The 57,671-nt window shown below is 69.8% G+C and carries 48 protein-coding genes and 3 tRNA genes (1 of these 51 running past the window's edge); 22 read left to right on the top strand and 29 right to left on the bottom strand.

What is annotated here, in order from left to right:
- From DEI85_RS00255 to DEI85_RS00235, 5 genes are all read right to left on the bottom strand, one after another.
- A protein-coding gene (locus tag DEI85_RS00255; RefSeq protein WP_111123748.1) for a sugar phosphate isomerase/epimerase family protein crosses the window boundary here: on the bottom strand, window positions 1–913 show its 5' portion. The gene continues 98 nt to the left of window position 1, outside the view; only the first 913 of its 1,011 coding nucleotides appear in the window; its start codon is at window positions 911–913; its stop codon lies off the left edge, out of view.
- 92 nt (window positions 914–1,005) lie between these two features.
- The gene (locus DEI85_RS00250; RefSeq protein WP_111090800.1) at window positions 1,006–1,722 is read right to left on the bottom strand and encodes a GntR family transcriptional regulator; all 717 of its coding nucleotides are present in this window, start codon (window positions 1,720–1,722) and stop codon (window positions 1,006–1,008) included.
- Window positions 1,723–1,757: 35 nt separating this feature from the next.
- Window positions 1,758–2,750, bottom strand: a complete 993-nt coding sequence (locus tag DEI85_RS00245) for a matrixin family metalloprotease (protein WP_111123749.1) — start codon at window positions 2,748–2,750, stop codon at window positions 1,758–1,760.
- Window positions 2,751–2,826: 76 nt separating this feature from the next.
- Window positions 2,827–3,786, bottom strand: coding sequence for a GNAT family N-acetyltransferase (locus tag DEI85_RS00240; RefSeq protein WP_111090802.1), 960 nt, complete (start codon window positions 3,784–3,786; stop codon window positions 2,827–2,829).
- 309 nt (window positions 3,787–4,095) lie between these two features.
- A complete protein-coding gene (locus DEI85_RS00235; RefSeq protein ID WP_111123750.1) occupies window positions 4,096–6,702 on the bottom strand; it encodes a carboxylate--amine ligase/circularly permuted type 2 ATP-grasp protein in 2,607 nt (868 codons plus the stop codon).
- An 87-nt stretch (window positions 6,703–6,789) separates the two neighbouring features.
- On the opposite strand from DEI85_RS00235, the gene DEI85_RS00230 reads away from it, so the two are divergent.
- Both DEI85_RS00230 and DEI85_RS00225 read left to right on the top strand, forming a co-directional pair.
- Window positions 6,790–7,506, top strand: a complete 717-nt coding sequence (locus tag DEI85_RS00230) for an ABC transporter ATP-binding protein (RefSeq protein ID WP_111123751.1) — start codon at window positions 6,790–6,792, stop codon at window positions 7,504–7,506.
- Window positions 7,503–8,792, top strand: a complete 1,290-nt coding sequence (locus tag DEI85_RS00225) for an ABC transporter permease family protein (RefSeq protein WP_111123752.1) — start codon at window positions 7,503–7,505, stop codon at window positions 8,790–8,792. Before DEI85_RS00230 ends, DEI85_RS00225 begins: the two co-directional genes overlap by 4 nt.
- A gap of 77 nt (window positions 8,793–8,869) precedes the next feature.
- Here the strand turns inward: DEI85_RS00225 and DEI85_RS00220 are convergent, their stop codons facing one another.
- Genes DEI85_RS00220 through DEI85_RS00200 form a run of 5 tightly spaced genes read right to left on the bottom strand, consistent with a single transcriptional unit; the run spans window position 8,870 to window position 14,566 of the window.
- Window positions 8,870–9,748, bottom strand: coding sequence for an ABC transporter permease (locus tag DEI85_RS00220; protein WP_110861945.1), 879 nt, complete (start codon window positions 9,746–9,748; stop codon window positions 8,870–8,872).
- Window positions 9,745–10,686: an ABC transporter permease gene (locus DEI85_RS00215; RefSeq protein WP_111123753.1), complete on the bottom strand. Its 942-nt coding sequence runs from the start codon at window positions 10,684–10,686 to the stop codon at window positions 9,745–9,747. The genes DEI85_RS00220 and DEI85_RS00215 overlap by 4 nt, the downstream gene beginning before the upstream one ends.
- Window positions 10,683–11,903, bottom strand: coding sequence for an ABC transporter substrate-binding protein (locus tag DEI85_RS00210; RefSeq protein ID WP_220038939.1), 1,221 nt, complete (start codon window positions 11,901–11,903; stop codon window positions 10,683–10,685). The genes DEI85_RS00215 and DEI85_RS00210 overlap by 4 nt, the downstream gene beginning before the upstream one ends.
- A complete protein-coding gene (locus DEI85_RS00205) occupies window positions 11,900–13,081 on the bottom strand; it encodes an ABC transporter ATP-binding protein (protein ID WP_502868681.1) in 1,182 nt (393 codons plus the stop codon). Before DEI85_RS00205 ends, DEI85_RS00210 begins: the two co-directional genes overlap by 4 nt.
- 30 nt (window positions 13,082–13,111) lie before the next feature.
- Complete coding sequence (locus tag DEI85_RS00200) at window positions 13,112–14,566, bottom strand: aminobutyraldehyde dehydrogenase (RefSeq protein ID WP_111123755.1); 1,455 nt, start codon at window positions 14,564–14,566, stop codon at window positions 13,112–13,114.
- 133 nt (window positions 14,567–14,699) lie between these two features.
- On the opposite strand from DEI85_RS00200, the gene DEI85_RS00195 reads away from it, so the two are divergent.
- The 8 genes from DEI85_RS00195 (at window position 14,700) to DEI85_RS00160 (ending at window position 24,582) form a co-directional block, all read left to right on the top strand.
- Window positions 14,700–15,182 (top strand): Lrp/AsnC family transcriptional regulator, encoded by a 483-nt coding sequence (locus DEI85_RS00195; RefSeq protein ID WP_035809531.1) that lies wholly within the window; start codon window positions 14,700–14,702, stop codon window positions 15,180–15,182.
- Window positions 15,179–16,606 carry an aspartate aminotransferase family protein gene (locus DEI85_RS00190; RefSeq protein WP_111123756.1) on the top strand — a complete coding sequence of 476 codons (1,428 nt, stop codon included), beginning with the start codon at window positions 15,179–15,181 and terminating at the stop codon, window positions 16,604–16,606. The genes DEI85_RS00195 and DEI85_RS00190 overlap by 4 nt, the downstream gene beginning before the upstream one ends.
- A 2-nt stretch (window positions 16,607–16,608) precedes the next feature.
- A complete protein-coding gene (locus tag DEI85_RS00185; RefSeq protein ID WP_111123757.1) occupies window positions 16,609–17,973 on the top strand; it encodes an NAD(P)/FAD-dependent oxidoreductase in 1,365 nt (454 codons plus the stop codon).
- Entirely contained in the window at window positions 17,973–19,316 is a 1,344-nt protein-coding gene (locus tag DEI85_RS00180; RefSeq protein ID WP_111123758.1) for a flavin monoamine oxidase family protein, read from the top strand. Before DEI85_RS00185 ends, DEI85_RS00180 begins: the two co-directional genes overlap by 1 nt.
- Window positions 19,317–19,609: 293 nt before the next feature.
- Window positions 19,610–20,644 carry a nitrilase-related carbon-nitrogen hydrolase gene (locus DEI85_RS00175; RefSeq protein WP_111123759.1) on the top strand — a complete coding sequence of 345 codons (1,035 nt, stop codon included), beginning with the start codon at window positions 19,610–19,612 and terminating at the stop codon, window positions 20,642–20,644.
- Window positions 20,641–21,684, top strand: coding sequence for an agmatine deiminase family protein (locus tag DEI85_RS00170; protein ID WP_111123760.1), 1,044 nt, complete (start codon window positions 20,641–20,643; stop codon window positions 21,682–21,684). Before DEI85_RS00175 ends, DEI85_RS00170 begins: the two co-directional genes overlap by 4 nt.
- Window positions 21,685–21,783: 99 nt before the next feature.
- A complete protein-coding gene (locus tag DEI85_RS00165; RefSeq protein ID WP_111123761.1) occupies window positions 21,784–23,196 on the top strand; it encodes an APC family permease in 1,413 nt (470 codons plus the stop codon).
- A gap of 21 nt (window positions 23,197–23,217) precedes the next feature.
- Window positions 23,218–24,582: an NAD-dependent succinate-semialdehyde dehydrogenase gene (locus DEI85_RS00160; protein WP_111090808.1), complete on the top strand. Its 1,365-nt coding sequence runs from the start codon at window positions 23,218–23,220 to the stop codon at window positions 24,580–24,582.
- 328 nt (window positions 24,583–24,910) lie between these two features.
- Here DEI85_RS00160 and DEI85_RS00155 read toward each other — a convergent pair whose 3' ends face one another.
- The 4 genes from DEI85_RS00155 to gabT form a co-directional block, all read right to left on the bottom strand.
- Complete coding sequence (locus DEI85_RS00155; protein WP_181430130.1) at window positions 24,911–25,069, bottom strand: hypothetical protein; 159 nt, start codon at window positions 25,067–25,069, stop codon at window positions 24,911–24,913.
- 92 nt (window positions 25,070–25,161) lie between these two features.
- Entirely contained in the window at window positions 25,162–26,532 is a 1,371-nt protein-coding gene (locus tag DEI85_RS00150; RefSeq protein ID WP_111123762.1) for a flavin monoamine oxidase family protein, read from the bottom strand.
- Window positions 26,529–28,016: an NAD-dependent succinate-semialdehyde dehydrogenase gene (locus tag DEI85_RS00145; protein ID WP_111123771.1), complete on the bottom strand. Its 1,488-nt coding sequence runs from the start codon at window positions 28,014–28,016 to the stop codon at window positions 26,529–26,531. The genes DEI85_RS00150 and DEI85_RS00145 overlap by 4 nt, the downstream gene beginning before the upstream one ends.
- A 68-nt stretch (window positions 28,017–28,084) precedes the next feature.
- Window positions 28,085–29,446 (bottom strand): 4-aminobutyrate--2-oxoglutarate transaminase, encoded by a 1,362-nt coding sequence (gene gabT, locus DEI85_RS00140; RefSeq protein WP_111123763.1) that lies wholly within the window; start codon window positions 29,444–29,446, stop codon window positions 28,085–28,087.
- Window positions 29,447–29,538: 92 nt separating this feature from the next.
- Between gabT and DEI85_RS00135 the strand changes: the two genes are divergently transcribed.
- On the top strand, window positions 29,539–31,074 hold the full coding sequence (locus DEI85_RS00135) for a PucR family transcriptional regulator (protein WP_111123764.1): 1,536 nt from the start codon (window positions 29,539–29,541) through the stop codon (window positions 31,072–31,074).
- A gap of 20 nt (window positions 31,075–31,094) precedes the next feature.
- Window positions 31,095–31,712: a TetR/AcrR family transcriptional regulator gene (locus DEI85_RS00130; RefSeq protein WP_110861918.1), complete on the top strand. Its 618-nt coding sequence runs from the start codon at window positions 31,095–31,097 to the stop codon at window positions 31,710–31,712.
- Here the strand turns inward: DEI85_RS00130 and DEI85_RS00125 are convergent.
- Window positions 31,695–32,381, bottom strand: a complete 687-nt coding sequence (locus DEI85_RS00125) for an NUDIX domain-containing protein (protein ID WP_111123772.1) — start codon at window positions 32,379–32,381, stop codon at window positions 31,695–31,697. The two genes, DEI85_RS00130 and DEI85_RS00125, sit on opposite strands and share 18 nt — an antisense overlap.
- A 90-nt stretch (window positions 32,382–32,471) precedes the next feature.
- Between DEI85_RS00125 and DEI85_RS00120 the strand changes: the two genes are divergently transcribed.
- Window positions 32,472–32,951: a hypothetical protein gene (locus DEI85_RS00120; protein ID WP_111123765.1), complete on the top strand. Its 480-nt coding sequence runs from the start codon at window positions 32,472–32,474 to the stop codon at window positions 32,949–32,951.
- 75 nt (window positions 32,952–33,026) lie between these two features.
- On the opposite strand, the gene DEI85_RS00115 is transcribed toward DEI85_RS00120, so the two are convergent.
- Window positions 33,027–33,113 (bottom strand) — tRNA-Leu (locus tag DEI85_RS00115).
- Window positions 33,114–33,199: 86 nt separating this feature from the next.
- On the opposite strand from DEI85_RS00115, the gene DEI85_RS00110 reads away from it, so the two are divergent.
- The 7 genes from DEI85_RS00110 (at window position 33,200) to pknB (ending at window position 42,331) form a co-directional block, all read left to right on the top strand.
- Complete coding sequence (locus tag DEI85_RS00110; RefSeq protein ID WP_111123766.1) at window positions 33,200–33,880, top strand: FHA domain-containing protein; 681 nt, start codon at window positions 33,200–33,202, stop codon at window positions 33,878–33,880.
- Window positions 33,877–34,428 (top strand): FHA domain-containing protein FhaB/FipA, encoded by a 552-nt coding sequence (locus DEI85_RS00105; RefSeq protein ID WP_110861913.1) that lies wholly within the window; start codon window positions 33,877–33,879, stop codon window positions 34,426–34,428. Before DEI85_RS00110 ends, DEI85_RS00105 begins: the two co-directional genes overlap by 4 nt.
- A 6-nt stretch (window positions 34,429–34,434) precedes the next feature.
- On the top strand, window positions 34,435–35,787 hold the full coding sequence (locus DEI85_RS00100; protein ID WP_110861911.1) for a Stp1/IreP family PP2C-type Ser/Thr phosphatase: 1,353 nt from the start codon (window positions 34,435–34,437) through the stop codon (window positions 35,785–35,787).
- Window positions 35,784–37,217 carry an FtsW/RodA/SpoVE family cell cycle protein gene (locus DEI85_RS00095; RefSeq protein WP_110861909.1) on the top strand — a complete coding sequence of 478 codons (1,434 nt, stop codon included), beginning with the start codon at window positions 35,784–35,786 and terminating at the stop codon, window positions 37,215–37,217. The genes DEI85_RS00100 and DEI85_RS00095 overlap by 4 nt, the downstream gene beginning before the upstream one ends.
- A complete protein-coding gene (locus DEI85_RS00090; RefSeq protein ID WP_110861907.1) occupies window positions 37,214–38,668 on the top strand; it encodes a peptidoglycan D,D-transpeptidase FtsI family protein in 1,455 nt (484 codons plus the stop codon). Before DEI85_RS00095 ends, DEI85_RS00090 begins: the two co-directional genes overlap by 4 nt.
- Window positions 38,665–40,413: a serine/threonine-protein kinase gene (locus DEI85_RS00085; RefSeq protein WP_111123767.1), complete on the top strand. Its 1,749-nt coding sequence runs from the start codon at window positions 38,665–38,667 to the stop codon at window positions 40,411–40,413. The genes DEI85_RS00090 and DEI85_RS00085 overlap by 4 nt, the downstream gene beginning before the upstream one ends.
- Window positions 40,414–40,534: 121 nt before the next feature.
- Window positions 40,535–42,331, top strand: a complete 1,797-nt coding sequence (gene pknB, locus DEI85_RS00080; RefSeq protein WP_258369917.1) for a Stk1 family PASTA domain-containing Ser/Thr kinase — start codon at window positions 40,535–40,537, stop codon at window positions 42,329–42,331.
- A 99-nt stretch (window positions 42,332–42,430) separates the two neighbouring features.
- Here the strand turns inward: pknB and DEI85_RS00075 are convergent, their stop codons facing one another.
- A complete protein-coding gene (locus tag DEI85_RS00075; RefSeq protein WP_110861901.1) occupies window positions 42,431–43,075 on the bottom strand; it encodes an anthranilate synthase component II in 645 nt (214 codons plus the stop codon).
- Between the two features lie 81 nt (window positions 43,076–43,156).
- Between DEI85_RS00075 and DEI85_RS00070 the strand changes: the two genes are divergently transcribed.
- Entirely contained in the window at window positions 43,157–43,411 is a 255-nt protein-coding gene (locus DEI85_RS00070; protein ID WP_110861899.1) for a cell division protein CrgA, read from the top strand.
- Between the two features lie 349 nt (window positions 43,412–43,760).
- On the opposite strand, the gene DEI85_RS00065 is transcribed toward DEI85_RS00070, so the two are convergent.
- Window positions 43,761–44,615 (bottom strand): rhomboid family intramembrane serine protease, encoded by an 855-nt coding sequence (locus DEI85_RS00065; protein ID WP_111123768.1) that lies wholly within the window; start codon window positions 44,613–44,615, stop codon window positions 43,761–43,763.
- A gap of 7 nt (window positions 44,616–44,622) precedes the next feature.
- The gene (locus tag DEI85_RS00060) at window positions 44,623–45,162 is read right to left on the bottom strand and encodes a peptidylprolyl isomerase (protein ID WP_027466924.1); all 540 of its coding nucleotides are present in this window, start codon (window positions 45,160–45,162) and stop codon (window positions 44,623–44,625) included.
- A 115-nt stretch (window positions 45,163–45,277) separates the two neighbouring features.
- Here DEI85_RS00060 and DEI85_RS00055 point away from each other — a divergent pair, with 115 nt between their 5' ends.
- Window positions 45,278–45,853, top strand: coding sequence for a hypothetical protein (locus DEI85_RS00055; RefSeq protein WP_111090811.1), 576 nt, complete (start codon window positions 45,278–45,280; stop codon window positions 45,851–45,853).
- 380 nt (window positions 45,854–46,233) lie between these two features.
- Here the strand turns inward: DEI85_RS00055 and DEI85_RS00050 are convergent.
- From DEI85_RS00050 to dnaA, 10 genes are all read right to left on the bottom strand, one after another.
- Window positions 46,234–46,306, bottom strand: a tRNA-Ala gene (locus tag DEI85_RS00050).
- 56 nt (window positions 46,307–46,362) lie between these two features.
- Window positions 46,363–46,439 (bottom strand) — tRNA-Ile (locus tag DEI85_RS00045).
- 75 nt (window positions 46,440–46,514) lie between these two features.
- Window positions 46,515–46,922, bottom strand: coding sequence for a DUF3566 domain-containing protein (locus DEI85_RS00040; protein ID WP_027466922.1), 408 nt, complete (start codon window positions 46,920–46,922; stop codon window positions 46,515–46,517).
- Window positions 46,915–49,572: a DNA gyrase subunit A gene (gene gyrA, locus DEI85_RS00035; RefSeq protein WP_110861892.1), complete on the bottom strand. Its 2,658-nt coding sequence runs from the start codon at window positions 49,570–49,572 to the stop codon at window positions 46,915–46,917. Before gyrA ends, DEI85_RS00040 begins: the two co-directional genes overlap by 8 nt.
- A gap of 114 nt (window positions 49,573–49,686) precedes the next feature.
- Window positions 49,687–51,690 carry a DNA topoisomerase (ATP-hydrolyzing) subunit B gene (gyrB, locus tag DEI85_RS00030; protein ID WP_110861890.1) on the bottom strand — a complete coding sequence of 668 codons (2,004 nt, stop codon included), beginning with the start codon at window positions 51,688–51,690 and terminating at the stop codon, window positions 49,687–49,689.
- 133 nt (window positions 51,691–51,823) lie between these two features.
- Window positions 51,824–52,324 (bottom strand): DciA family protein, encoded by a 501-nt coding sequence (locus DEI85_RS00025; protein ID WP_027466919.1) that lies wholly within the window; start codon window positions 52,322–52,324, stop codon window positions 51,824–51,826.
- Window positions 52,324–53,673, bottom strand: a complete 1,350-nt coding sequence (gene recF, locus DEI85_RS00020; protein ID WP_284183442.1) for a DNA replication/repair protein RecF — start codon at window positions 53,671–53,673, stop codon at window positions 52,324–52,326. Before recF ends, DEI85_RS00025 begins: the two co-directional genes overlap by 1 nt.
- Window positions 53,674–53,704: 31 nt before the next feature.
- The gene (gnd, locus tag DEI85_RS00015; protein WP_071248639.1) at window positions 53,705–54,592 is read right to left on the bottom strand and encodes a phosphogluconate dehydrogenase (NAD(+)-dependent, decarboxylating); all 888 of its coding nucleotides are present in this window, start codon (window positions 54,590–54,592) and stop codon (window positions 53,705–53,707) included.
- Between the two features lie 71 nt (window positions 54,593–54,663).
- Window positions 54,664–55,809: a DNA polymerase III subunit beta gene (dnaN, locus tag DEI85_RS00010; protein WP_110862702.1), complete on the bottom strand. Its 1,146-nt coding sequence runs from the start codon at window positions 55,807–55,809 to the stop codon at window positions 54,664–54,666.
- Between the two features lie 407 nt (window positions 55,810–56,216).
- On the bottom strand, window positions 56,217–57,671 hold the full coding sequence (dnaA, locus tag DEI85_RS00005; RefSeq protein ID WP_110862706.1) for a chromosomal replication initiator protein DnaA: 1,455 nt from the start codon (window positions 57,669–57,671) through the stop codon (window positions 56,217–56,219).

The raw sequence follows: 57,671 nt of genomic DNA, 5'->3' as shown, positions 1-57,671 counted from the left end.
CGAGGCTGTCCCCGCCGTACTGCTCGGTCATGACGATCCCGCGGAACCCGTCGGCGACGGCGTCGCGCAGGACCTGGCGGTAGTTGATGAGGCCCGTCTCCATGGTGCTCGGCGCACTCGTCGCCCAGCTGCCGTCGCCGGCCTCGTCACGCGTGTAGTTCTTCACGTGCAGGTAGTTGGTGTGCGGCATCGTCTTCGCGAAGAGCTCCCGCCAGTCCTCGACGGGTCGGTGCAGACGGATGAGGTTCGCGACGTCCGCGTTCAGCCCGACGTTGTCGAGCCCGATCTCCTCGACCAGGCGGACCGCGCTGTCGGCGGTGCCGAGGTACGTGTCCTCGTACAGTTCGAGCGCCATCGGCAGCCCCACCGCGGCAGCGTGCTCGCCGAGCTCCCGCAGGCGCTTGACCGCCGCGGCCCACACCTCGGGGTCGTCCGGGTCCTTCGGTCCCGGCGCCGTCCAGAACCACAGCGCGCGCTTCTGGGCGTCGGTGAACGGCTGGTGCAGCCCCGTCGAGAAGACCTGCATGCCCCACTCGGCCGCCGCGTCGATGGTGCGGTGGGCGTAGGCCAGGTTCTCGTCCTCGTGCCCGGGCTGGATGACGCTCTTGCGCTGCAGGTGCACGGACGGGATCCCGATGCCGTGCGACTTCGCGACGGCGAACAGCTCGTCGCGGCGGGAGGCTTCGAGGTCTGCGGGCCGGATGTGGCTGTCGGCGAGTTCGGCGAGCGAGAAGCCGACGGCCTCGATCTGCGCGAACACCTCGTCCCACACCTCGGCGGGGGCATCGTGGAAGGCCGTCCCGTCGCGGGTGACCTGCGCGAACCCGTGCAGGCACGCGGCGATCGGCCAGGTCTTCGACGTCCAGGTGGTGGGGTCCCAATCCTGGTCGACCCAGTCCTGTGGAGTGGTCACGGAATGCTCCCTTGCATGTCGTGGTGGTTCAGCGACGAACCTCTTTCCTATAGGAAAGATACTCCCACGTCGCCGGAACGCAACCCCTCGCCTCAGCTCGTGTGCGAAGCGTCCGCGCGCGAACGCAACCGGACGGCGTCGATGTGGAGCCGCATCGCGGCGACGGCCGACGTCGGGTCCGCAGCCAGCGCCTCCAGGATGGCCCGGTGCTCCCGAACCGCACGATCCGTGTCGTCCCCGCCGCCCTCGACGATCTGCCGCATGCGGTGCACGCGCGTCGTGATGATCTCGGACATCTCCTCGAGGAACGGGTTCCGTGTCGCGTCGAAGATCAGCTGGTGGAACTGCCAGTCGCTCCGGAAGAAACGGGCCATCAGCGCTTCCGGGGCGTGCGCAGCACCGACGGACGCGACCTCGGCGGCCACCGCAGCCTGCTCGTCGAGCGCTGCCGCCAGTCGCTCGCGCAGGCCGTCGACGTCGCCGCGGGCCGCGAGCTCGACGGCGCCGCTCTCCACGATGAGCCGGGCGTCGAACAGGGCCTCGAGCTGGTCGCCGGCCAGGGGCGGGGAGACGCGGTAGCCCTTGTTCGCCTGTCGGGTGACGAGGCCGGTGCGTTCGAGTTGCACCAGGGCTTCGCGCACCGGGGTCGGCGAGACCCCGAGGGAGCGTGCCAGTCCGTCGATCGACAGTCGCATGCCCGGTTCGACGTCGTGGCCCATCAGGACCTCGAGCACCCGGTCGTAGACGCGGTCACGCAGACCGAGCTGCGTGATGCGCTCCGTCCCGAAGCCGGGCATGGTCGTGGACATGGATCGATCCTAGAGAATCCACGAACTCGCTCCGATCAGTAGATCGCGTCGATCCCCAGCAGGTCGCCGAGGCCGAGGCCGCGCTGACTCGTCTCGCACGTCGACACCGACGGCTTCATCACCAGGCCGCTGTTCGCGGCCGTGTGCCCGAGCCCGTAGGCGTGACCCCACTCGTGCGTGGCGACGCCTCGCAGGTCGAACCGTGCCCCGGAGCAGGTCGCGGCGGCGGACCAGTTGACCGACGTCGAGTACCGCTGGTCCGTCTCGACGGCCGTGCCGGAGCGCGACCACACGCAGGTCACGCCGAGGGTGCCCTTCGGCAGCGACCCCCACCCGACCACGCTCGACGCGTTCGCGGCTCCGCAGCCACCGGTCGCGGTGACGCCCATCGCCTGCTTGAGCACCCCGAGGTGCTTCTGGTCGGCGGTCGACGTGATCGTCCGTCCGCACGACGAGACCGGCCCGGTCCAGGCGTCGGCTCCGGCCCCGATCGCCGACGGACCGGTGACCTTCTGGTTGTTCGGGTTGTAGCTCCAGTTCACCGGGCCCGCCCAGCGGAACCCGAGCCGGGTGTACGAGGTGTCGGTGCAGCTCGTGGCCGCCTTCGTGGCCGACGTGGTGGCCGCTCCGCGCGACACGACAGCGGCGGCCACCCGGTCGCGCAGCGCCTGGCGTTCCTGCCGGACGGCGGCCGCCGACCCGGACCACGCGTCGTCGACGCGCACCGCGACACCCGCACGGCCGGTGTTCGTGATCGACACGTCCCCGCCGTCGTCCACACCCGACGCGGCCACCGGCAACGCGGTGACCGTCGTGCCCGGTTCCGGCACGACGAACTGCCGGCCGTCGGGCAGCACGATCGTCGGCGTGGCCACGGCGCACCCGCTCGCGAGCTGCTCGAGGGTGACACGGTCCCCCTGGCACTCCGGCGCTGCGACCGCCGGCGAACCCGGGCCGGTCGAGACGACGACCGCGGCCAGCGCGATACCGAGGGTGACCGCACCTGCGGTCCACGACGACGTCCTCACGATGATGGTTCTCCTGTCATGACGCGCCGAGGTCCCCCGGCGACCAGGACAGTGTGCGGAGCGCCACTCGGGGCAGTCAACCCCCCGAACTGCCACTCCCGGCCGGTCGATCGCTCCCGTCCGGCACCCGCACGAACCGCGGCGCCCCACGGTCCCGCAGTCGGAACCCCAGGTGCTGGTACAGCCCGATCGCCCCGGTGTTCCCGGCGGCCGCGTGCATCAGAGGAGTCTCGCCGCGCTCCCGGATCCCGTGCGCGACGGCGAGCACCAACCGACGCCCGAACCCCTGCCCCCGGTACGCCTCGTCCGTGCACACCGCGCTGATCTCGGTCCACCCCGGCGGGTGCAACCGCTCCCCCGCCATCGCGACGAGCCGACCGTCCCGCCGGATGCCCAGGTACGTGCCGAGCTCGATCGTGCGCGGCAGGAACGGCCCCGGCTTCGTCCGCTCCACCAGGGCGGTCATCTCCGGCACGTCGTCGGGCGTGAGCACGACGGCTTCGCGATCCGGCGCACCCTCGATCGCCTCACCGGTGAGCTGCACGCCGCCGGCGCCCTCGACGAGCTCCCACCCCTCGGGCAGGACGGCAGCCGCGCCCACGCCGAGCATCCCGCCCGACCCGAGCAGCGCCCGGACGTCCTCCCAGTCCTGCGCAGTAGGCTGCGCGGGGATCCCCGTCCACACCGACACGTCGGTCTGGTACCGGACGACGTCGCCGCGCCGCTCGGCGAACCGGGCGTGGTGGCTGTTCAGCGCGGCCATCGCGGGCGCGTCGAGCACCCGTGTCGGGGTGCCGTCGTCGGCGATCGTCAGGTCGAGGGTCCGGAGCGCCTCGCCGCGCGGGTCACCGCCACGGAACCCGAGGTCCTCGATCCGCCGACGATCGCCGTCCGCCCACCCGGCGGTGTCCGCGACGACACCGGAGGCGTAGTGGTTCGTGGCACGGTGGATGACCAGCTCGACGTCTGCTGCCGAGGTCACGAGGACCTCTCCGGGTCGGGTCAGCGCGGTCGAGGTCGGCGCAGTCGTCGTCATCCCACCATTCTCCGCCCGCGGCGAGCGCCGCCGGCGCATCGTTGCACCCGGTGACGGCGCACCGCGGCTCGCACGGTGCGAGGGGCCCACGGCCCGTGCGAGGTTCCGTACTCGGTGCGAGGGCACGTGCACCGCACGGAGTACGGAACCTCGCACCAGACCGAGCGTCAGCGCCCGCGCCAGCCTCTGGCCGTACTTCGTGGCGGCAGCGGCCGCGATCCACGGTTCGGTGTCCCGGTAGAAGGTCGCGAAGTCGCTCATCCCGCACACCGCGACCGTCGAACCGGATCTCGCCCGCGAGTCCACACATCAGCGCTCTCCCTCGGTGTCCGCCGGCGCGGGGTCGGTGTCCGCCGGCGCGGGTTCGGTGTCCGCCGGGGCGTTCCCCACGATCCACGTGTCCTTCACGCCACCGCCCTGCGACGAGTTGACGACCATGCTGCCCTCGGGCGCGACGCGCGTCAGGGCGACGTCGGCCAGGTGCACGTCGTCCGGTCCGGTCCCCGTCGCGTAGACGAAGGCCCGCAGATCCACGTGCCGCGGGTCGAGACCGGCGGGTCCGATCGTCGGGTGCGAGGACAGCTGCACCACCTCCTGCCCCACCCACGCGGCGGGGTCCGCGGCGATCTCGCGTCGTCGCTCGGCCACCTCGGGGGCGCTCGCGCTCGGTCCGATCAGGACCCCGCGCCCGCCCTCGCCGTCGACCGGCTTCGTGACGAGTTCCCCGACGCGGTCCAGGACCGACAGCCGTTCGACCTCGATGCTCGTGCGGTACGTCGGCACCGATGCCAGCAGGGGTTTCTCGTCCAGGTAGTACCAGATCAGGTCCGGCACGGTGACGTACATCGCCTTGTCGTCGACCAGCGCGTTGCCCGGTGCGTTCGCCAGGTAGACGCGTCCTGCCTCCGCCGCGTCGAGGATCCGGGCACCGAGGTCGGGAGCCTGCTCCGACGTCAGTGCGGTGACGTCGCGGTCGATCCGCAGGTACAGCCCGTCGAGCACGTCGCCCGTCGTCGCGTCGACCACGCGTCCGTCACGGACGTCCAGGTCGGATCCGGACAGGAGGCGCAACCCGGCCCCGCGGGCCAGGCTGCGGTGTTCGAACCACGCGCCGGCGGCGGGGCCGTCGCTGACGAGTGCGATCACCGGGTCGGTCGCGCCCGTCACCGCGGTGGTGTTCGCGCAGAGGGTCCGGCGGAGCCGGTCGGTCACGCCGTGCGGGTCGCGCAGGTGCACCGGCCGCGGGGCATCCGGCACGACGTCGTCCATCAGCTCGCGCAGGGCAATGCCGTACGCGACGCCCGAGGGCGAGCGGACGTTGTCCTCGAGCACCCGCCAGCCGCCGAACTCGTTGCGCACCAGGTCGAACCCGAGCACCGGCGCACGGACGGCGGTCGCCGGCAGCCGGGTGGCGTCCGGGTCCCAGCCCTTCGCACCGACGAAGTGGTCCGCGTCCAGCACGCCGTCGGCCACGATCCGCCGGTCGCCGTACGCGTCACGCAGGAACAGCTCGATCGCACGGGCCCGCTGCCCCAGGCCACGCTCGAGCTGCGACCACTCGTACGCGCTGATCGTCCGGGGAACCAGGTCGCAGCCGAACTCCTGCGCACCGCCGTCGACAACGAAGCCGACGTGGTGCTCGCGGGTCCAGACGTCGCGCGCCGTGCACCGCTCGATCGCGGTCTGGGCGTCCCAGCCGCTGAAGAAGGCCGCCAGGTCACGGAACGCCGGACGGGGGCGTGCCCCGGGGCCGACCGCCTCGTCGCCGGCGCGGACGCGGTACCCGGGGATCGGGACCACCGGGTCCTCCTCGCGTCCGGACGGGAGCCCAGCGGTGTCCTCCACCACCAGGGCGACGACGTCGTCCATCTCCCCCCGCTCGGCGTACGCGGTGCGCTGCCGGTCCGTGGAGTTGCCGCGGGCCAGGGTCGCCTCGAGCAGCTCCGTCACCGTCCCCCAGTCGCCGAGCTCCTCGAGCTCCGGCCGCAGGCGGGACACGAGCTGGCGCACCGCGACCTCGGCGGGCAGGCGTTCGGGGTGCTGTCCGAGGCCGACGAGTTCGCCGCTCAACCCGGAGCGGGCGGCCTGCCACATCGCCGCACGGTGCAGGGGCTCGCTGCGCGGGTGCCACTCGGCGCCGGACACGACCGACTTCTCGGCCTTGCGCACGGCGGCGCGGAAGAGTCCGGCGATGAGCACGGCGTCGTCCACCACCGGGGTCGCGTCGCAGACCCGCAGCTCGAGCGTCGGCGCGTGCGACGACGGCCGCACGTCGAAGTAGGCCATCTTCTTGTCGGCGATCACGCCCGAGGCGATCAGGTCGTCGAGCACCCGGTCGTACTCGGCGGCGTCCGCGACCGGTCCGAAGCTGCCGGCCGACGGCCACCGCTGCCAGATGATGCTCCGGAACGAGGCGTACCCGGTGTCCTGCCCGTTCCAGAACGGACTCGACGCACTCAGGGCCAGCAGCGCCGGGAGCACCGGCGCCACACGCTGGGCGATCAGCACCGCCAGGTCGCGGTCGCTCACCCCGACGTGCACCTGCAGCCCGCAGATGAGCTGTTCGTCGACGAGCATCCGGTACTGCTCCTGCATCCGGCCGTACCGACCGCCGGCGCTCAGCTCGAAGTCGGCGTACTCCGACCTCGGCGCGGTGCCGACGGCGGCGATGGTGACCCCGGCCGGGGCGATCGCGGCGCTGAGCTCAGTGCGCAGGTCGACGATCACCCGCCGCAGGTCGTCGAGGGTCCGCACCACCGGGGTGTTCGTCTCGATCGTCGTGCGCTGCAGTTCCGCGCCGAAGCGATCCGTGGGCAGTTTGGGCAGAAGGCGCGGGGCCTTCGCGGAAAGTCGGCCGGACTCGAGGTCGATGAGGTGCAGCTCTTCCTCGGCGCCGAGCGTCAGCTCTGCACTCATGGCTGGAACCTACGCGTCTGCCCTGTGGCGCGTCCGCCGCCGGCTCCGGCCGACTCACGCTCGTAACATATGTCATATATTGGTGTGATGACTCCCCTCCTTGAGACATCGGCGCTGACGCGGCGGTTCCGCAGCGCAGCAGGCCATGACGCGACCGTCCTCGAAGACGTCTCCGTGAACGTCGGCCGCGGCGAGTTCGTCACCGTCGTCGGTCCGAGCGGCTCCGGCAAGTCGACGCTCCTGCAGTGTCTGTCCGGGCTGGACTCGCCGACCAGTGGCACCGTCCGGATCGACGGCACCGATCTCGCGACCCTCCGGGGCGACTCGCTGGCTGCCTTCCGACGCGACCACCTGGGGTTCGTGTTCCAGTCGTACAACCTCATCCCCGCCCTGACCGCTTTCGAGAACGTGGCGCTGCCGCTCCGGCTCGTGACCGGGTCGGTCGATCGCGTGGTCGTCCGGAACGCCCTCGAAGCGGTCGGTCTCGGCGCGGTCGTCCAGAACCGCCCCGGCCAGCTCTCCGGCGGTCAGCAGCAGCGCGTGGCGATCGCCCGCACCATCGTCACCCGGCCGGACGTCGTGTTCGCCGACGAACCGACCGGCGCCCTGGACACCGAGTCCGGAGCACGCGTGCTCGAACTCCTGCGTGCGGCGGCCACGGGGTCGCGTTCGGTCGTGATGGTCACGCACGACCTCGAGGCCGCGGCACTCGGCGACCGCGTGCTCGTCCTGCGCGACGGACGCCTGCACCGGGAGCTCGTCACTCCCTCGGTGCCGGAGATCCTCGAGGCGGTGTCCCGGTGATCACACGTCTCGTCCTCGCCGAGGTCGTCCGGGCTTGGCGGCTCTGGACCTCGACGTTCGTCGTCATGGTCTTGACCGCCGTCGTCGCGCTCGTCTGCGCGGGTGACGTCTCGACCGCCGCTGCGATCACCGACACCGTCGACGCAGCCGGCCTGCGCAACCACGCGATGGTCTTCGGAGCGATGAACGCCATCGTGGTCATCGGCGCACTCAACGTGCTCGTGACGTTCGCGATCCGCGTCCAGCGCCGGACGTACGCGCTGTGGCAGTTCGGCGGTCTCGGGCCTGCGCTGATCCGCCGGGTCGTGCTCGCACAGGCGGTCACGTTGTCCCTCGTCGCGTTCGGAACCGCCCTGACGCTGATGCCTCTCACACTCCGGAGCCTGATGGCCTTCCTCTCGGCGCCCCTCCGGAACCCCGGCGCGCCAGCCCTCGATCCGCGCCTCGGCGTGCTCGAGGCAGTCACCGCCTTCGTGGTGTTCGAGCTCGTGGTGCTCCTCAGCGCACTCGGGGCTGCACGTTCGGCGTCGACGACCCCCGCCCTGGACGCCGTCCGTGAGTCCGAATCCGAGCCCGCCCGTCCCAGCCGCGGCCGGAAGATCACCGCCTGGGTGCTCGGAGGCGTCACCGTCACGATGTACGTGCTGACGCTGCTCGGCGCACGGGGCGTCACGATGCTCTTCCTCGTGCCCGCGATGGGGTTCGTGATCACGGTCGCACCCTGGTCCTGCCGATCGCTGGTGTCGGCGTGGACCTCAGCGCTCCCCGGGGCTCCGGCGGCGTGGTTCCTCGCGCGCGAGTCGCTGAGGTACCACGTCGCGCGGAGCCACTCGGCGATCGCACTGCTCGCGGTGGCGATGCTGCTGGGCTCACTCACCGGCCTGGCGGGCGTCTGGGACTCGCCCGCGTACTACCTGGGCGGCCTCGCCATCTTCGGCGGCCCGGTCCTGATCGTCCTCTTCACCGGTGCTGCCACCGTGGTGATGACGACGATGGGCCGACGACGGGACGTTGCCCTGCTCGTCGCCGCTGGCGGGACCTTCCGGACGGGGCTCGTCGCTGCGGTACTGGAAGCCGTCGCGGTGGTCGTCACCGCGGCGCTCATCGCAGTACCACTCGCGATCGCGACCATCCCAGCGGCCCTGACGAGTTGGACGGACCCGCTTCGTCCCGTGCCGTTCGTGGTCGCCGTCGGACTCGTCATCATGGTGGTGGCGACGACCGCACCGGTCCTGCAGGCTCGGCGCCGACCGTTGGGCCCACAACTCGTCGACACCGGAGTTTGAGCCCGCATCCGCCGGTCGAACACCAACGGGGCCGAGCACCGTGCGCACCTCGACAATCCCTGCCAGCGCGCGGTGCCCTACCCCCGCGTCCGCGCCAACCGCCGGTTCAGCGCCCCGTTCAGCAGCGCGACGAGCAACCCCACCGCGAACACGAGCGTCCCGAAGCACAGCACCTGCGGCGGCATCCCGGCCTTCGCAGCCCCGTAGACGAACAGCGGGAAGGTGACCGCGGGCCCGGCGACGAACGAGGTGATCACGTAGTCGTCGATCGACATCGCGAGCGCGAGCAGCCCCGCGGCGAGCATGCCCGGCGCCAGCAGCGGCAGGGTGACGAGCCGGAAGGCCTGGAACGGCGTCGCCCCGAGGTCACCCGCGGCCTCCTCGAGTGCGCGCGAGGTGCCCGCGATCCGTGCCCGCAGCACGACGACCACGTAGGCGACGTCGAACGCCACGTGCGTGATCAGCACGGTCAGGAACCCGGTGCCGAGCCCCACCGACAGGAAGAAGGAGAGCGACGCGGAACCGACGACGATCGAGGGCGCCGCGATGTCGGCGAACACGACGGTGTTCACGGCACCGCGACCCGGGAACCGGTACCGCTCCAGCGCCAGCGCCAGGGGCAGCCCGATCGCGACGGAGATGATCGCGGCGAGGAACGCGACGAGCACCGAGGTGACGAACGCCGCCCCGAGCCCGGACACGTTCACCAGGTTCGCGTACCAGTAGGTCGTGAAACCGTTCCAGGCGAACGACAGCCGGTTGGTGGGGGCGTCGTTGAACGAGTACACGATCATGTAGACGATCGGCACGAGGGTGATCGCGATCGTCACCCAGTACACGATGGCGAGCCAGGGCCCACGACGGTTCACCCCGTGACGACGCGGGCGACCGGCGACGGAACCGGTCACGGGCGAGGCCGGAGCGGCGGCGGAACGGGACGGTGCGACGGCGGTCATACGAGGTCCTCGAGGTCGTCGGTGCCGGAGACGCGGGCGTAGATGAACAGGATGATGCCGAGCACGACCATGAGCACGGTCGACAGGGCTGCGGCGACGTTGTACTGCTGGTTGCCGGAGTAGGCGTCCTGGATCGCCTGACCGATCGTGTACGTGTTCGTGCCGCCGAGCAGGGCGGAGTTCACCGGGTCACCGACGCTGTCGATGAAGACGAGCAGCACCCCGGCGAAGATGCCCGAGCGGGACAGCGGCAGCGTGGTGTGCCAGAACGCCCGGAACTTGCCGGCGTACAGGTCGTTGGCGGCCTCGCCGAGCCGGGGGTCGATGCGCTCGAGAGCGGCGTAGATCGGCAGCACCATGAAGGCCAGGTCGTTGTAGGCGTCGCCGAAGATCACCGCGCCCCCGGTGCCGAGGATGTGGAAGTCCTTGCCGGCGAGCCCGATCCCCTGCAAGAAGGTGACGACCGGCCCCTGCGACGCGAGTACGAACGCCCACATGTCGGTGCGGATGATGAACGACACCAGGAAGCTGATGAAGACGAGCATGAGCAGCGGGTTCTTCCACCGCGGGGACACCCGGAACGCGATGAAGTACGCCACCGGGTACCCGACGACGATGCAGGCGATCGTGGCGGCGGCGCCGTACCAGAGCGACCGGAGCAGGAACGTCAGGTAGGGCACCTGCGGATCGATGAACAGCGAGCCGTAGATCCCGAAGTTCCAGGTGAACGTGTAGCCGTCGTCCGGGTTGCCGGTCATGAGCGAGACGATCAGCCCGGACACCAGCGGGATGACGAAGAACACGCACAGGTACGCGGTGCCGACGAGCGCCAGGAAGAAGGGCGTGCTCCGACGGCGTCCCCGCCGCACCGGCGCGGGGCCGGCGGACCCACCGGGACCACCGGGAGCGAGCCCCGGCGCCACCCCGACCGTGCTCACGACTGCACCACCGCGTTGAAGATGCCGTTCCACTCCGAGTACTCGTCGTAGTTCTCGAACACCCGGAACTCGTGCGACTGCTCCAGCACGTCCTCAGAGGGGAACACGAGCGGGCTGTCCGCCACGGTGGCGTCGTCGAGTTCGTCCCGCACGTAGTCCTCGGCCGCGGGTACCGGGCAGACGTAGTTGACCCAGTCCTCGACGATCCCGGCGACCTTCGGCGTGTAGTAGAAGTTCATCCACTCGAGCGCCGACACCGGGTTCGCGGCCTGCCGTGGGATGAGCATGTTGTCGTGCCAGGTCATCTGCCCCTCTTCCGGCGTGACGAACTCCAGGTCGGGGAACCCGGACTGCTGCGCCTGGAACACGTCGCCCGACCACGCCTGGGTGATCCAGGTGTCGCCGTTCTCCAACCGGTTGATGTAGCTCTGGTCGTAGAAGCCGGTGACGCTCGGCCGCAGTTCGCGCAGCCACGCCTGGGCCTTCCGCCAGTCGGCGGGCGTCGAGGTCTCCGGGGCGATGCCGAGCGCGAGCAGTCCGAGCGACCCGAGTTCGGTGTTGTCGCTCATCAGCCCGATGCGGCCCCTGAACGCCGGGTCCTGCAGGTCCTTGAGCGAGGTGATCTTCCGCCCGGTGTACTTCGGGTTGTAGGCGAGCCCGGTGAACCCGGTCTGCCAGACGACGGAGTGCTTGTTGCCCGGGTCGTAGATGGGGTCCTTGACGGAGTCCGAGGCGTTCGCGGCGAAGTTCGGCAGCCGCGAGTGGTCGAGCTCGCACACGAACCCGTTCTTGATCATCTGGGTCAGCTCGAACCCGTTCGTCATGACGACGAGGTCGTAGCCGGTCGCGCCGTGTGCCCGCAGGATCGGGGAGACGGTCGCGTAGAAGGTCGCGTTGTCCTGGATCACCGCCTGGTAGTCGACCGCGATGCCGGTCTCCTGCTCGAACAGCGCCAGCGACTCGGACTTGCCGTGGTCGGAGTCGATGTACAGCGGCCAGTTCGCGAAGTTCAGGGTGCCGGTCGCCTTCGCGTCCTTCCAGAACGCCGCCCAGTCGACGGTGTCCTCGGCGCCGGCGGCGGCGGAGCCCTTGATGCTGCAGCCGGTGAGCAGGGCAGCCAGCGCGGCGGCCCCGCCGCCGGCCAGCAGGCCGCGTCGGCTCACGCGGGCCGACGTCAGCCCGCGCAGCAGGTCCGGACCGGGTAGCGCGCCGGTCACGCGAGCGATCCTGCCGTGGCGGGGACGGCCTGGAGGCCCGGGTCGTCCTGGGTGGTGACGGTCGCGTGGGACGCGGGGTGCGCCTCCAGGCCGAAACCGTGATCGACGCCCCACGTGAGCCAGACCTCGGTGCCGGTCGCGATCCGCGGCCCGCCCTTCGAGTTCTGCGCGAACACCGAGACGCGACCGGCGCCCGGGACGTCGACCAGGTACTGGGTGCTGACGCCGGAGAACGAGACGTCCACGACCCGACCGGGGCCGAGGATGTTCCGTCCGGCCTCGGGGGTCGGTTCGGCGGTGCGGATCTTGAGCTTCTCGGGCCGGACGCCCACGACGACGCGACCGGTGGTGGCGACGGCCCGGTCGGCCGGCACGGCGATGGACCCGGCCGCGGTGGCGACGACGAGCAGGCCGGCGTCGGTGCCGCGGACCTCGCCCTCGAGTAGGTTCGACTGGCCCAGGAAGTTCGCGACGAACGCCGTGCGCGGCAGCTCGTACAGGTCCTGCGGGCTGCCCATCTGCTCGATCCGACCGCCGTTCATGACGGCGACCGTGTCGGCCATCGTCATCGCCTCTTCCTGGTCGTGGGTGACGTGCAGGAACGTGAGTCCGACCTCGGCCTGGATCGTCTTCAGCTCGAGCTGCATCTGGTGGCGGAGCTTCAGGTCGAGGGCGCCGAGGGGCTCGTCGAGCAGCAGCAGGGCCGGCCGGTTCACGATCGCACGGGCCAGGGCGACGCGCTGCTGCATGCCACCGGAGAGCTGGGCGGGCCGCTTCGATGCCGACCCCTCGAGCTCGACGAGCCGCAGCGCCTCCTTCGCCTTCGCCATCGGGTCCGGGATCCGGCGCCGCTTCAACCCGAACGCCACGTTGTCGAGCACGCTCATGTGCGGGAACAGCGCGTAGTTCTGGAACACCGTGTTGACGGGCCGCTGGTACGGCTTCGTGTCGGTGACGTCCTGGCCGCCGATGGTGATGGTGCCGCTCGTGGGTTCCTCGAGCCCGGCGACGAGCCGCAGGGTCGTCGTCTTGCCGCAGCCCGACGGGCCGAGCAACGCGAAGAACGAGCCGGCGGGCACCGTCAGGTCGAGACTGTCCACCGCGGTGTGGCCGGGGAAGGACTTCGTGATCTGGTCGAGCCGGAGATCGGCTCCCGATTCGGCGAACGTTCCGGTCATTGCCATGGTGCCTCCAGGGGGTGGTCGGCCTCAGCCGATGTAGGACATGACGTGCTTGATGCGGGTGTAGTCGTCGAAGCCGTACTGGGACAGGTCCTTGCCGTACCCGCTGTGCTTGAACCCACCGTGCGGCATCTCGGCGACGATCGGGATGTGCGTGTTGATCCACACGCAACCAGAGTCCAGGTCACGGGCGAAGCGCATCGCACGCGCGTGGTCGGTCGTCCACACCGAGCTGGCCAGGCCGTACTCGACGCCGTTCGCCCACGTCAGCGCCTGCTGTTCCGTCGAGAACCGCTGCACGGTCTGCACCGGGCCGAAGATCTCCTGCTGCACGGCCCGGTCGTCCTGGCGCAGGCCGGCGACGATCGTGGCCTCGTGGAAGTACCCGCGGTCGCCCTGTCGTGCGCCGCCGAGCTCGATCGTCGCGTGGTCCGGCAGCGTGTCCAGGAACGACCGCACGTGCGCGAGCTGGTTCGCGTTGTTGACGGGCCCGAAATAACCGTCTGATCCGGTTCTTGCGTTGTGCCGTGCTTCTTCGGCGAGCGCCGCGACGAACTCGTCGTGGATGCCCTGTTGCACGAGCAGCCGGGTGGCGGCGGTGCAGTCCTGTCCGGCGTTGAAGAACCCGGCGGCGACGATCCCGGCCACCGCCGAGGGGATGTCGGCGTCGTCGAACACGATCACGGGTGCCTTGCCGCCGAGCTCCAGGTGGGTGCGCTTGAGGTCACCGGCGGCGGCGCGGGCGACCTCGGTGCCGGCGCGGACGGACCCGGTGATGGACACGAGCTGCGGGGTGGGGTGGTCGACCATCGCGGCGCCGGTGGTGCGGTCCCCCACCACGACGTTCAGGACCCCCGGCGGCAGGAACTCGGCGGCGACCTCGGCGAGCAGCAGGGTCGACAGGGGTGTCGTGTCGCTCGGCTTGAGCACGGTGGTGTTGCCCGCGGCGATCGCCGGCGCGAACTTCCACACCGCCATGTTGAGCGGGTAGTTCCACGGGGTGACCTGGGCGACGACACCGATGGGCTCGCGCCGGACGAACGAGGTGTGGTCGGCCAGGTACTCGCCCGCGCTCCGACCCTCGAGGTTCCGGGCGGCCCCGGCGAAGAAGCGGATCTGGTCGACGGACAGCAGGATCTCGTCCTCGACAAGGGTGGCGCGGGGCTTCCCGGTGTCGAGCGACTCGAGGTCGGCGAACTCCGACGCCCGCTGCTCCATCGCGTCGGCGATCCGGAACAGGGCGAGCTGCCGTTCCCCCGGGGTGGTGCGGCGCCACGTCTCGAACGCCGTCGCGGCCGCACCGAAGGCGGCGTCGACGTCGGCGGGGGTGGACACCGGGGACGTGCCGTAGACGTGCTCGTCGGTCGGGTCGACCAGGTCGAACGTGGTGTCGGCGGTCGACTCGACGGAGGCGCCCCCGACGAAGTTCCGCAGGACCCGGGTGTCGGTGTCCGCCGTCGCCGTGCTCTGTGCGTCCAGCATGGCGGTGATACTGACACGGATTCCGGCGGCGCGGAAGAAGGATCCGGAGGTTGTGGAGAACCGTAACAACGGAAATCGTCGCGAAACACGGTGTTCACAACGGAATCCCTTGTGCACCCCGGACCTCGCTGCCATGCTGTCCGGCATGGCGGCAGCACCACGACGTCCGGGACCCATCGACGACACCTCGAAGCGGATCATCGAACAACTCCAGGCGGACGGGCGCCGCCCGTACGGCGAGATCGGCAAGGCCGTCGGTCTCAGTGAAGCGGCGGTCCGGCAGCGCGTGCAGAAGCTGACCGAGACCGGCGTCATGCAGATCGTCGCGGTCACCGACCCGATGCAGCTCGGCTTCCACCGGCAGGCGATGATCGGCATCCGGGTCAGCGGCGACACCCGAACCGTCGCCGATGCCCTGGAACAGCTGCCGGCGGTCGACTACCTCGTGATGACCGCCGGCAGCTTCGACCTGATGGTCGAGGTCGTGTGCGAGGACGACGACGACCTGATCGAACTGCTCAACGGCACCATCCGGGCCATCCCGGGCGTCGCCGGCACCGAGACCTTCGTCTACCTGCAACTCCGCAAACAGCTCTACGACTGGGGAACGCGATGACCATCGAACAGCCCACCCGCCTCGGCTCCTACGACCCGTTCGCACCGGTCGACGACGCCGACCTGCAGCGGAAGTCCCGGGACCACCTGTGGATGCACTTCGCCCGGCACGGTGCGAACCAGGCCGGCGCGGACGTGCCGATCATGGTGCGCGGCGAGGGCCACCACGTCTACGACAGCCACGGCAAGGAGTACATCGACGGGCTGTCCGGCCTGTTCGTCGTCGCCGCCGGGCACGGGCGGAAGCGCCTGGCCGAGATGGCCGCGAAGCAGGCGGAGACGCTGAGCTTCTTCCCGATCTGGTCGTACGCGCACCCCGCCGCGATCGAGCTCGCCGACCGGCTGGCCGAGCACGCCCCCGGTGACCTCAACAAGGTCTTCTACTCCACGGGTGGCGGTGAGGCGGTGGAGACCGCCTTCAAGCTCGCGAAGTACTACTGGAAGCTCCAGGGCAAGCCCATGAAGCACAAGGTGATCTCCCGCGCGGTCGCGTACCACGGCACCCCGCAGGGCGCCCTGGCGATCACCGGCATCCCGGCGATGAAGGAGATGTTCGAGCCCCTCACCCCCGGTGGCTTCCGGGTGCCGAACACGAACTCGTACCGCGCCGAGGAGATGGGCTTCCCCGGGGGTACCGAGGAGCAGTTCGGCTCCTGGGCGGCGGAACGGATCCGCGAGATGATCGAGTTCGAGGGCCCCGACACCGTCGCCGCGGTGTTCCTCGAGCCGGTGCAGAACTCCGGCGGCTGCTTCACCCCGCCGCCCGGGTACTTCCAGCGGGTGCGCGAGATCTGCGACGAGTACGACGTGCTGCTCGTCTCCGACGAGGTCATCTGCGCCTTCGGCCGGATCGGCACGATGTTCGCCTGCGACACCTACGGCTTCGTGCCGGACATGATCACGTGCGCCAAGGCGATGACCTCCGGGTACTCCCCGATCGGCGCGACGATCATCAGCGACCGGCTGTTCGAGCCGTTCTCCAAGGGGGACACGACCTTCTACCACGGCTACACGTTCGGCGGGCACCCGGTGTCGGCCGCCGTCGCGATGGAGAACCTCGACATCTTCGAGGAAGAGGGGCTGCTCGCCAACGTGCAGCAGAACGCCCCGCTCTTCCGTGCCGAGCTCGACACCCTGCTCGACCTGCCGATCGTCGGCGACGTCCGGGGTGACGGCTACTTCTACGGCATCGAGCTCGTCAAGGACAAGGCCACCAAGACGACCTTCGACGACGACGAGTCCGAGCGGCTGCTGCGCGGGTTCCTGTCGAAGGCGCTGTTCGACGCGGGGCTGTACTGCCGGGCCGACGACCGCGGTGACCCCGTCGTGCAGCTCGCACCGCCGCTGACGATCGGGCAGCCGGAGTTCCGCGAGATGACGTCGATCCTGCGGAGCGTCCTGTCCGAGGCCTGGACGAAGATCTGACCGTGGGCGGCTACCGGGGCGTCTCGTTCTGGCTCGACCAGCTCGCGTCCACCGGACGCGACGACCTGACGCCCCGGCCGCCGCTCGACGGCGACACCACGGCCGACGTCGTGATCGTGGGCGGTGGACTGACGGGTCTCTGGACCGCGTGGTACCTGCACCGGGCCGACCCGCGCCTCCAGATCGTCGTCCTCGAACGCGAGATCGCCGGCTTCGGCGCGTCCGGTCGGAACGGCGGCTGGTGCTCGGCGCTGTTCCCGCGGTCCGCCTCCACGATCGCCGAGGAGCACGGGCGCGACGCCGCGCTCGCGCTGCGGGCCGCCATGCGCGACACCGTCGACGAGGTCGGCCGCGCCGCGTCCGAAGCCGAGGTCGACTGCGACTACGTGAAGGGCGGGACCGTCCTGTACGCACGCTCCGCCGTGCAGGAACGCGCCGCCCACGACGAGGTCGCGTCCTCCGCGGCATGGGGCGACGACATGACGTGGCGACCGGCTCGAGCGGGCGACGCCGCCGGATCGGCGGGTGTCGCGTGGACCCCGGACTGCGCGCGCGTGCAGCCCGCCGCGTTGGTGCGTGGCCTCGCCGCCGCCCTGGAGGCCCGTGGCGTCCGGATCGCGGAGCACACGCCCGTCTCGTCCTGGGATCGCGGGCGTGTGATCACGTCGCGCGGGACCGTCACGGCGGGCGCCGTGGTGATCGCGGTCGAGGGGTACGGCGCCCAGCTGGAGCAGACGAAGCGGCGGATCCTGCCGCTGTACTCGCTGATGATCGCGACGGCCCCGCTGCCGGCGTCCGCGTGGGAGCGCATCGGGCTCGAGCACGGGCAGACGTTCTCCGACTACCGGCACCTGCTCGTGTACGGGCAGCGCACGGCCGACGACCGGTTGGCGTTCGGTGGCCGCGGAGCCCGGTACCACTGGGGTTCCGCGATCACGCCCGGGTACGACCGGGTGCCGCGGGTGTTCGAGCACCTGCGGAGGGCGCTGGTCGACCTGTTCCCCGTCGTCGCGGACGCCCCGGTCACCCACACGTGGGGCGGACCGCTCGGGGTCCCGCGCGACTGGTGCGCCTCGGTGACCTGGGACGGCCACGTCGGCAGCGCCGGCGGGTACGTCGGTGACGGCCTGTCGACGACGAACCTGGCCGGACGGACCATCGCCGACCTCGTGCGCGGGGAGTCGACGGCACTGACCGCACTGCCGTGGGTGAACCACCGATCGCCCGACTGGGAGCCCGAGCCGCTGCGGTTCCTCGGGGCGAACGCGGGACTCGTCGCGACCGACCTGGCCGACCGCGAAGAGGCGCTGACCGGGCGGCCGAGTCTGGCGGCCCGGCTCATGGCACCGCTGACCGGAGGACACTGATGGCTGCTGGTCTCGACGCCGACGTCGTGGTCGTCGGAGCGGGGGTCGCCGGGCTCGCCGCCGCCCGGGCGCTCGCACTCGGCGGGCAGCGGGTCGTCGTGCTCGAGGCCCGCGACCGGATCGGCGGACGCACCTGGACCGACTCGTCGCTCGGGGTTCCGGTCGACCTCGGCGCCTCGTGGATCCACGGGGTCGACGGCAACCCGCTCTGGGCCCTGGCGTCGGCGTTCGGCTTCGACACCGTGGAGTTCACGGTCGGCAGCTTCCAGTTCGACGGCCGACCGATCGCCTGGCACGACCCGTCCGGCGCTGCACTCTCCGCCGAGGACACGTCGGCGTTCGTCGCGGACCTGCACACCGTCGACGCGGCCCTCGACGCCGTCGTCGCGCATGCTCCACCGCCCTCGACCTACGCGGCCGCCGTCGACACCGTGTTGCGGTCGCTGCGGTGGCAGGGCGACCGGGCCGCACGGATCCGCGAGTACACGGCCCACCGCTCCGAGGACCTCTGCGGTGCCCCCGTGACCGTCCTCGACGCGCACGGCCTCGACGAGGAGCACGTCCCCGGTGACGAGGTGGTGTTCCCCGGCGGCTACGCCCAGTACGCCCGCGCGCTGGCCGAGGGTCTCGACGTGCGACTGTCGTCGGTCGTTCGGTCGGTGACGCAGGCCGGCGACTCGGTGACCGTGGGGCTCGCCGACGGCACCACCGTGGCCGCCCGGCAGGTCGTCGTCACGGTGCCGCTCGGGGTGCTGCGGGCCGGCGACGTGGTCTTCACTCCGCCCCTGTCCGCACCGGTGACCGGAGCGCTCGGCCGACTCGGGATGGGCGCCTACGACAAGGTGTTCCTGCGCTTCCCGTCACGGTTCTGGGGCGACTCGTGGGTGGTCCGGCAGCAGGGGTCCGCCGGGGTCGACTGGCACTCCTGGTACGACATGTCCCGGGTGACCGGTGCGCCGGTGCTCGCCGCCCTGGTCGGTGGTGCCGGAGCCCGTCGGCTCGAGACCCTGCCGGACGCCGTGGTCGTCGACGAGGGGGTGGCGGCGCTGCGGAAGATGTACGGCGCGTCCGTCCCCCGGCCCGAGGCGTTCCGGATCACCCGGTGGGCCGAGGACCCGTTCTCGCGGGGCTCGTACTCGTACCTGCACGTCGGGGCATCACCCGATGACCACGACCTGCTCGGCACCCCGTCCGGCCGGGTGCAGCTCGCCGGCGAGGCCACCTGGAGCGACGACCCGGCGACGGTGCACGGTGCGCTGCTGTCCGGGCTGCGGGCGGCCGGGCGGTTGCTCGGCACCGAGGTCGCGCCGCTCTCGCTCGCCGACCCGCTGTCCACGCCCTGAGCGCCACCCCGGTGCGTCATCGAACGACTCAGCCAGGAGACGACCGGGCTCCAACTCGAGACGCTCCGTCGACTCCGGAACCGTGTCGCTCACCACGACAACCTGCTGCAGCCAGACGTCCGGCACCGGCTCAACGGCATGCTCGCCCTGCTTGCCGGTCTCGATCTGGACCCCCCCCGCGCTCGCGGCCGCCCGCAGTCCGTCACGGCGGCTCATCAAGGAGGACCCGCGGCATGGATGGCGACCGGCGTGAAGACCTTGCGATCGTTGATCGTACGATCAACAATGGCGGCATGGACGTCGTCACCGCACCCTCGCTCCCGTCGCCGCTGCACGCCGACACCGGCGCACCCCGCCGGTCCCTCCGCGTCGCCCTCGTGCAGGTGCGGTGGCTCCCCGACCCGGACGAGCACCTGGCCCAGCTCGCCGACGGCATCGCGACCGCCGCAGCGAACGGCGCCACCGCGGTGTTCCTGCCCGAACTGACGCTGCGCCGCTACCCGGGCGACACCCCGGCGAGCGGGACCCCGAAGGACCTCGCCGAGTCGCTGCAGGACGGCCCGACCGTCACCTTCGCCCGTGCCCAGGCGATCGACCACGGAGTGTTCGTGCACGCCTCCCTGTACGAGCGGCCGGACGACGACGACCATCCCGACGACCCGCGCGGGTACAACACGGCGGTCCTCGTCGCCCCCGACGGCGCCCTGGTCGGCCGGACCCGGAAGACCCACATCCCGATCAGCGCCGGCTACCACGAGGACACCTGGTTCCGCCCCGGCGCCGACGCCGACCCGTTCCCCGTCCACGAACCGGCCGGCCTCGGCGCCCGGGTCGGGCTGCCGACGTGCTGGGACGAGTGGTTCCCCGAGGTCGCCCGCGCCTACGGGCTCGCCGGGTCCGAGGTGCTCGTGTACCCGACGGCGATCGGCTCCGAACCGACGTTCCCCGACTTCGACACCGCGCCGATCTGGCAGCGGGTGATCGTGGCGAACGGCATCACCGCCGGGCAGTTCATGGTCGTGCCGAACCGGTGGGGCGACGAGGGCGACATCACGTTCTACGGCTCGTCCTTCATCTCGGACCCGTTCGGCCGCGTGCTCGTCGAGGCTCCCCGTGACACGAGCGTGGTGCTCGTCGCCGACCTCGACCTCGACGCCCGGACGGAGTGGCTCCGGCTGTTCCCCTTCTACCTGACCCGGCGCCCCGACCTGTACGCCGGACTCGTCGACCCCGTCGACGAGGAACGCCACGCGTACGGCGCACGCGACGCGATCGACGCGGCCCTGGCCGTGGAACCGGCCACACCCGGGCGCGGGGCGCACGCATGACGTGGGTGATGCCTCCCGAGACGGCTCCGCAGGAACGCACCTGGATGGCGTTCCCACGCCCCGGCCTGACGCTCGGCGACGACGCGGCGAGCACCGAGGCCGCGCGCCTGGCCTGGGCGACCACGGCCAACACGATCAGCGAGCACCAGCCGGTGACCGTCGTCGTGGACCCGGTCGCACGCGCGGATGCCGGTCGCCTGCTGTCGTCCGGCGTGGACGTGCTCGAGACGCCTCTCGACGACTTCTGGATGCGCGACATCGGTCCGACGTTCGTCGTCGACGACGACTCCGGGCGACTCGGCGCAGTCGACTGGGTGTTCAACGGCTGGGGTGCAAACCCGTGGTCGACCTGGACGCGTGACGCCGAGGTCGCCGCGACCGTCGCCCGTGCTGCGGGAGCCACGCGGATCCCGTCGTTGCTCGTCAACGAGGGCGGGGCGATCCACGTCGACGGCGCCGGCACCGTGCTCGTGACGGAGACGGTGCAGCTCGACCCGCGCCGGAACCCGTACGCCGACCGGGAGCGCGTCGAGCTGGAGCTGGCGCGCACGATCGGCGCCACGCGGGTCGTCTGGCTGCCACGCGGTCTGACGCGCGACTACGACGGCCTCGGCACCCGGGGCCACGTCGACATGGTGGCGACCTTCGCCGACCCGGGCACGGTCCTGCTGCACGCCCAGCCGGATGCCGGCCACCCGGACCATCTGGTCATGCCCCAGATCCGGCGAGCGCTCGAGCAGGCGACCGACGCGACGATCATCGAGTTGCCCGCCCCCTCGACGCTGTCCGACGACGGTGGACCGGTGGACTGGAACTACGTCAACCACGTCGTGGTGAACGACGCCGTGATCGCCTGCGCGTTCGGCGACCCCGTCGCTGACGACCGCGCCAGGGGCATCCTCGCCGAGGCGTACCCGGGCCGACGCATCCGCTCGATCGACGCCCGCGAGGTCTTCGCGCGGGGTGGTGGGCTGCACTGCACCACGCAGCAGCAACCGGCGGCCCGAACCACTGCCGCGGTGTACAGCGGGTGCCGATGACCTGTACACCGCGGCCGGTCCGCCCACTGCCGACCCGTCGGTATGGTGCTCCGAACTGATCGGGCGACGCTGCCCGGCCCCGAAGAGCAGGGAAGTCACATGGCATCACCGATCGCGGTCACCGCGCCGGCAGCACCGGTGCGCGGCGGGTCGCTGAAGCGGAGCCTCGGGCTCTGGGCGATCGTCGGACTCGGTCTCGGCTACATGACCCCGACGGTCGTGTTCGACACCTTCGGCATCGTCTCCGAGCAGACCGACGGGGCGGTGCCGAGCGCGTACCTCATCGCCCTGGTCATCATGGCGCTCACCGCGATCAGCTACGGGAAGATGGTGCGCGTCTACCCCGCCGCCGGTTCGGCGTACACGTACGTCCGGGAGTCGATGCACCCGAACCTCGGCTTCATGGTCGGCTGGACGTCGCTGCTCGACTACCTGCTGCTGCCGATGGTGAACGCCCTGATCATCCGTCTCTACCTGGAGCAGGTGTTCCCGGGGCTGCCACCGTGGGTGACCGTCGTCGTCTACTCGGTCTTCGTGACGACGGTGATCTGCCTGTCGATGCGCGGCACGTCGAACCTCAACATGGTGCTGCTCGTCGGTGCGGTCCTGGCGATGATCGCGTTCGTGGTCTTCACCGTCATCGAGCTCTCCCAGGGCGCTGGTGCGGGCACGATCGTCAGCGCCGAACCCTTCGTGCACGACGGCGTGACGATGTCGGCGCTGCTCACCGGGGCGACGGTGGTGTGCTTCTCGTTCATCGGCTTCGACGCCGTGACGATGTACACGGAAGAGGCGAAGTCGATCCGCATCATGCCGAAGGCGATCATGCTGACCGTCCTGCTCGGCGGCGCGATCTTCCTGGTCTCCGCCTACTTCGCCCAGCTCCGCTTCCCCACCAACGCTCCCTTCGGCGAGTTCACCGACGACCCGCTCCCCCAGATCGGCCTGCTCGTCGGCGGCCCGGTGTTCCAGGCGGTCCTCGTGTCGGCCGGCTTCGTCGCCGCGCTCGCCTCGGGTCTCGCCTCGCACGCCAGCGTCGCCCGCATGCTCATGGTGATGGGGCGGAACAACGTGCTGCCGAAGCGGGTCTTCGGCTACGTGCACCCCCGCACGCACACCCCGGTGTTCAACGTCGTCTTCGTCGGCGCGGTCACCCTGCTCGCGATGAGCTTCTCGCTCGACACGATCGCGGCCTACATCAACTTCGGCGCCCTCATCGCGTTCACCTTCGTCAACGCCACCGTGATCGTGCACTTCGCGATCCGGAACGGACGTCGTCACACGGCGGGCGACCGCTGGCGCTACATCGTGCTGCCGGGGGTCGCGATGCTCCTGACCGGGGTGCTCTGGTCGCAGCTCCATGCCGACGCCCTGATCGCAGGAGGAGTGTGGGCGGCGATCGGGTTCGTCTACCTGCTCGTCATCACGAAGGGCTTCCGGGTCGCACCGAAGGGCTTCGACGAGAACCAGCCCGTCACCGGTGTGAACAAGCAGCTGACCGACCAGGCCTGACCGCCACCACGAGAGGACGCCATGTACGCCGTCACCGACCCCTCCACGGGCACGACCCTCGAGACCTACCCGACCATCACGGACGCCGAGCTGCACGACGCCGTCGCAGCCGCCGACCGCACGCACACCGAGTGGTCGCGGACGACGACGGTCGCCGACCGTGCAGCCCTGCTCCACCGGGTAGCCGACCTGTACCGGGAGCGGCACGCCGAGCTCGCCGCCACGATCGTGCGCGAGATGGCGAAGCCGATCGACCAGGCCGAGGGCGAGGTCGACTTCTGCGCCGACATCTACGACTACTACGCGGACCACGCCGAGGCGTTCCTGGCCGACCAGCCGATCACCCTGGCGGACGGGTCCGAGGGGTCCGCGTTCATCCGCAAGGCCTCCATCGGCGTCGTGCTCGGCATCATGCCGTGGAACTTCCCCGCCTACCAGATCGCCCGGTTCGCCGGACCGAACCTGGTCATCGGCAACACCGTCCTGCTGAAGCACGCACCGCAGTGCCCGGAGTCCGCCCTGGCCATCGAGCGGATCTTCCACGACGCCGGCTTCCCGGCCGGTGCCTACACGAACGTGTTCGCGACGAACGACCAGGTCGCCGACGTCATCGCCGACCCGCGCGTGCAGGGCGTCTCGCTCACGGGTTCGGCGCGCGCCGGTGCCGCGGTCGCCGAGATCGCCGGCCGGAACCTGACGAAGGTGGTGCTCGAACTCGGCGGCTCCGACCCCTTCATCGTGCTGTCCACCGACGACCTGGACGCCGTCGTCGAGTCCGCCGTCACCACTCGGCTCGAGGGCAACGGCCAGGTCTGCAACGCCCCGAAGCGGTTCCTGGTGGTCGACGGCTTGTACGACGACTTCCTGTCGAAGTTCACCGCGGCGATGTCGGCGGTCGAACCGACGGATCCGAGCGTGCCCGGTGCCGAACTCGGCCCGTTGTCGTCCCCGGCCGCGGCCGACCGGCTGCAGGAGCAGCTCGCCGCCGCGGTCGAGCAGGGTGCGACCGTCGTGACGGGCGGCGATCGCCAAGGCAACGCCTTCCTGCCGACGATCCTGACCGACGTCACGCCGGACAACGACGCCTACCGCGAGGAGTTCTTCGGTCCCGTCGCCGCCGTGTACCGCGTCGCCGACGAGGACGAGGCGATCGCCCTGGCCAACGACACCCCGTACGGCCTCGGTTCGTACCTGTTCACCACCGACGCCGACCAGGCACTCCGGGTCGCCGACCGGATCGAGGCCGGCATGGTCTACGTGAACATCGTCGGCGCGGACAGCCCGGAGCTGCCGTTCGGTGGCGTCAAGGGCAGTGGCTTCGGCCGTGAGCTCGGCCCCCTGGGGGCCGACGAGTTCGTGAACAAGAAGCTGATCCGCATCGGCTGACCGACGCGAAGACGCCGGCGTCTTCGCGAGACGCCGCCGAATCAGGCGGCGTCTCGATGACGTGACGGCGTCTGACCAAGACGCCGGTGTGTTGCCGCCGGGGCCACGACGGACGGGAGGCGCGGTGCCAGCTGGCACCGCGCCTCCCGTCCGTCCGTCGGTCGCCGCTCCCGCCTCGCCATCGGAAGACGCCGTCGTCACGCTTCGACGCCGCGGAACGCGCGAGACGCCGCCGGATCCGGCGGCGTCTCGATGGCATGGAGGCGTCGAGCGAACACGCCGGCGTCTCACGCCGCCACGCCACAGCGCTGCCGCGCGACCGCCGCCGCTACTGCTGCGGGTCGGCGGGCTCGCCGCCGGAGTCCGTGTCGCTGTCCTGCGCGGGGTCCTCCGTCGCGTCGCCCGTGGGCGACCCGTCCGGCAGGTCCTCGGTGTACTGCTCCTGGTCCTTCGTGGGGTCGTTGGACCCGTTCGCTGCGTCACTCATGGCCCGGACGGTACGCGTCAGCGCCTGGACACGTCAGCGCCTGGACACGTCAGCGGCTGGATGCGGCACGAATCCGTGACCGGTCGAGACGGTTACGGTGTCGAAGCTGCCTGCGGAACAACCGCCAGGATCTCCTCGGCGACCTCGCGACCGATGCGCACTGCGCCGTCGACGTGCTGGTAGCCCTGCCCGGCCAGGTCGCTCGAGGCGAACCGGATCGGACCGACCGCGGCACGCTGGTCGGCGCCGTAGCGGACGAGCCCGCCCAGGTCGAAGCTCGCCGCGTAGGCGCCGCGCGTCCACTCCTCGGTGCCCCAGTCGCTCTCGTAGTAGACGACCGGTCGCAGTGCCTCGTCGCCGTAGTAGTGCGCCAGCGAGGCGAGCACCCGGGCCCGCCGTTCCCCGGTCGACAGCGCGAACAGGTCGTCGGCGTGCTGGTCGGAGACGAACCCGACCAGGGTGCCCTGCTCGGAACCGTGCGAGGTGTTGTCGTACGCCTCGTGCACGACCTCGTACGGGCTGAACGCGGTGCCGGACAGGCCCGCCGCACGCCAGAAGGGACGCTCGTAGACGGCGTGCACCTTGATCACGAAGCCCATCGACAGGTGCTGGTGGAGCTGGTGCTGACGTCGGGGCAGCGGCGGCTCGTACGAGATCCGCGAGTACAGGGGCGGCGGGACCGCGACGAGGGCCTGTCGGGCGTGCACCTCGATCCCGCCGTCGGCGAGCGCGACGACCCCGTCGTCGCCCCAGCGCAGCGTCCGGACCGGGGCGTTCAGGTGCACGTCGTCGCCGAGGCGCTCAGCGAGCCGCTCGGACACCTGCTGCATGCCGCCGACGACCCGCTTGTCCAGGATGAAGTCGGCGTCGACCAGGTTGGTGAAGCTCCCGGCGGACGCCGCCATCAGCAGGGCCTGCAGCGCCGAGAACGCGTGCGCGGGCTTCGTGAGCATCGCGCCGGCGATGAACAGCTCGACGTTGTCGGTCGCGACCCGGTCCGGGCTCAGGTCGTGCAGCCAGGCGCGGAACGAGACCTCGTCGAGGGCGGCCGCGTCCGGGGTCTCCCAGGGGCGGGCCGGGTCGACCTTCGCGACGTACTCGTCGACGACGGCGACGAGGCGTTCGATCTCGTTCGCCGTGGCCTCCGGCAGGGGGAAGATGTCCCCGGTGTACTCGGTCCGGGTGCCGTCGGCGTCGATGTAGACGCTGGAGCCCTCGCGGTACCGGTCGTACGTCTGCAGGCCGAGCTCGTCGAGGGTCTCGAGCAGTGCGGTCTGGTCGGGCGAGACCCACTGCCCACCGATCTCCAGGGTCACCCCGTCGATGTCGTTCGTCCAGGTGCGGCCCCCCACGCGGTCGCGGGCCTCGAGCACGGCGACCCGCAGGCCGGCGGCCAGCAGGCGGTTCGCGGCGGTGAGACCGGCGACACCGGCTCCGATGACGACGACGTCCTTCTCGATCATCGAGCTGCTCCTTGTGCGGTCGTGGTGCTGTCGGTGTGCCGGAACGGGTCCGGGGTCAGCGTGTACATGGTCTCGAGGTACTCGGCGATGCCCTCGCCGCCGCCCTCGCGACCGAGGCCGGACTGCTTGACGCCGCCGAACGGTGCCGAGGCGTTCGACACGACCCCGGTGTTCAGCCCCAGCATGCCGGTCTCGAGCCGCTCCATCAGGCGCTGCCCGCGTGCCGGGTCCTCGGTGAACGCGTAGCCGACCAGACCGTACTCGGTGTCGTTCGCGGCGGCCACGGCCTCGTCCTCGGTGCGGAACGTGCGGATGGCGAGCACCGGTCCGAAGATCTCGTCGTCGAGGATCGCGCTGCCGGGCTGCACGTCGGTCAGGACGGTCGGCTCGTAGAAGGTGCCGGGTCCGTCGACAGCGTGCCCGCCGGTGCGGAGCGTCGCCCCGCGCTCGACCGCGTCGGTCACCAGTCGATGGGCCTTGTCGACGGCACGGGCGTCGATGAGCGGTCCGATCGCGACGCCGTCCTCGGTGCCTCGACCGACGCGCATGGCCTCGACGCGCTCGGTGACCCGCCGGGCGAACTCGTCCACGACGTCCGCGTGCACCAGGAACCGGTTCGCGGCCGTGCAGGCCTGGCCGGTGTTCCGGAACTTCGCGGCGAGCGCGCCCTCCACCGCGAGGTCGAGGTCGGCGTCGGCGAACACCAGGAACGGGGCGTTGCCCCCGAGCTCCATGCTCGTCCTGAGCACGTTCTGAGCCGCCTGACCGAGCAGCGTGCGTCCGACCGGCGTGGAACCGGTGAAGGACAGCTTCCGCAGGCGGCGGTCGGCGATCACGGGCGCGGAGACGTCGGCGGCCCGGGTGGTCGGGACGACGTTGACCACGCCGGCGGGCACACCGGCCTCGACGAGCAGGTCGGCGAACAGCAGGGTGGTCAGCGGCGTCAGTTCGGCCGGCTTCACGACGACGGTGCAGCCGGCGGCGAGCGCCGGTGCGATCTTGCGGGTCGCCATCGCCAACGGGAAGTTCCACGGTGTGATCAGGAACGCGGGTCCGACGGGCTTGTGCGAGACGGTGGCGCGGCCGGTCCCCTCGGGGTTGGTGCCGTACGAACCGCCGATCCGGACCGCTTCCTCCGAGAACCAGCGGAGGAACTCACCGCCGTACGCGACCTCGCCGCGGGCCTCGGCCAGGGGCTTGCCCATCTCCAGCGTCATCAGGAGCGCGAACTCCTCGCGTCGCCCCTGCAGCAGGTCGAACGCGCGGCGCAGCACCTCGGCGCGCTGCCGCGGGGGCGTGGTCGCCCAGCCGTGCCGTGCGGCGACGGCGGCGTCGAGCGCCTTCCGGCCGTCCTCGGGCGAGGCGTCGGCGATGTGCAGCAGTGTTTCGCCGGTCGCAGGGTCGACGACGGCGAAGGTCGCGTCGTCGGCCGCCGGCTGCCAGACACCGCCGACCAGGAGGCCCGTGGGGACGCGGTCGAGCACCGCCTGTTCGGCGGCTGGTCCGGTGGCGTCGGGGACGCTGGGCCAGGCTGCTGCGGGGATCGTCGCGCTCACGACGCGGCCAGCCCGTCGAGGACGACGGCCAGGCCGTCGCGGAGCAGGTCGTCGTCGATCGACAGCGGCGGCAGGAAGCGCACGACGTTGCCGTACGTGCCGGCCGTGAGGGCGATGACCCCGTGCTCGAACGCGTACTGCACCACCCGTCCGGTGAGCCCGGGGTCAGGATCACCGGTCACGGGGTCGACGAGCTCCATCGCGACCATCGCACCGCGGCCGCGGACGTCGCCGATGCGGGGGTCGTCGGCCTGGGCGCCGCGCAGGGCGTCGAGCAGGACCGTGCCGATCGCCCCGGCGCGCTCGACGAGTCCGTCGTGTTCGAACGCGTCGATGGCCGCGAGGGCTGCGGCGCAGGCGATCGGGTTGCCGCCGTACGTCCCGCCGAGGCCGCCGACGTGGGCGGAGTCCATGATCGCCGCACGCCCGGTCACACCGGACAACGGGAGTCCGCCGGCCATGCCCTTCGCGGTCGTGACGACGTCGGGCACGATCCCCTCGTGCTCGCTGGCGAACATCGCGCCGGTGCGGGCGAACCCGGTCTGGACCTCGTCGGCGATGAACACGACGCCGTTGGCGGTGGCCCACTCGGACAGTGCGGTGAGGAACCCCGGCGCCGGGACGACGAAGCCGCCCTCGCCCTGGATCGGTTCGATCAGGACCGCGGCGGTGTTCGCAGCCCCGACCTGCTTCTCGATCTGGCTGATCGCACGCTTCGCCGCCTCGGGTCCCGACAGCCCGTCGTGGAACGGGTACGACATCGGGACGCGGTAGACCTCGGGTGCGAACGGACCGAAGCCGTTCTTGTAGGGCTGGTTCTTCGCGGTCAACGCCATCGTCAGGTTCGTGCGGCCGTGGTAGGCGTGGTCGAAGACGACGACGGCCTGCCGACCGGTGTGCTTCCGGGCGATCTTGACGGCGTTCTCGACGGCCTCGGCCCCGGAGTTGAACAGCGCCGTCCGCTTCTCGTGGTCGCCGGGGGTCAGACGGTTGAGTGCCTCGGCGACGGCGACGTACCCGTCGTAGGCAGCGATGGTGAAGCACGTGTGCGTGAAGGCAGCCACCTGCTCGGTGACCGCAGCGACCACGCCGGGATGGGCGTTGCCGACCGACGTCACGGCGATCCCGGACCCGAGGTCGACGAACGAGTTGCCGTCGGCGTCGACCACGACGCCGCCACCGGCCGCGACGACGGCGATGGGCACGGCGACGCCGACCCCGGCCGCGACGGCGCCGGCCTTCCGGGCGAGCAGCTCCTGCGATCGCGGGCCGGGGACGGCGGTGACGAGCCGTCGTTCCTGGGGCAGCGACGGGCCGCCGGTGGTCGCTCGGGTCGCGGACGCTGCGGTGGAGGACATGCGGCGATGGTAGGAGCCAGCACCGTGCACTCCCACTGTCCACGGCGTACACCGACCACCGGGCAGATCGACCCGGTGGATAGGGTGACGGCATGCCCGCAACGCTGCGCTCCCTGCTGCACCGGGGTGAACTCCACCTGCGCCCACTCAACGACGCGGACGAGCACGCCCTCGATGCCCCGCTGTCCTGGCTGCACAGCTCGGACCTCGAGGACCCGACGCCGTTCCTCTCCGAAGGTCAGGGGCTGCTCACGACCGGCACGCAGTTCGGCGCCGAAGCCGAGGTGCGCGACGACGTCGCCGAGGCCTACGTCCGGCGGCTCGTGGACGGTGGTGTCGTGGCGCTCGGCTTCGGCACCGAGGTGGTCCGCGCCGGCACCCCCGACGCCCTGGTCGCCGCCTGCACCCGGCACGGACTGCCGCTGTTCGAGGTGCCCTACGAGACCTCCTTCATCGCGGTCGCGCAGGCCAACGCCGAAGCGGTCGCGCGGGACGCCAACGCACGCGGTGCCTGGGCCCTCGCCGCGCAGCGGGCCATCTCGCTCGCCGCGATGCGACCGGACGGACTCGGCGCGACCATCGCCGAGCTGTCCCGGCAGCTCGACGGGTGGGTCGGCCTGTTCGACGTCTCCGGGCGGCTCGACCGCGGACACCCCGCCGACGGGCTGCCCGCTGCCGACCTCGACCTCCTGCGGACCGAGGCGCTACGGCTGCTGCGCTCCGGCCAGCGGGCGAGCCTGCCGGTCGCCACGGACGGTGGTGGCGGGTACACCCTGCAGACGCTCGGCAGCGGCGGGCACCTGAGCGGCGTGCTCGCGATCGCGAACGGCGGAGCCCTCGACCGGGCCGGACGCGAGGTCGTCACGGCCGTCATCGCCCTGGCCGGCCTCGCCCTGCAGCAGAACCGTGAACTCGCCCGCGCTCGGGGACTCCTGCGCACCGGACTCCTCACGATGCTGTCCGTCGGCGAACCCGAGGTGGTGCAGGCGACGTCACGCGAGGTGTGGGGGCCACTGCCCGCCGAACCCGTCCGGATCGCCGCTGTCGACGTCCCCGACCACGACCTCGACACCGTGGTCGACCTGCTCGAACTGTGGGTGCAGGACCGGCCGGGGCACCTGTTCTTCGCGGTCGACGACGCCCTGTTCCTCTGCGTGAACGCGGACGACACCGGGATCGTCGCTGAACTCGTCGACCGCTTCGACCTGCGCGCCGGCCTGTCCGACGGCACTGCGTACCGGTCGTTCGGACGCGCCCGCACCGAGGCAGTGCAGGCACTCGACCGACGCCGTGAAGGACGCCCGGGAACCACCGAGTTCGGCGACCTCGCGCGCGAGGGCGTCCTCGCCCACCTCGCCCACGTCGACGTGGACGCCGGTGCCGTCGCCCGCGCGTTCCTCGCCCCGCTGCTCGACCACGACCGCACGGCCGGCACCGAGCTCACGGGCACCGTCCGGACCTGGCTGCAGGAGAACTGCGAGTACGACCGGGCCGCACGGGTCCTCGGCATCCACCGGCACACCGCCCGCGCCCGGGTGGAGCACGCGGGAAGGCTCCTCGACCGTGACCTCTCCGTCTTCTCGACCCGGGCCGACCTCTGGGCAGCCTTCGTGGTCGAGGGCGCGTGACGCGCGGATACGGTGGGACGATGCCGTCGACACCGGCCCGCCGGCGCCTGAGCCCGGCCGAACGCGAAGACCAGATCACGGCGGCCTCCGTCGACCTGGCGCGCGCCGAGGGCCTCGCGGCGGTGACGCTCCGCGGGGTCGCCGCCGTGATCGGGGTCGCGCCCTCGCTCGTCGCCCACTACCGCCCGAGCATGGAGGACCTGGTCGGCGAGACGTTCCGCACCGTCGCGGTCGCCGAGGTCGCCGAGGTCCGCGCGGTCGTCGCCGCTGCGCCCGACCCCGTCTCCCGCCTCCGCACCCTGCTCGGCTGCATCGCCGATCCCGCCCGCGACGACGTCGCCACCCTGTGGGCCGACGCGTGGAGCATCGGCCGCACGAACGCGGCACTGGCGACCGCGGCACGGGACGTCATGGACGACTGGCAGCTCCTCGCGACCACGGTCGTCGTCGAGGGTGTGCGCGCGGGCGTGCTGCACACCGACGACCCGGACGGCGTCGGACGCCTGCTCTTCGCGCTCGTCGACGCCACCAACGGGTACGCCCTGGTCGACTACCTCGACCGCCCGACCCGCGAGGGGCTGGTCCGCACGACGATCGCGCGAGCGGTGGGCCTGGACGGGTCAGCCCTGTCGGGGTGACGCCCGCCGCAGCGCCACCCACTGCAGCAGCATGATCGTCTTGCCGTCGGCGATCCGACCGTCCGCCACCATCGCGAGCGCCTCGTCGAGCTGCACCTCGAGCACCTCGATGTCCTCGCCCTCGTCCTCCACGCCGCCACCGGCCTCGACACGGTCAGCCGGGGTGTACGCGCCGAGGTAGAAGTGGACCCGCTCGGTGACCGAACCGGGGCTCATGAACACGTCGCCCAGGTGCTCGAGCGCACCGAGCCGGATGCCGAGCTCCTCGGCCGCTTCACGCCGCACCGCGGTCTCGGGGTCGTCCTCGTCGAGCAGTCCCGCCGCGGCCTCGACCAACATGCCGTCCGGATGTCCGTTCACGTACGCCGGCCACCGGAACTGCCGCGTGAGCAGGACGGTGCCGCGCTCGGCGTCGTACGGCAGGACCGTCGCACCGTTGCCGCGGTCGTAGGTCTCGCGCTGCTGCCGGTCCCACCGACCGTCACGGCGCCGGACGTCGAGGGTCGTGCGGCGGAGCACGTGCCAGCCGTTCGACACCACCTCGACGTCCCGCACGACGACGTCGGGGTTGCGGTCGAGGGCACGGCCCACGGCGTCGAGTCCGATGCGGCCGCGGTCGTCGGGCACGTCGACTCCGGGACGGTGGACGGTCGTGCGTTCCTCGGTCACCCGGTCACCGTAGCGGGCCACCTCGGCAGGACTCCGTCCGCTCGGTACGCTCGACGTGCCGCACCAGGGAGCGGCAGAGGACGGTGCAGCATGACCAGGACGTTCATCCTCCGACGACCGGACCGACCGCAGGTGGTCACCGTGTCCTTCGTGCTGTGGCTGGTGTGGGTGGCAGCCTGCGTCGCCGCCACCGTGCTCCGGTTCTTCGCGACGGACGCGGCGGTCGGCCAGGCACCGGTCCTCGCCGGGATCGTCGCGCTGGTGCTCTGGGCACTGGTGACGTGGGCGGTGTTCCGGATGGCCGCGGGGTCCCGGGTCGCGCGCATCGTGCTCGTCGTCGTCGCGGCCTTCCGCGCGCTCCTGAGCCTCACCGGCGGCGAACTCGCGGTCCTGACGATCGCGCTGTCGGTCGTCGCCGCGGTCCTGCTCTTCCTGCCCAGCGCGCGCTCGTTCTTCGCCTCGCAGCAGGCACGGAGAGCCGACCACGGGTTCGACGGAACCGGCGTGTCGGGGCCGAGCCGTGCCTCCAGGCCGGATGCCGACCACACGACGGACGCCGATGGGGCCTGACAGCCGGGAACCGCGGACGACTCCGAAGAAACAGGAAAGGCCCCGGATTCCTCCGGGGCCTTTCCTGTTTTCGCCTGGTGCGCGAGGGGGGACTTGAACCCCCACGCCGTTTCCAGCACACGGACCTGAACCGTGCGCGTCTACCAATTCCGCCACTCGCGCCAGCCCCGAAACACTACCACGCACAGACGGGTGTCAACGCCAACCACTACCATGCAGTGGTTGACGACCGACGACACGGGAGACGCATGGGCCTGCTGGACAACTTCGAGCGAGGGTTGGAACGCGCCGTCAACGGCGCGTTCGCGAAGACCTTCCGCTCCGGGGTGCAGCCCGTCGAGATCTCGAGCGCCCTGCGGCGCGAGCTCGACACGAAGGCCGCAGTGGTCTCCCGCGAGCGGATCCTCGTGCCGAACGAGTTCGTCGTGCGTCTGGCTCCGCCGGACTTCACGCGCATGAACGACGTCGGTCGCCCGCTCATCGACGAACTGACCCAGATGGTGCACCAACACGCCGTCGCGCAGAACTACTCGTTCTCCGGCCCTGTCACCATCCGACTCCAGCAGGACGGCACGCTCTCGACGGGGATCCTGCAGGTCGACTCCACCACCGTGCAGCGCGATGTGGCCTGGATCCCGGTGCTCGACATCGGCTCGCAGCGACACCGTCTGCACCGCGGGCGCACGGTGATCGGGCGCGGCAGCGACGCCGACATCACCATCGCGGACACCGGGACGAGCCGGAAGCACGTCGAGTTGCTGTGGGACGGCAAGCACGCCCAGGCCACCGATCTCGGCTCCACGAACGGCTCGAAGCTGAACGGTCAGCACTTCCAGCAGGCGATCGTCGAGCCGGACTCCACCATCGAGATCGGTCGTACCCGTATGGTGTTCCGGGTGATCCCGGAGAACGACGGAGGTGCTCGATGACCACAGGCCTGACCCTGCTCGTCCTGCGCTTCGCGTTCCTCGCGGTGCTCTGGCTGTTCGTCTTCGTGATCGTGTTCGCCCTGCGCAGCGATCTCTTCGGCCAGCGCGTCCGCACGATCCCGACCGATCCCAAGTCGGCGCCGTCCGGACCGAGCACACCCACCGTCCCTGCTGCGGCGGCCCCCGGCCCCGCCTCGAGCGGTGCGTTCACCGACGTGATCGGCCAACCCGGTGGTGCGCAGCGTCCCGCGTCGCCGGCCGCGTCCCGCCTGGTCATCACCGAGGGTGCGCGCGAGGGCATGGAGATGCCCCTGGGCGGCGGCCCGATCACGATCGGGCGTTCGAGCGAGTCGAACGTCGTGATCCGTGACGACTACACCTCGACCAACCACGCCCGCCTCGACCTCCGCGCCGACGGCTGGCTCCTCACCGACCTCGAGTCCACGAACGGCACCTTCGTCAACGGTCAGAAGGTGAGCGCTCCCGTCCTCGTGGCAGAGGGCACGCCCATCACGATCGGGACGACGACGTTCGAGCTGCGGCGGTAACCCGGCATGACCGCTCGCACGCTGAGCGCCGCTGTGTCCCACGTGGGGCGCATCCGCGCGAACAACCAGGACTCCGGCTACGCCGGGGCGCACCTGTTCGCGGTGGCGGACGGCATGGGTGGCCACGCCGGCGGTGACGTCGCCTCGGCGATCGCGATCCGACGCATCCGCGAGGTCGACCGCGAGTTCCCGTCGGCGCACGACGCCGAGTTCGCGCTGCAGTCGGCACTCATCGCGGCGAACCAGCTGATCACCGAGACCGTGTTCGAGCACCAGGAGCTCACCGGCATGGGCACCACGGTGTCCGCGATGATCCGCGTCGGCGAGCAGATCGCGATCGCGCACATCGGCGACTCCCGCATCTACCGTCACCGCGACGGCGAGCTGCAGCAGATCACGTCCGACCACACCTTCGTCCAGCGGCTCGTCGACAGCGGCCGGATCACGCCGGAGGAAGCCGCGGTCCACCCGCGTCGCTCCGTGCTGATGCGCGTGCTGGGTGACGTCGACGCCGCACCCGAGGTCGACACGGCGATCATGGACATCCAGCCGGGCGACCGCTGGTTGCTCTGCTCCGACGGCCTGTCCTCGTACCTGGCCGAAGAGCGCATCCGCCACGCCCTGGCCTCGAACATGGACGCCAACCAGGTCACGCAGCGCCTGGTGAAGGAGACGCTCGACCACGGCGCCCCCGACAACGTCACCGTCGTGGTGATGGACGTCACGGACACCGAACCCGAGGACGACGACGACGCGGCCACCACGGTCGGCTCCGCTGCGGCACCGCTCACCTTCGAGGCGTCGACCGGCCGCAAGCCGATCCGCCTCCCCACGATCCTGCTGCACCCGCTCAAGGTCACCACCGCGCCCGAGGACTCGCACTTCGAGCCCGAGTCCGACCAGTTCTTCGCCGAGCTCATCGCCGAGGACCGCCGACGCCGCATCCGCCGTCGGGTGTCCTGGACCGTCGCGCTCGTGGTCGCGGTCGCCGTGCTCGTCGGCGCGGTGTTCGTCGGCTGGCGGATCACGCAGGACCACTACTACGTCGGCACCGACCGCGGCACCGTCGCGATCTACAAGGGCGTGCAGCAGTCGATCGGGCCGTTGGCCTTGTCGGACGTGTACGAGGACACCGACATCGCAGTCTCGTCGCTGCCGGACTACACCCGCGAGAACGTCCGCTCGACGATCAACGCACAGTCCCTCACCGACGCCCGTGACATCGTCGACCGTCTGCGCAAGGCCGCCGCGACCGGCGAGGACCAGGCCGGCACCGGTGGGGACGGCGACGCCAGCTCGTCACCGTCGCCCTCGCCGACGCGATCAACGTCGCCGAGCCCGACGCGGAGCCCGCGATGAGCAACGCCACGGCCGCCCAGTCCTTCACCCAGGCGATCACGATCAAGCTCCGGGAGCCCGCCCGCGCGCGGAACCTCGAGCTCTTCCTGCTCGTCATCGCATGCGGCATCTGCGCGGGTGCGATGGTGCTCGTGCAGCTCGGCACCAAGGGTCGGCTGTTCGACCAGTCGGTGCTCTGGGTCGGCGGTGGCATCCTCGGCCTCGCGCTCGTCATGCACGTGGTGTTGCGCGTCGTGGCGAAGAACGCCGACCCGTTCATCCTGCCGATCGCGCTCGTCCTGAACGGCATCGGCATCGCCGAGATCTACCGCATCGACGTCCACAACGGCCTGTCGGGCTGGGACGCCATCGGCGTGAAGCAGATCGTCTGGACGATGCTCGCGATGGTCCTGGCGATCATCACGCTCGTCGCCGTCCGCAACCACCGGTTCCTGCAGCGGTACCGGTACATCTTCATGGCGCTGACGATCGTCCTGCTGCTCCTGCCGATGCTGCCGGGCATCGGCACGAACATCGGTGGCGCCCGGGTCTGGATCAGGATCGGCCCGTTCTCGTTCCAGCCCGGTGAACTCGCGAAGATCACCATGGCGCTGTTCTTCGCCGGGTACCTCGTCACCGCCCGGGACTCGCTGTCGATCGTCGGCAAGAAGTTCCTCGGCATGACGTTCCCGCGCGCCCGCGACCTCGGCCCGATCCTGGTGATGTGGGGCGCCGCGATGGCCGTCCTCGTGTTCCAGCGCGACCTCGGCACCGCCCTGCTCTACTTCGGCCTGTTCCTCGTGATGATCTACGTCGCCACGGCACGGATCAGCTGGGTCGCGATCGGTCTCACGCTGTTCATCGGTGGTGCCCTCGTCGCACAGAGTGTCCTGGAGTACGTGCGCGGCCGCTTCGAACAGTGGCTCGACCCGTTCAACCAAGAGGTCTTCAGCCGCGACACCCAGGCGAGCTACCAGCTCGTGCAGGGCCTGTTCGGCTTCGCGAACGGCGGGATCACCGGAACCGGGCTCGGGCAGGGCAGGCCGTACATCACGCCGGTCGCCAACGCCGACTACATCGTCGCGTCGCTCGGTGAAGAGCTCGGCCTGATCGGCGTCTTCGCGATCCTCGCCCTCTTCATCGTGTTCGCATCGCGTGGCATCCGCGTCGGGTTCATGGCGCAGGACGACTTCGGCAAGCTGCTCGGTGTCGGCTTCGGCTTCATCATCGCCCTGCAGGTGTTCGTGGTCGTCGGCGGCATCACCCGGATCATCCCCGTGACGGGCCTGACGACGCCGTTCATGGCCGCCGGTGGTTCGTCGCTCATCGCCAACTGGATCATCGCCGCGATGCTGCTGCGCCTGACCGACTCGATCCCCGCCGAACAGCGTGTCCAGCAGGGCGCGCTCCCCGCCGCGAGCGGGCGGACCAGGAAGGAGCGTCGTCGATGAACCGACAGCTCCGCGGTGTCTCGACCGTCATCGTGCTCATGTTCGTCGCCCTCTTCGTGTCGACGACGTCGATCCAGTTCTTCGCGGCGGACTCGTTGCGTGCCGACTCCCGGAACTCCCGAACCATCTTGGACAGTTACTCGACCAAGCGTGGCGCGATCCTCGTGGACGGCAGCCCGATCGCCGAGTCGACGCCGGTGGACGATCAGTACCAGTACCAGCGGAAGTACACGAACGGCGACCTGTACTCGGCGGTGACCGGGTACTTCACGATCGGGCAGGGCAACACCGGCATCGAGAGCGCGGAGAACACCGTGCTCTCGGGCAACTCGGACGCCTCGTTCTTCCAGAACCTCAACTCGATCCTCACCGGCCAGGACGTCCAGGGCGACAACGTCAACCTGACCATCGACCCCGACGTGCAGCAGGCCGCGTACGACGCCCTCGGCACCAACAGCGGTGCCGTCGTCGCGATCCAACCGAAGACCGGCAAGATCCTCGCGATGGTCTCGAAGCCGAGCTACGACCCGAACTCGCTCACCTCGCACGACACGGCCGAGGTCAAGCGGCAGTACGACGCCTTGCTCGGCGCCGACACAGCCCCGCTGCAGAACCGCGCCATCGGCGGTGACCTGTACACACCCGGGTCGGTGTTCAAGCTCGTGGTGGCCTCTGCGGCACTCGAGGGTGGCAAGTACAACCTCGACTCCACGTTCCCGAACCCGTCGCGACTGCAGCTGCCCGGGACGAGCTCGTACATCAACAACGCCGAGGGCGGCACCTGCGGCGGCGGCGACAAGGTCAAGCTCCGCACGGCCATCCAGTACTCGTGCAACATCCCCTTCGCCGAACTCGGCCAGAAGCTCGGGTACGACGCGATCAAGAGCATGGCCGACAAGTACGGCTTCGGCGACGCGATCGAGATCCCGATGGCTGCCACCGCGAGCCAGTACCCCGACGTCGACTCGACGGCCCAGCTCATGCTGAGCGCCTTCGGCCAGGCCAGCGTCCGGGTCTCCCCGCTGCAGATGGCGATGGTGTCGGCCGGCATCGCGAACGACGGCAAGGTCATGCAGCCCTCACTCATCGACTCGATCACCACGAGCGACCTGAAGACGGTCGAGTCCTTCTCCCCGAGGCAGTACAGTGATCCGCTGTCGCCCTCCGAGTCCGCTGACCTCACCGAGGCCATGCAGAGCGTCGTGAGCGCGGGGACCGGTACCAATGCCAAGATCGACGGTGTCGACGTCGCCGGCAAGACCGGCACGGCCGAAGGTGGCACCGGCGATCCCTACACGCTCTGGTTCACGGGGTTCGCCCCCGCCAAGGACCCGGAGGTCGCCGTGGCGGTCGTCGTCGGCAACGGCGGCGGGCTCGGGCAGTCCGGAGTCGGCAACACGGTCGCGGCCCCGGTCGCGAAGAAAGTCATGGAGGCGGTGCTGAACAAATGAGACCCACCAGCGGACTCACCTTCGGTGGGCGGTACCAGCTCTCCTCCCGGGTCGCCATCGGCGGCATGGGCGAGGTGTGGCAGGCGACCGACCTCGTCATCGGCCGAACCGTCGCACTCAAGATCCTCAAGGACGAGTACCTCGGTGACCCCGGTTTCCTCGAGCGCTTCCGCGCCGAGGCCCGGCACGCTGCCCTCGTCAACCACGAGGGCATCGCCAACGTCTTCGACTACGGCGAAGAGGACGGCAGCGCCTACCTCGTGATGGAGCTCGTCCCCGGCGAGGCCCTGTCGACCATGATCGAGCGCGAGCACACGCTCCCGGTCGACAAGGTGCTGGACATCGTCGCGCAGACCGCGAACGCCCTGCAGGCCGCACACGCGGTCGGCCTGGTGCACCGCGACATCAAGCCCGGCAACCTGCTCATCACGCCCGATGGTCGCGTCAAGATCACCGACTTCGGCATCGCCCGCATCGCCGACCAGGTCCCGCTTACCGCGACCGGTCAGGTGATGGGCACGGTGCAGTACCTGTCGCCCGAGCAGGCGAGCGGCCACCCCGCCTCGCCGTCGACCGACATCTACTCGCTCGGCATCGTCGCGTACGAGGCCCTGGCGGGTCGTCGTCCGTTCACGGGCGAGTCGCAGGTCGCGATCGCGATGGCACACATCAACGAGCAGCCGCCGCCGCTGCCCGGGGACATCCCGGAGCCCGTCTCGGCCCTGGTCATCTCGTGCATCGCGAAGAAGCCCGCCGACCGTCCCGCGACGGCCGCCAACCTCGCCCGTGCCGCACAGGCGCTGCGTCGAGGTGACGTCGCCGCTGCCACCGTGGCCGTTCCCGCGATCGCGCAGAACGGCACCGTCGCGTTCAACCCGCCGCAGGGCCAGGGGAACGACGCAGCCACCGCACTCCTCGGTACCCAGGCCGGCGCGATGGTCGGCGGACCAGGGACCCCGGGGTCCCCCGTCGGTGAGGAGCCCGAGGAGCCGAAGAAGAAGCGCGCCTGGATCTGGTGGGTCGTCGGTGTCGTCGTCCTGCTCGCCGTCGCAGCCGTCATCGGAGCCGTCGCGCTGAACGGTGCAGGTGACCCCGAGCCGGCTCCGACGAAGAGCTCGAGCTCGCCGAAGCCGACCCGCAGCCAGACCCCGACGCCGACCGCGACCCCTTCACCGAGCCGAGTGACGGTGTCCCTGGCGGACTACACCGGCGTGAAGGCGACGGACGCCCAAGCGCGCCTGCAGCAGCTCGGACTCGAGGCGACGATCGTCGACGGCGACCCGGCTGCCGACGCCGGTCAGGTCGGCACGGTGCAGTCGCTCGACCCCACCGGGAACCTCGAACCCGGCACGCTCGTGACCATCAAGGCGTACACCGCGGTGCCGACGGTCACGACCGCGCCCGATGCCCCGACCGCCGGGACCGTCTCGGCGGACGGCAAGGTGACGTTCTCGTGGAACGCCTTCACGGCGTGCCCGGCGGGTCACTCGCTGAGCGGGTACACCTACACGATCAACAACGGCACCGACGCGAAGAACCAGTCGACCGGCACCGTGACCACGACCTCGATCGAGGTCACCGGCGCCGAACCCGGCACGATCTCGCTCTCGTACACGGCGAAGTGCGGCGACCTGACCTCGCCGAGCTCGTCCACCACGAGCGCCACGTGGGAGGCCACCGACGAGCCGACCATCGACCCGACCGAGGGCAACAACCCGAGCCAGGGCCCGCAGGACCCGAACTGAACGCCCCCCGGACGGGGACTGTCGACACCGTTCGGTAACGGTTCGGTCGAGCGCGCGGTGACCAGCCTCCCACCAGGTGGGGCTGCCGTACACTAGCCCGGACCGACAGACGGAGGAGTACGTGCCAGAAGGTGTGACCGCGGGGATCACGCTCCTCGCGAATCGCTACGAGATCGGTGACGTCATCGGTCGGGGCGGCATGGCGACCGTGCACCTCGGCAACGACACCCGCCTCGGCCGGAAGGTCGCGGTGAAGCTCCTCAAGCCGAGCCTCGCGAACGATCCGGTCTTCCGCACGCGGTTCCGCCAGGAAGCCCAGGCCGCTGCGCGCATGGCACACCCGACCGTCGTGCGCGTGTACGACGCCGGCGAAGAGACGGTGTCCGAGCCGTCGGGTGCCGAGGTGCAGGTCCCCTTCATCGTGATGGAGTACGTCGAGGGTCGGCCGCTCTCCGACATCATCGCCGAGGGTGCCGTCGCCCCCGACGAGGCCGTCCGCATCACCGAGGGCATCCTCACGGCGCTCGAGTACTCGCACCGGGCGGGCGTCGTGCACCGCGACATCAAACCGGCCAACGTGATGGTCACGCACAGCGGCCAGGTCAAGGTCATGGACTTCGGCATCGCGCGGGCCATCACCGACACCTCGGCCACGGTTGCGCAGACCACGTCGATCCTCGGTACCGCGTCGTACTTCTCACCGGAGCAGGCCCGCGGCGAGACCGTGGACGCCCGTACCGACCTGTACTCGACCGGCGTCGTGCTCTTCGAGCTCCTCACCGGTCGCGCGCCGTTCCTCGGTGACACCCCGGTCGCGGTCGCGTACCAGCACGTCAGTGAGCAGCCCGTCGCGCCGTCCACCATCACCCCCGCGATCTCCCCGGCGCTCGACGCGGTCACACTCCACGCCCTCGTCAAGGACCGCACCCGCCGGTTCCAGAACGCCGCCGAGTTCCGCTCCGATCTGCAACAGGCCGCCGCCGGGCACGTCCCGGCATCGACGAAGAAGCTGCAGCAGAACGCCGCGAACGACGCCTCGACGGTGTTGTTCGGGGTCGATCCGCGCATGACCTCGAACGCCGCGTCGGCCTTCCGTGAGCTCGACGACGACACCGCCGAACACCGTCCGCAGCGCACGCAGAACCGCCCGCCCGTCGCGTGGATCTGGGTCGGCGTCCTGCTGACGGTCGCCGTCGTGGTCGGGGTCGTCTTCTTCGTGGCGAACCTGCAGCCGGGCAAGCCACCGGTGTCGTCCTCGGTCTCGGTGCCGAACGTCGCCGGGTTGTCCTACGACGCCGCCGCCGCCGCGTTGGAGAAGCGCGACCTGAAGGCGGTCCAGGTCGAGGAGAACTCCGACGACGTCGACAAGGGGACGGTCATCCGCACCGACCCCGGCTCAGGGATCAACGTCGGACGCAGCCAGAGCGTGAACGTCATCGTGTCCTCGGGTCCGGAGCCCGTTGCCGTCCCCGAGCTGAGCGGCCAGTCACAGGCAGCAGCACAGCAGGCGTTGGACAGCGCGGGCTTCACACTCGGCGCCATCACGTCCGGGTACTCGCCCGATGTCCCCTCCGGCACCGTGATGAGCTCCGATCCAGCGTCAGGCTCGATCCAGACCAAGGGCTCCGCGGTGAACCTCACGGTCTCGAACGGCAAGGTGCAGCTGCCGAACGTGACGAACCAGCCGTACACCGAATCCAAGGCGTCTCTCGAGCAACTCGGACTGACGGTCGCTCCGGCACCGTCGAACTCGTGCACCGGCGGCCTGGTCACCCAGCAGAGCACCCCACAGGGCGACATCGCCCAGGGCAGCACCGTCACCTTGGCCTACTGCGCGGCACCGAACGAACCGGCGAAGAACCCGACCCCGAGCGGCGACAACGGCGACCGCGGCGGTGACGGTGACGACGGACGCTGACGGTGACGACGGACGCTGATCCGTCCGTCGTGCGCACGACCGGTCGGACGCCACAGCCCCGAGCGTGATCTCCGGGTCCACGCACGGCAGACGGGTGCGTCAGGCGCGGTGCGTGGCGATGAGTGGCCCGAGGTCAGCGGCGCGCTCAGCGGCTCCGATCAGGCCGGTGGTCTCGAGCCAGTTGCCGACCATGCGGTACCCGCCCTCGGTCAGGACCGACTCCGGGTGGAACTGCACGCCGAACACGGGGTGCTCACGGTGCTGGACGCCCATGATGACCCCGCCCTCGGTGCGCGCGGTCACGGTGAGCTCGTCGGGGACGGTGCCGTCGACGATGGCGAGCGAGTGGTACCGCGTCGCCGTGAAGGGGTGGGGGACGCCGGCGAAGAGCGGGCTGTCGTCGTGGTCGACCTCGGAGGTCTTGCCGTGCATGAGCTCCTCGGCGTGCGTGACCGTGGCACCGAGGGCCTCAGCGATGGCCTGGTGCCCCAGGCAGACTCCCAGCAGCGGGGTCTCGGCTGCGATGGCCGCGTGCACCGTGGGGATCGAGACGCCCGCAGCCGCCGGCGTGCCCGGGCCCGGTGACAGGAGCACGCCGTCGTACTCGGCGATGCGGTCGGCGATCTCGGACTCGGGGAAGGCATCGTTGCGCACGACGTCGGTCTCGGCGCCGAGCTGCTGCACGTACCCGTTGAGCGTGTAGACGAAGCTGTCGTAGTTGTCGACGACGAGGATCCTGGTCATGGCGGTTCACCGTACTCGTGGGGGATGTGTGCGGCGGTCCGCGGGCCGATCCACACACGTGGTCACGGTAGGATACCGGCCATGGCCAAGGACAAGGACCGCACCAAGCCCGCCCGGACGACCCGAGCTGACGCGGTCGACACCGCGGGGGACGCCCCGAACCCGGTGTGGTTCAAGCCGGTCATGTTCGGCTTCATGCTCATCGGTCTGGTGTGGGTGATCGTCTTCTACATCTCGAACGCCACGCTGCCGGTTCCGAGCCTCGGCTCGTGGAACATCGTGATCGGCTTCGGCATCATGTTCGTCGGCTTCCTCATGACCACCCGGTGGCGCTGACCCCGAGTCCCCCGTTCTCTCGACGCCCGTCGCACCGCAAGGTGCGGCGGGCGTCGTCGTTCTCCACAACGTCGAGCACCAGTGGAACGCAGATCCTCGACGATCGGGCCGTTCTCCACACTTTTCCACACTCTCCACATGGTCATCCACACCCGCACCCCGGAGTTATCCACAGGTGAGTCCACAGTGGGGATAATCACACTGGTGTAACTCGGCGGGTTCTCCACACCTGTGGATAACTCCCGGCGGCGCTGTGGAGAGCCGTGGATGAGCAGGAGCGGGTGCCCCGGGAACGACGAACGCCCCGCCGCAGTGCGACGGGGCGTTCGAGGGTGGTGCTGCGGCCGTGTCAGCCGACCGTGACGGCGTACCCGACTGCAGTGAGGGCGAGGCCGAGCACCGCCGCAGCGACGATCAACGCGATCTGCAACGGACGCTTCCGGATGTTCCGCGTCTGCGCGAAGACGAAGCCCATCACGAAGCCACCGATGATCCCGCCGACGTGCGCCTGCCACGAGATGTTGGTCCCGGGCAGGAACCCGATCACCAGGTTCAGCCCGATGATCACGAGGAGTTGCACGGCGTTGTTCCCCAGGCTGCGCTGCAGCACGAAGAACGCGGCGAAGAGACCGAAGATGGCACCGGACGCTCCGACGACCCAGGTGCCCGGAGCGAGGAAGGTCACGAGCATCGACCCGAAGATCCCGGTGATGAAGTACAGCGCCAGGAACCGCCAGGCACCGAGCATGTTCTCGAGCATCCGACCGAAGATCCACAGCGCCCACATGTTGAACAGGATGTGGAAGATGCCCGAGTGCACGAACAGGACCGTCACCACGCGCCAGGGCTGGGTCGGGAACAACAGCGAGTTGTAGGCGAACAGGCTCGAGAAGAACCCACCGCTCACCTGGTCGAGCAGCCAGGTGGCGACCGAGATCGCGATGATGACGACCGTGACCTTCTGGTCGAGCATGGCGAAGCGCCGCCGAGCGACCGTGAACCCACTGGGGGCTCCGGACGCTCGGCGGTTCGCTGCGAACTGTGCACGCTGTTCACGCACGCACTCCGGGCAGTGCACCCCGACCGCTGCCGGCGTCTGGCACTCCGGGCAGATCGTCCGCCCGCAGCGCTGGCAGAGGACGAAGCTCTGCCGGTCCGGATGCCGGTAGCAGGTGTTGTTCGGGTTGTACGCCTGGTCGGTCACGCGAGGGTCAAACGCCTTCGACGTCGATGCTCTGGATGACGACGTCCTCGACGGGCTTGTCACGACCATCGGTCGGAACACCCTCGATCGCGTCGACGACCGCGCGGGACTCGTCGTCGGCGACCTCACCGAAGATGGTGTGCTTGCCCTGCAGCCACGGCGTTGCCACCGTGGTGATGAAGAACTGCGAGCCGTTGGTGCCGCGGCCGCCCTGGATGCCGGCGTTCGCCATGGCGAAGATGTAGGGGTTCTGGAACGTGAGCTCCGGGGAGATCTCGTCGTCGAAGCGGTAACCGGGGCCACCGATGCCCTGGCCGAGCGGGTCGCCGCCCTGGATCATGAAGTCCTTGATGATGCGGTGGAAGATCACGCCGTCGTAGAGCTTGTCGGTCGAGACCTTGCCCGTGCCGGGGTGGGTCCACTCCTGCTGGCCCGTGGCGAGGTCGACGAAGTTCTTGACGGTCTTCGGTGCGTGGTTGCCGAACAGGTTGACGCGGATGTCGCCCTTGTTGGTGTGGATCGTTGCGACAGCGGTGTGCAGAGACATGTTCCGATTCTCGCATGTACTCCTGACCGCGGACGGATTGCACAGCTGCGGTTCCGTGACCTGTCAGGCAGTGTGGTGGCAGGATGGGGGCACGCCGATCCGATGGAGGTACCAGATGACGACGATCGAGATCCCGCGAAAGCGTCGGAAGCAGATCAAGAAGCTCAAGGGCCAGACCGCCTCGCTCCTCGGCGAGCAGCGCAAGGTCCTCGAGCACGCGAACGCGATCCTGGCCGAGGCCCGGTCGAACGCCGCGGACGCAGCTCGCAAGGACATCGCACCCCGCGTGCAGAACGCGATCGACAACGGGATCCGTCCCGCGTTCGCCACCGGCGTGCACGCTGCCACCTCGGCAGCGCAGAGCGCTTCGCACAAGTTCCAGTCCGAGGTGGTCCCCGGACTCGTCTCGACCGCTGGTTCGGTGCTGAGCGTGACCGATCTCGCGAAGGACCCCCGGGTCAAGAAGATCGTGAAGAACGCGCAGAAGAAGAGCAAGGGCGCGAAGAAGGCCGCGGCGAAGTACGTCCCGTCGCAGCAGAAGAAGGGTCTCGGCTTCGGCGGAGTCGCACTCATCATCGTCGGCGTCGTCGCCGTCGCCGGTGCTGCGTACGCCGCGTACCAGACGCTCCGCGCCGACGACGACCTCTGGGTCGCCGACGACGCCGACACGGCGGAGAAGCCCGCCGCCTGACCTCCCGGTTCGTACGAAGGGCCCCGGCTGTCGCCGGGGCCCTTCGTCGTTCCCGGGCCTGGCATTCGTGCACCCGCGCACGCATGCCCTGAAGGCGCCCACCCACCGACCTGGAGGCCCGCACCGGCCTGGCCCCGCGCCTCCCGTCCGTCACTGATCGCGCAACCTGCCGCGGTGGCCACCGAGAGGTCGCAACCCGTCGCCGACGCGCTTGCCGGCCGACAGTTCACGCAACCTCGCCAGCGCGCATGCGGGATGTCGTGACCACTCGAAGAAGACGACATCGCATGGCGGACCCAGCCATCGCGGAGCGGCGCGCACGAGCACAGAACGAAGCCCCTGGGCAGACGACGAAGCCGTCAACCAGGGGCTGATGTGAGTGGAGCCTGGGAGAATCGAACTCCCGACATCCTGCTTGCAAAGCAGGCGCTCTACCAACTGAGCTAAGGCCCCGAGTGCCACCGAGGTGATCGGCGACGGGATGGAGTTGTCGTGGTGTTCCGGAGAACTGGTGGGGCTACAAGGACTTGAACCTTGGACCTCTTCGTTATCAGCGAAGCGCTCTAACCGCCTGAGCTATAGCCCCTCAGACCGGATGAAAGCCTACCGTACGATCCCGCCGGAACGAAATCGAGCAGTGGGCCCATCCGGCCCGGGTGTGTCAGTTGTTCGTGAAGCCCACGAGCAGACCGCCCGTGATCCGCACACTGAGGTTGTAGAGCACGCTCACGATGGCGCCGAGCACGGTGCCGACGACCACGTTGAGGATGCCCACGACGATGGAGAACCCGAGGACCTGGCCCAGCGAGAACTGGTCCATGATCGAGTAACTGTTCTGGCCGGTGACGTCCTTCAACAGGGCGTCGACCTGGGTGAACACACCCGTCTGGTTCAGGATGACCCACACCAGTGCCGTGGCGACCACGATCACGATGCTGCCGGCCAGGGCGATGAGGAAGCTCAGCTTCACCATCGACCAGAAGTCCACGTAGACCAGTCGCAACCGCACCTGGCGGGTGCCGACGGGACGCTTCGCCTTCTTCTGGAGCTTCTCGGCGACACTACTCATTGGTTGACTGGTCCTCTCCGGCCTCGTCTGCGACGGGCTCGGTGTCGATGGGATCAGTGGAATCCGGGGCCGCTTCGGCAGGGCTGACCGTCTCCACCGGGCCCGCGGGCTCGATCTCGGCGTCGTCCTGGTCGTCCAGGTTCCGCTCGGTGTTCCGGGCCACCGCGATGATCCGGTCGTTCTCCGCGAACCTCGCGAAGACGACGCCCATCGTGTCACGGCCCTTGGCAGGGACCTCGGCCACGGCAGACCTTACCACCTTGCCCGATTGCAGCACGACGAGCACCTCGTCGTCCTCGCCGACGATGAGAGCGCCCACGAGATCGCCCCGGTCGACCGCCAACTTCGCGACCTTGATGCCCAGACCACCACGGCCCTGCACGCGGTACTGGTCGACCGCGGTGCGTTTGGCGTAGCCGCCCTCGGTCATCACCCAGACGAAGCCGTCGTCCGAGACGACCCGGGCTGCGAGCAGCGAGTCGCCGTCGCGGAAGGACATGCCCTTCACACCCGAGGTCGAGCGACCCATCGGACGCAGGGTGTCGTTCGTCGCCGTGAACCGGAGCGACATGCCCTGGCGGGACACCAGGAGCAGATCGTCGTGCTCGTCGACGAGCAGCGCCTGGCGGAGCTTGTCGCCGTCGCGCAGGTTGATCGCGATGATGCCGCCGGTGCGGTTCGTGTCGTACTCGGTGAGCGCGGTCTTCTTCACCAGGCCGTGCTCAGTCGCGAGCACGAGGTACTGCGCGACCTCGTAGTCGCGGATGTCGAGTACCTGCTGGATCTGCTCGTCGGGCTGCATCGCGAGGAGGTTCGCGACGTGCTGGCCCTTCGCGTCACGGCCGGCTTCCTGCAGCTCGTACGCCTTGGCGCGGTAGACCCGGCCCTGGTCGGTGAGGAACAGGAGCCAGTGGTGCGTCGTCGTGACGAAGAAGTGCTCGACGATGTCGTCGGCGCGGAGCTGGGCCCCACGGACACCTCGGCCGCCGCGGTGCTGCGAGCGGTACTGGTCGCTGCGCGTGCGCTTGACGTAGCCACCGCGGGTGATGGTGACGACCATCTCCTCTTCGGGGATCAGGTCTTCCATCGACATGTCGCCGTCGTAGCCGAACATGATCTCGGTACGCCGGTCGTCGCCGAAGCGGTCGACGATCTCGCTCAGCTCGTCGCGGATGATCGAGCGCTGACGGCTCTCCGACCCGAGGATGTCCTGGAAGTCGGCGATCTTGCGCTCGAGCTCTTCGGCCTCGTCGTGGATCTTCTGACGCTCGAGGGCGGCGAGACGACGGAGCTGCAGTTCGAGGATCGCGCGCGCCTGGATCTCGTCGACGGACAGCAGGTCCATCAGGCCGGTGCGGGCCTCTTCGACGTCGGGCGAGCGACGGATGAGCGCGATGACCTCGTCGAGGGCGTCGAGCGCAGCCAGGTAGCCGCGCAGGATGTGGGCGCGCTTCTCGGCCTCGCGCAGACGGAACTGCGTGCGGCGGACGATGACGTCGACCTGGTGCGCGACCCACGCCGAGATGAAGCCGTCGAGCGGCAGGGTGCGGGGCACCCCGTCGACGATCGCGAGCATGTTCGCGCCGAAGTTCTCCTGCAGCTGGGTGTGCTTGTACAGGTTGTTCAGCACGACCTTGGCGACGGCGTCGCGCTTCAGCACGATGACCAGGCGCTGCCCGGTGCGACCGGAGGTCTCGTCACGGATGTCGGCGACACCGGCGAGCTTGCCGTCCTTGACGAGCTCGGCGATCTTGATCGCCAGGTTGTCCGGGTTGACCTGGTACGGCAGCTCGGTGACGACGAGGCAGGTGCGACCCTGGATCTCCTCCACCGAGACCACGGCACGCATCGTGATCGAGCCACGGCCGGTGCGGTAGGCGTCCTGGATGCCCTTGGTGCCGAGCACCTGCGCACCGGTCGGGAAGTCCGGGCCCTTGATGCGCTGCATGAGCGCGGCGAGCAGCTCTTCGCGGGTGGCGTCGGGGTTGTCGAGCGCCCACTTGGCACCCTCGGCGACCTCACGCAGGTTGTGCGGCGGGATGTTCGTGGCCATGCCGACCGCGATGCCGACCGAGCCGTTGACGAGCAGGTTCGGGAAGCGGGCCGGCAGGATCGCCGGCTCCTGGGTGCGGCCGTCGTAGTTGTCCTGGAAGTCGACGGTGTCCTCGTCGATGTCGCGGACCATCTCGAGCGCGAGCGGCGCCATCTTCGTCTCGGTGTACCGCGGGGCGGCGGCGCCGTCGTTGCCCGGCGAACCGAAGTTGCCCTGGCCGAGCGCGAGCGGGTACCGGAGCGACCACGGCTGCACCAGGCGGACGAGGGCGTCGTAGATCGCCGAGTCACCGTGCGGGTGGAACTGGCCCATGACGTCACCGACGACGCGGGAGCACTTCGAGAACGCACGGTCCGGGCGGTAGCCGCCGTCGAACATCGCGTAGATCACACGGCGGTGCACCGGCTTGAGGCCGTCGCGAACCTCCGGCAGGGCACGACCGACGATGACCGACATCGCGTAGTCGAGGTACGAGCGCTGCATCTCGAGCTGCAGGTCGACCTGCGAGATGCGGTCACCGGAGACGACGATGTCCCCGCTGTCGCCGTGGACGATCTCGGGCTGCTCGTCGGCGCCGTTCTCGTTGTCGTCAGCCATGTGGCTTCGTTCCCTTTCTGGACAGCCTGGAGGCTGTGGTTCCGTTGGTCGCGCCGGGCGCGACCACAGGTGGTCAGGACTGGTCGACGCGGCTCACGCCGCGCCTCCTGGCCGTTAGATGTCGAGGAAGCGGACGTCCTTGGCGTTCTGCTGGATGAACTGGCGACGTGCGTCGACGTCTTCACCCATCAGCGTCGAGAAGACGCTGTCCACAGCAGCCGCGTCCTCCAGCGTGACCTGCAGGAGCGTGCGGGTGTCCGGGTTCATCGTGGTGTCCCAGAGCTCCTTGTAGTCCATCTCGCCGAGGCCCTTGTAGCGCTGGATCCCGTTGTCCTTCGGGATGCGCTTGCCGGCTGCGAGGCCGGCCTGCATCAGTGCGTCGCGCTCCCGGTCGCTGAAGACGTACTCGTGCGCCGAGTTCGACCACTTCAGGCGGTAGAGCGGCGGCTGCGCGAGGTACACGTAGCCGTGCTCGATGAGCGGACGCATGTAGCGGAACAGCAGCGTGAGCAGCAGCGTGGTGATGTGCTGACCGTCGACGTCGGCATCGGCCATCAGCACGATCTTGTGGTACCGGGCCTTGTCCGGGTCGAAGTCCTCACCGATGCCGGCACCGAACGCCGTGATCATCGACTGGATCTCCTGGTTGGCGAGGGCGCGGTCGAGACGGGCCTTCTCGACGTTCAGGATCTTGCCGCGCAGGGGCAGGATCGCCTGGGTCATCGGGTTGCGGCCCTGCACGGCGGAACCGCCGGCGGAGTCACCCTCGACCATGAAGATCTCCGACACCGTCGGGTCCTTCGACTGGCAGTCCTTGAGCTTGCCGGGCATGCCGCCCGACTCGAGCAGCCCCTTGCGGCGAGTGGTCTCGCGCGCCTTGCGGGCGGCCAGACGTGCCTGCGACGCCTGGATCGCCTTGCGGACGACGTCGCGCGCCTGCGTCGGGTTGCTCTCGAACCAGTGGGTCAGCTCGGTGCCGACGACGCGCTGCACGAACGACTTCGCCTCGGTGTTGCCGAGCTTGGTCTTCGTCTGCCCCTCGAACTGCGGCTCGCCGAGCTTGACGGAGATGACGGCGGTCAGCCCTTCGCGGATGTCGTCACCCGTGAGGTTGTCGTCCTTCTCCTTGATGATCTTCGCCTCGCGCGCGTAGCGGTTGACGAGGGTCGTGAGCGCGGCGCGGAAGCCCTCTTCGTGGGTTCCGCCCTCGTGCGTGTTGATCGTGTTCGCGAAGGTGTGGACGCTCTCCTGGTAGGAGGTGTTCCACTGCATCGCGACCTCGAGTGCGATCTTGCGCTCCGGGTCCTCGGCCTCGAAGCCGATGACGTCGGGGTGGACCAGGTCGGCCTTCTTCTGCGCGTTGATGTACTCGACGTAGTCGGCGAGACCACGCTCGTACATGAACGTGTCGTTGCGCGCCTCTTCCCCTTCTTCCGGGGTGCGCTCGTCGCGCAGGTTGATCCGCAGGCCCTTGTTCAGGAAGGCCATCTGCTGGAACCGCGTCCGCAGGGTCTCGTAGTCGAAGACGACGGACTCGAAGATCTCGGCGTTCGGCCAGAACGTGATCGTCGTGCCGGTCTCGTCCGTCTCTTCGTCCTTGGAGACGGGCGCGACGGGGACACCGTCGGTGTAGCTCTGGCGCCAGACGTGGCCCTGCCGACGGACCTCGACGTCGAGCTCGGAGCTCAGCGCGTTCACCACGGACGAACCGACGCCGTGCAGACCACCGGAGACGGCGTAGCCGCCACCGCCGAACTTGCCACCGGCGTGCAGGACGGTGAGGACCACCTGCAGGGTCGAGACCCCTTCGGCCGCGTGGACGTCGACCGGGATGCCACGGCCGTTGTCGACGACGCGGACGCCACCGTCTTCACGGATGCTCACGTCGATGGTGTCGCAGTACCCGGCGAGGGCTTCGTCGACGGAGTTGTCGACGATCTCCTGGACCAGGTGGTGCAGACCGCGCGGGCCGGTCGAACCGATGTACATACCGGGGCGCTTGCGGACGGCCTCGAGCCCCTCGAGCACCTGAATCTGGTCTGCGCCGTAGGACGGTTCGCTCTGCGGGGTCTCCGCGCCGAGCGGGTTCTGCCGGTCGTCTTCAGATTCTGCTGCCATGTCGAGCGTGCTCCTGCCTGCGCGCGGAACGCCCGCGCACTGCACCTCCCAGTCTACCGCAGAGCCCCCTCTTTCGAGGGCTCATCTGCCCCTCAGACGGGCTTTTCTGGCACTCCAGGATGATTTCGTCGCCTCAACCGTAGGTGTCGCGAGGACCGCGCCCCTGGACCGTCCTGGGGCCGCGTTTCCACGTGGGGGCGTCCGGGCCGGAAACCCTGATCGACTCGACCCCGGCTTCGGGGTGCCGTTCCGCGATGGTCGTCGTGACCGTCGCACGCATGAGTCTGAGCTGGGTCGCCCAGGCCGTCGAGTCGCACCGGATGACCAGTGCGCCGTCCTCGATGGTGACCGGCCGGGAGTGCTTCGCCAGCTCCTCGCCGACGACGCTCGGCCAGTCCACGAACAGCTCGGAGCGGGCGAGGGGTTCCGTCCAGCCGAGCTCCTGGGCGAGCGAACCGACGATGTCGGCGAGGCCCTTCGGCTCGCGGCCACGTCCGTACGGCACGGTGTCGGCGTCGAACTCGCGGGCACGTCGGCGGCGGGCATCTGTGCCGCGCTTGGACGGGTCGCCGAACACCGCGCGCAGGTGGCGGTACACCTGCGAGGGTTCGGTGGGCTTGCGGGGCTTCGGCATCAGGCGTCGGCTCCGGCGGGGGTCGGGTCGGCGGGGGTCGGGTCGGCGGGGGTCGGGTCGGGGGCGTCGGTCGGGTCCGTTGCGCCGCCGGCGTCCGCCTTGCCGCCGGCGTCCGTCTTGCCGCCGGCGTCCGTCGGGTCCGTCGCGTCCGCCGCCGGACTGGAGGCCCGGATCGCGTCCGCCTCGTCGGTCACGATCGTGCCCGCCTCGATCCGCACGGTGTGCGCCGCCAGCTTCGGGGGCACGTCACCGAACACAGCGGCCGTGATGAGCACCTGCTCGTAGTCCGCGACGGCGTTCGCCAGCCGTTCCCGGCGTGATTCGTCGAGCTCGGCGAACACGTCGTCGAGGATGATGATCGGGTCGCCCAGGTTCGACTCCGCACGCAGGATCGAAGCACTCGCGAGCTGGATCGCCAGCGCGAAGGACCAGGATTCGCCGTGACTGGCGTACCCACGGGCTGGTAACCCGTTGAGCTGGAACAGAACATCGTCCCGGTGCGGTCCCACGAGGGTGAGTCCGCGGTCGAGTTCGTCCCGGCGACGTCGCTCGAGCGCGGCGGCGAAGGCCTCGGCCGCCGACGCGACCGTGACGGGCTCGTCGGGGGTCCCGAGGACGGGATCGGTGGCCGCCGCGGACTCGGGGTCGCCACCGCGGATCGACAGGACACCGGTGATCGAGGCGTCGTGGTGCTCGCCGGCGACGGTCGCGTAGGCCTCGGCCACGAAGGGTGCGAGCCGCCGGGTCAGGTGGTCACGGGCCGCGACGATCTCGGCGCCGAGTCCGACGAGCCGGTCGTCCCAGACGTCGAGCGTCGACAGGGCGTTCGCCTTCGCACCGGTGGCACGGGCCGACTTCAGCAGGGTGTTCCGCTGCCGGAGCGTGCGGTCGTAGTCGGCGAGCACGCCCTGCATCCGCGGTGCGATCTGGCCGAGCAGCTCGTCGAGCATCCGGCGTCGCCCGGCCGGTTCACCGCGGACGAGCGCCAGGTCCTCCGGAGCGAAGAGCACGCTCGTGCAGTAGCGCGGCAACTCCCGCGGCTTGATCGCCGACCGGTTGACCTGCGCACGGTTCGCACCGGTGCGGTTGATCTGCACCTCGGCGAGGATGCTGCGTTCCTCGTGGGCGAGCCGTGCCCGGACGATCGCGGCGTCGCACCCCTGACGCACCAGGGCCGCGTCGGTGGGGAAGCGGTGCGAGCCGAGCGTGGACAGGTACCCGATCGCCTCGACCAGGTTGGTCTTGCCCTGGCCGTTGCGCCCGACGAACAGGTTCGGCCCGCGTGCGAGGTCGACGTCCGCCTCCCGGTAGTTCCGGAAGTCGGTCAGTTGGAGATGGTCGACGTGCACGCGGGCCGAGTCCGGGTTCCCCCGGGAAGTCCTAGGACTTCTTGACGGCGTGACCGCCGAACTGGTTGCGGAGCGCCGCGACTGCCTTCATCGTCGGCGAGGCGCTGCCCTGGCGCGAGACGAAGCGCGCGAAGATCGACGCCGAGAGCGCCGGCATCGGCACGGCGAGCTCGATGCCCTCTTCCAGCGTCCAGCGGCCCTCGCCCGAGTCCTCGACGTAGCCCTCGAGCTCGTCGAGCTTCGGGTCCTCGTTCAGCGCGAGCACCATCAGGTCGAGCAGCCAGGACCGGACGACCGTTCCACGCTGCCACCCGGCGAACACGGCGGGGACGTCGGTGATCAGGTCCTTGGCCTCGAGGAGCTCGTAGCCCTCGCCGTACGCCTGCATGATCGCGTACTCGATGCCGTTGTGGACCATCTTCGCGTAGTGGCCGGCGCCGATCGGGCCAGCGTGCGAGAAGCCTTCTTCGCGGGGACCCTCGGGGCGCAGGGCATCGAAGACGGGCATCGCGAACTCGACGTCCGCAGCGTCACCGCCGACCATGAGGCCGTAGCCGTTGTCCTTGCCCCAGACGCCACCGGAGACGCCGACGTCCATGTAGCGGATGCCGCGCGCACCGAGCTGCTCGGCGTGCGTGGTGTCGTCCAGCCACTTCGAGTTGCCACCGTCGATGACCAGGTCACCCTCGCCGAGGACGCCGGCCAGGTCGGTGATCACGTCGTCGGTGATCTTGCCGTGCGGGACCATGACCCACACGAGGCGCTTGCCCTCCGGGAGGGCAGCGGCGAGGGCGCCGAGGTCGGCGACGTCCGAGACGGCGGGGTTGGCGTCGTACCCGGTGACCTCGATACCTGCGTTGCGGAGACGGGCACGCATGTTGTTGCCCATGCGACCAAGGCCGACAAGACCGATGTGCATGATTTCCTCTTCTGTTCGTCGTCGCGCTGATGCTGCCGGTGGTGTGCGCCAGCGCAGGTTGCCTGTTGCGCCTATCGCAGCAGCAGGTTCGGCTGCAGCAGGTACCGGTATCCATCGGTCGCTGCGGCCTCTTGCGAAGTCTGGCCGGTGATCAGCACCGGGCCCGGCTTGTTGGGGTTCTCCGTCTTGGTGAAGGAGATGCGGACGAACTCGGAGTGCACCGCGTTCAGTCCGTCCAGGAGGAAGGCGGGCTTCAACGAGACCACCGTTTCCTCGCCGGTCAACAACGCACTGATCGACTCTGACGCCTGCGCTTGTTCGGATCCGATCGCCTCGAGCGTGAGCCCGTCGACCGTGAAGGAGAACCGGAGCGCCGCTTCGCGCTCCAGGACGAGGGAGACCCGTCGGACCGCCTCGACGAGCTCCGCGGTGTTGATCACCGCGTGGTCGTTGACGGTCTCGGGGAAGAGGCGGCGGACCGGCGGGTAGTTGCCCTTGATGAGCAACGACGTCACGGTCTTGTCATCGGCGTGGAACGCGATGAGCTCGCGGTCGGAGTTGCCGCTGATCGACACCGACACCGTGGACGCCGAACCGAACGTGCGGCCGACCTCCTGCAGGGTGCGGGCCGGGACCAGTGCGTGCAGGGGGTCCGAGCCGACTCGGCCGGAGTCCCACGCGATGGTGCGGACGGCGACGCGGTAGCGGTCCGTCGCGATGAGGGAGAGGTCGTTGTCGCCGACCTCGAGCTGCACGCCGGTGATGACGGGGGTGACGTCGTCGCGGCTGGCGGCGACGGCCACCTGCGACACCGCTTCGGAGAACGCGTCGCCGGGGATCACACCGGTCTGCGGGCCGATCTCCGGCAGCGTCGGGTACTCCTCGACCGGCATGGACAGCAGCGTGAAGTGCGCCGACCCGCAGGAGACGGAGATCCTGGCGTCCTCGGTGGTGAACGACACGGGGGCGTTCGGCAACCGGCTCGCGATGTCGTTCAGCAGTCGACCGGAGACCAGGACCGTGCCCGGCTCGTCGATCTGGGCCGAGATGGACGTCTGCGCCGACACCTCGTAGTCGAACGACGAGAGCGTCAGACGATCTCCGTCGGCGTGGATCAGGACGCCCGAGAGGATCGGGAGGGTCGTGCGCTGCGGGAGGAGCTTCACTGCGAAGGAGACGGCTTCGGAGAAGACGTCCCGGTTGACCTCGAACTTCACAGCTGGAACCCCTGTCGATCGGCTTGGACTGTCCGGCCGCCCCATTCTGGCACAGGCGGACGGGGGCCGGATTTCTTGTCATCCCGCCGTCCACAAGGTTGTCCCGCAGAGATTGATCGTTAACCAGGAGTAATGGTGTTAACGCCTGTGCACACTGTGGATAACCCTGTGCATCCCGCTCCGCAGTAGGGAACTACATGCTTGTGACTTGTGAGCGGCGTGTGAGCGTTAACGGGATGAATGAATCTCATCTATCCACTTCCATCCCCAGTCTCCACAGATGACCCCCCACCTGTGTACAACCGGGCGGCGTGTCCTCCACAGTTATCCACAGGCTATCCACACTGTGAGAACTCCGGCCCATGGAACCGTCTCAGATGGTGGATGGGGCGGGGAACGGGCCGATCTCAGCGGTAGCGGCGGTCCTGCTTGATGCGGCTGGTGAGCTCGGTGACCTGGTTGTAGATCGACCGACGCTCCTTCATCAGCTCGGTGATCTTCTTGTTCGCGTACATCACCGTGGTGTGGTCGCGGTTGCCGAACAGCTGCCCGATCTTGGGCAGGGACAGGCTCGTCAGCTCACGGCACAGGTACATCGCGATCTGTCGTGCCGTGGCGATCGCCTGGGAGCGGGACGACCCGTACAGGTCGTCGACGGAGAGCTTGAAGTACTCCGCGGTGTGGTTGATGATGTCCGTCGGCGCGACGACGTTGTCCTCGTCGAGGGTGATCAGGTCCTTGAGGACCGTCTGCACGAGGGCCATGTCCACGGCCGTCCGGTTGAGGCTCGCGAACGCGGTGACGCGGATCAGGGTGCCCTCGAGCTCGCGGATGTTGCTCGACACCTTCGACGCCATGAACTCGAGGATGTCGTCGGGCACCTGCAGGTGGTCGGACTGTGCCTTCTTGCGGAGGATCGCGATGCGCGTCTCGAGCTCGGGCGCCTGCACGTCGGTGATCAGGCCCCACTCGAAGCGCGATCGCATCCGGTCCTCGAAGCCGGTCAGGTGCTTCGGCGCGACGTCCGACGTGATGACGACCTGCTTGTTGTGGTCGTGCAGCGTGTTGAACGTGTGGAAGAAGGCCTCCTGCGTGGAGTCCTTCCCCTGCAGGAACTGGATGTCGTCGATCAGCAGGATGTCGATGTCGCGGTACCGCTGCTGGAACTGGTTTGAGCGGTTGTTCGCGATCGAGTTGATGAAGTCGTTGGTGAACTCCTCGCTCGACACGTACCGGACGCGGATCCCCGGGTAGAGGCTCTCGGCGTAGTGCCCGATGGCGTGGAGCAGGTGGGTCTTCCCCAGCCCGGAGTCCCCGTAGATGAAGAGCGGGTTGTAGGCCTTGGCCGGTGCCTCGGCGACGGCGACCGCTGCGGCGTGGGCGAACCGGTTCGACGACCCGATGACGAAGTTGTCGAAGTTGTACTTCGGGTTGAGCCGCGACTCGGGGCGCCCGCTGGTGCCGGGAGAGTCGATCTGGCTCGGCACGAACGGCGCCTCGATGTACTGGCGCGGCGCGGCACTCTGCTCGACGGCTTCCTGCACGGGCTCGGCGTACTCGGGGACGTTCGGGTCCACCCGTGGCTCCGATGCCATGTCGGGGTTCACCGTGATGGCGAAGTTCGCGACCGAGTCGTCACCGATGCGGGCGACCGCCTCGGTGATCGGGATGCGGATGCGCTGTTCGAGCATGCCCCGGGTCAGGTCGTTCGGCACCTCGAGGTACAGGGTGCCGGCGAGCACGCCCTTCGGCTCGACCAGGTTGAGGAACCCGTGGAGCTGCGGCGTGATGCGGGGGTCCTCGGCGAGGAGTCCGAGTACGGATGACCAGAGGTCCTCGACGGGGTCGGCCGGCAACGTCAT

The organism is Curtobacterium sp. MCBD17_026 (genome assembly GCF_003234895.2).
In the GTDB taxonomy this organism is placed as follows: Bacteria; Actinomycetota; Actinomycetes; order Actinomycetales; family Microbacteriaceae; genus Curtobacterium; species Curtobacterium flaccumfaciens.
Note: the sequence above shows the minus strand (reverse complement) of the source record. Positions and strands in the feature narration are given on the sequence as shown.

Bases quoted from the DNA above. Each gene is read 5' to 3' on its own strand.
- DEI85_RS00155 (WP_181430130.1), bottom strand. From the start codon at position 25,069: ATGAGTGACGCAGCGAACGGGTCCAACGACCCCACGAAGGACCAGGAG.
- gnd (WP_071248639.1), bottom strand. From the start codon at position 54,592: ATGCACATCGGTCTTGTCGGCCTTGGTCGCATGGGCAACAACATGCGT.
- gyrA (WP_110861892.1), bottom strand. From the start codon at position 49,572: ATGGCTGACGACAACGAGAACGGCGCCGACGAGCAGCCCGAGATCGTC.
- DEI85_RS00175 (WP_111123759.1), top strand. From the start codon at position 19,610: ATGGACGTCGTCACCGCACCCTCGCTCCCGTCGCCGCTGCACGCCGAC.
- DEI85_RS00195 (WP_035809531.1), top strand. From the start codon at position 14,700: ATGCTGTCCGGCATGGCGGCAGCACCACGACGTCCGGGACCCATCGAC.
- DEI85_RS00170 (WP_111123760.1), top strand. From the start codon at position 20,641: ATGACGTGGGTGATGCCTCCCGAGACGGCTCCGCAGGAACGCACCTGG.
- DEI85_RS00130 (WP_110861918.1), top strand. From the start codon at position 31,095: ATGCCGTCGACACCGGCCCGCCGGCGCCTGAGCCCGGCCGAACGCGAA.
- DEI85_RS00055 (WP_111090811.1), top strand. From the start codon at position 45,278: ATGACGACGATCGAGATCCCGCGAAAGCGTCGGAAGCAGATCAAGAAG.
- DEI85_RS00180 (WP_111123758.1), top strand. From the start codon at position 17,973: ATGGCTGCTGGTCTCGACGCCGACGTCGTGGTCGTCGGAGCGGGGGTC.
- DEI85_RS00190 (WP_111123756.1), top strand. From the start codon at position 15,179: ATGACCATCGAACAGCCCACCCGCCTCGGCTCCTACGACCCGTTCGCA.
- DEI85_RS00120 (WP_111123765.1), top strand. From the start codon at position 32,472: ATGACCAGGACGTTCATCCTCCGACGACCGGACCGACCGCAGGTGGTC.
- DEI85_RS00160 (WP_111090808.1), top strand. From the start codon at position 23,218: ATGTACGCCGTCACCGACCCCTCCACGGGCACGACCCTCGAGACCTAC.
- DEI85_RS00240 (WP_111090802.1), bottom strand. From the start codon at position 3,786: ATGACGACGACTGCGCCGACCTCGACCGCGCTGACCCGACCCGGAGAG.
- DEI85_RS00105 (WP_110861913.1), top strand. From the start codon at position 33,877: ATGACCACAGGCCTGACCCTGCTCGTCCTGCGCTTCGCGTTCCTCGCG.
- DEI85_RS00150 (WP_111123762.1), bottom strand. From the start codon at position 26,532: ATGATCGAGAAGGACGTCGTCGTCATCGGAGCCGGTGTCGCCGGTCTC.
- DEI85_RS00135 (WP_111123764.1), top strand. From the start codon at position 29,539: ATGCCCGCAACGCTGCGCTCCCTGCTGCACCGGGGTGAACTCCACCTG.
- DEI85_RS00075 (WP_110861901.1), bottom strand. From the start codon at position 43,075: ATGACCAGGATCCTCGTCGTCGACAACTACGACAGCTTCGTCTACACG.
- DEI85_RS00250 (WP_111090800.1), bottom strand. From the start codon at position 1,722: ATGTCCACGACCATGCCCGGCTTCGGGACGGAGCGCATCACGCAGCTC.
- DEI85_RS00090 (WP_110861907.1), top strand. From the start codon at position 37,214: ATGAACCGACAGCTCCGCGGTGTCTCGACCGTCATCGTGCTCATGTTC.
- DEI85_RS00165 (WP_111123761.1), top strand. From the start codon at position 21,784: ATGGCATCACCGATCGCGGTCACCGCGCCGGCAGCACCGGTGCGCGGC.
- DEI85_RS00070 (WP_110861899.1), top strand. From the start codon at position 43,157: ATGGCCAAGGACAAGGACCGCACCAAGCCCGCCCGGACGACCCGAGCT.
- DEI85_RS00110 (WP_111123766.1), top strand. From the start codon at position 33,200: ATGGGCCTGCTGGACAACTTCGAGCGAGGGTTGGAACGCGCCGTCAAC.
- gabT (WP_111123763.1), bottom strand. From the start codon at position 29,446: ATGTCCTCCACCGCAGCGTCCGCGACCCGAGCGACCACCGGCGGCCCG.
- DEI85_RS00040 (WP_027466922.1), bottom strand. From the start codon at position 46,922: ATGAGTAGTGTCGCCGAGAAGCTCCAGAAGAAGGCGAAGCGTCCCGTC.
- DEI85_RS00025 (WP_027466919.1), bottom strand. From the start codon at position 52,324: ATGCCGAAGCCCCGCAAGCCCACCGAACCCTCGCAGGTGTACCGCCAC.
- DEI85_RS00085 (WP_111123767.1), top strand. From the start codon at position 38,665: ATGAGACCCACCAGCGGACTCACCTTCGGTGGGCGGTACCAGCTCTCC.
- DEI85_RS00230 (WP_111123751.1), top strand. From the start codon at position 6,790: ATGACTCCCCTCCTTGAGACATCGGCGCTGACGCGGCGGTTCCGCAGC.
- dnaA (WP_110862706.1), bottom strand. From the start codon at position 57,671: ATGACGTTGCCGGCCGACCCCGTCGAGGACCTCTGGTCATCCGTACTC.
- DEI85_RS00100 (WP_110861911.1), top strand. From the start codon at position 34,435: ATGACCGCTCGCACGCTGAGCGCCGCTGTGTCCCACGTGGGGCGCATC.
- DEI85_RS00095 (WP_110861909.1), top strand. From the start codon at position 35,784: ATGAGCAACGCCACGGCCGCCCAGTCCTTCACCCAGGCGATCACGATC.
- DEI85_RS00200 (WP_111123755.1), bottom strand. From the start codon at position 14,566: ATGCTGGACGCACAGAGCACGGCGACGGCGGACACCGACACCCGGGTC.
- DEI85_RS00205 (WP_502868681.1), bottom strand. From the start codon at position 13,081: ATGACCGGAACGTTCGCCGAATCGGGAGCCGATCTCCGGCTCGACCAG.
- gyrB (WP_110861890.1), bottom strand. From the start codon at position 51,690: ATGGCAGCAGAATCTGAAGACGACCGGCAGAACCCGCTCGGCGCGGAG.
- DEI85_RS00220 (WP_110861945.1), bottom strand. From the start codon at position 9,748: ATGACCGCCGTCGCACCGTCCCGTTCCGCCGCCGCTCCGGCCTCGCCC.
- DEI85_RS00060 (WP_027466924.1), bottom strand. From the start codon at position 45,162: ATGTCTCTGCACACCGCTGTCGCAACGATCCACACCAACAAGGGCGAC.
- DEI85_RS00235 (WP_111123750.1), bottom strand. From the start codon at position 6,702: ATGAGTGCAGAGCTGACGCTCGGCGCCGAGGAAGAGCTGCACCTCATC.